The following is a 57,671-nucleotide window of genomic DNA, read 5'->3' as shown; positions in this document are numbered from 1 at the left end:
GGCAGGCGGGACAGGGAGCACGGGCGGTACGCAGTCCATCGCGGACCAGGAGATCGTCCGCGACGGCGAACAGACCGACGGGGAGCCGGTGTTCGGCTCCGACGCCGTCGCGCCCCCTGCTCCGGTGGGTACGTCGGCGGGTCCGCAGGGTGCGTCGAGCGGTTCGGGTGCGCATGGCTCGTCGGGGGCGTCGCAGCAGGCGGGTCAGTCCGGCGGTGCCGATGTCGCGGACGGCAGCACGGACGGGGTTGACGGCGAGGAGGACGCGGAAAGCACGCTCGTCACCGAGGACCAAGTCGTCGGCAACGGCCCGGTGGGTGCCCAGGGCCCAGCGGGTGCCCAGGGCCCAGCGGGTACCGAGGGTGCCGAGGGTGCCGGCGGCACGGTGGGCTCCGACGGCCGGCCCGGCACGTCCTCCCCCACAGCGTCCCCGGGCAGCCCTGGGGCGGTGCCGCCGGTGATCCGTACGTCCTCCGACGCCCCCGGGCAGCTCGACCCGGAACTCGCCGAGCCGCTCGGCGACGGACCGATCGCCCTGCACGACGCACCGCCCACCACCCAACCCGGCAACACAGCCCGACCGACCGCCCCACGCGGCACCCCGACCGAGACCCCGGCCACCCCGGCCACCGGCGTGGACACCAATGGCACGCACACCCCCGGACAGTCAGATCCGGAACTCGCCGAGCCGCTCGGCGACGGTCCCATCGCCCTGCACGACGCACCGCCCGCCGCGCAACCCAGCAACACAGGCCGACCGACCGCCCCACGCGGCACCCCGACCGAGACCCCGGCCACCCCGGCCACCGGCGTGGACGCCGATCCCCACGGCACTCCCGACACACACACGCCCGGACAGCTCGACCCCGAAATCGTCGAGCCGGTCAGCACGGCGCCGGCCAGCCCCGTCCGCATCCCCACCGGCGGCAATCGGCCGGACCTCAAGCTCGACTCCGGTCTTGGCCTCGATCTCGACCTCGACCTTGACCTCGACGACGACCGTGACAGCGGCTACGGATCAGGCGACGACCTCGACCTCGACGACAGCGACAGCGACAGCGACAGCGACAGCGACACACTCGCCGGTGTTCCGACCGGTGCCGGTCGGGCCCTGACGACCGACCCCGCGCCGCCCGCTCCCCCCGTCGCCCTCGCCACCGCGTCGGCGACGCCCCCGGGCCCCACCACCACCGACGCCGAAGTGGCTGCGGCCACGGCCACCGCGCCCATCCGCCCGGAGCAGTGGCGCGGGCGGCAGGCAGGGGCGCCCTCCGCCTCCTTGCGGACCGAGCGCTACGACCCGGCCGCCGATCCCCTGGCTCCCGGGCCGGGCCGGGGCAAGGGGACCCTGGGCGGGCGCGACACCGTCATCCGGGTGTCGATCGAGCGTGTCCAGGCCGACGACGGGCGCTGGGTGCGCAACCTGACGCTGAATCTGCCGGTCAAGTTCGGTGAGGGGTTCTCGGCCGACCAACTGGACGACTACCAGGGCTCGTTGCGGGAGCTGCTCGACACGTTCGTGAACGGAGGGCCGGATCCGCTGCCGAGGTCCGGTGACCAGCTCAACCTCGATCTGAACTTCGTACACGCTCCCGACCACCCCGAGGCCATCAAGCTCAGCCGGGTGGACCGGCCCACCGATTTCGACCAGTTCGAGTTCCAGCTGTACGCCGAGGACCCGGCTCTCGGGCCCGAGGAGAACGAGCGGCGGCAACAGGTCAACGCCACGCGGGCGCTGCACGAGTTGCTGCACTACGCGGGTCTCGCGGACCGGGCGCTGGATCCCGGGTTCCTGTTCCGCCGTACGAAGAACGCCGCCGTGGACACCTCGGGGGTCATGGCCGACCCGGACACGCTGCCGGAGCCGGGCCTGCCCGCGCACTACCTTCGCGGCATCGAGGACGTCATCGACTCCGGGCCGGTGATCACCGACCATCCGCTCACCGCTCCGGCGGTGGTCACGGTCTCGAAGGACCCCGGCGACCTGTTGGCGCCCGCTCATCTGCGCCCAGCCCATCCGCCCTCGCAGGCCAACATCGGTCTCACCACCTCGTCCGAGACCGTCAAGGAGATCGAGGGGCTCTGGCAGGCCGCTGTCGAGAGCCAGGAGGACGGCGACGGGATCCTCACGCTCACGATCGACGGCGCCGGCGTGACCGCGAGCGAGCTGACGCCCCTCGTCCTGGAGCGGCTCGGCGCCACCGGCCTGGCCGGTGAGATCACCGTGCCCAAGCCCAGCACCAAGCTCAAGGCCGGGGCCAAGCACAAGGTGCTGCTGACCCACACCGCCGATGGCCGGCCCAGCACCGTGAGCCATGAGATACGCATCGTGTCGGCGCAGTCGCCGGCCACGGCGTCCTCCTCGGCGGCCGCGCCCGGACCGGCCACGATCAGTGGGCCCGTGTTCGAGCCCGGGGTCACTCCGGCGGCCAACCGGCGCACGCTGGAGGTGGGTCAGAGGATCGGCGCGGCCCTCGACGCCCTCATCGGGGGCGGCGGGAAAATGGGCGACGTCACGGGTCCCGCCGTACTCACCGGGGGCGCCCAGGCGACGGTGCGCTTCGGCAGTCCGCGTCCCGTCGACCGGCTGGAGTTCCGGCTCGCCACCGGGGACGTCCGGCCGTACGCGGACGTCGTCAACCAGGCCCTGGCCAATCACTTCCCCGGCTCGTCCGGCTCCTCGTCGAACGTACTGCGGGCGCACCCCGGCAACCCCGGCACGCTCAGCGGCACGATCGACGGGGTCGAGGTCACCATCGGTCCCGCCGACGGCCTTCTCGGCGATGCCCCGGAAGTCCAGGACGGCCACACGCTCCCGTCGGAGCTGGACTCCGCGATCGACACCGCGTTCGCGCTGGCCGTGGGCGTGGACCAGCGGCAGCGGGCCTCGGCCCTGTTCGACCTGTTGTGGGCGCTGGGCGCGAATCCGGGCCTGGACGCCGCTCTCGCCGAGGCGTTGGTGAAGCGGCGCGCCGGGCAGTACGCCGCCCGGCTCCCGGCGGGCGGGAAGGCCGAGCTGACCGCGCAGTTCGGCCAGGTGCTGGGCAGGCTGTCGGGGACCAAGGCCGCCCGCGCCGCCCTGTCGGCACAGTGGGCCGCCTTCGGTGCGACACCCCAGGACGTCGAGCGGCTGCAGGGTGTCCTCGCGGACCTCGCCGATGTCTTCCGGGCCGGGTCGGGTCCGTACCGTGCCCTGATCCTCACGGCCGGCAACTTCAGCGGTGACATGTTCGGCATCGCCACCGCCCTCACACTCAACCCGAAGCTCCATCTGGGCGTGCTGACAGGGCCGCGCACCTCCGACCAGCTGGGCCCCTTCGTCCGCAGAACCCTCGCGGCCCAGGTGCGCGCCGAGTACGCCCGGGCAGTGGCGGACCTCGACGCGAAGACCGGTCTGTCGTCCGCTGAGCACGCGGAGAGGTTGGCGGGGCTCGATGCCCGGCGCGACGCCGATCTGCGGGCGCAGGAGGAGCGCGTCCACGTCCTGCACACCGACGATCCGCACAGCCTGTACACCCAGACCGCCAACGGCAACAGGCCGATCTCCTACGCCGACATGAGCCCGCCGGTGCCGCCAGGGCTGCGCAGCACGCGGCTCCAGAAGACGACCGCGTACGCCACGAGCGAGGTCGCGAACCTGTGGGGCAACCGGAACCGTGAACGCGCCCGTATGCGGACCGCCTGGGGGCTGGACTCCCCCCGCACCGACCGGGTGCGGGGCTTCCTCGCGGCCCGTGGGGTTCCGGAGCGCGGCCCGTACGTCGTCCTGTGGTCGCGGCTGGGCAGTCGCCAGGAGGGCGAGGCCCATCCGCAGCACGACACCGGCACCCAGGGGCTGCGGCAGATCATCGCCGACCTGCCGCCCGGCACGACCGTGATCATCGCGGGGGACACCGCGCGCAACGGTGCCCTCGGGCGGCTCGCCGACAGCCACGAAAACGTGCACGACCTCACGGAGTTCTGGACGGGCGAGGACTGGCGGGAGGCCTTCCCCGACGCGACGCGCGAGGACCAGCTCCAGGTCTTCGACCACCTCAGGAACATCGCGGACGGCGACCTCAGGCACCTGGGGTTCCGCAGCGGCAACCTGGAGTCCTTCGCGCTCGTCGGGCACGACGTCCGCTATCTGGAGGAGACCGGCAACCTGCAGGCCAAGCGCATGCAGACCTGGCACGCGCCGGCCATCGGTTACCAGCGGATCACCCTGAACAAGGTGCCGACCCTCGCCGGGCAGTGGGTGGTCGCCAACGCCGCGCAGAACGCCGGGCGGGAGTCGGAGGTCCCCTGGTGGGGCAGCGCCGACGCGAAGATCCGCGCGGAGACGAAGACGGCCGAGCTGGCCGTGTACGGCATCCAGAACAGCCGCGAGTGGCGCGGCTTCACCCCGCAGGACCGCCGGGCCATCAGGTCGTACCTCGACTTCTCCGGCAAGGGCGCGCCGACCCTGCTTTCGGCGCCGCCCGCCGCGGCGGAGACGTCCGCCGGGGAAGGAACGTCGGCGCCCGCGAAGAAGCTGACGCCCGCGGTGACGGCCTCGTTCTACGGCGGATACGCGGACTTCCTCTTCTCCGACCAGGGCGCCCGGGACTTCGACAGCGTGTACTACGCGTTCCTCGACGAACAGACCGTCCTGGACCCGGAGTTGGCCCGTCATCCGAAGCTGTTGCCGCAGATGGCGAAGTTCCACGACGAGTTGCTGGCCGTCGAGAGGGAACAGTCGGCGCGCCCGACGGTGATTCCGCACTCCGATCGTGAACCCATGCGGCTGTACCGGAAGATGGCGGACACCGAGTCGGCGGACTTCCTGAACGCGAGGGACGCGAAGGCGGGTCTCGCGAAGGCGATGGCCTTCAATCGCGGTGACGAGTACCGGAAGTTCTTCACCACGTCCCTGTCCCACACCAGCGTGTTCGAGAACGCCAACGCGGCCTCTTCCTCCGAGGCCGTCATCGAGTTCACGCTGCCCTGGGACGGTTACTGGAACTTCGTCAGGCAGCACGGCACCCCCAACCAGCAGGACGGCGCCTACCGCATCCGCGATTCGGCACTCGTCCACCAGGAACAACTGCGCACCGGCGCGGCGGCCAACTTCAAGTCCAAGGAGGACGTCGACGCCGTCGTGTCCGACCTGACGCACCACAACGTCGGTATCGGCCACGGCAACAGCAAGCAGTTCGGCGCGCTGATCACCGGAATGCGCGCGCTGTCGGCGGACGAGGTCGCGCGGGCGGCACAGGACGCCCGGGACGCCGCGAACCTGGAACGCGTACGGCTGGCACAGGAGTTGGTCCAGCGGAAACTGGACGCGGCGCGGCAGCGGGCCGCGGTGCACGGCGAGCCGTTCGTCGACTATCTGGCGACGCTGGACGAGGTGGCCCCGGTGCTGCCCGACGACTGGTCGGATCTGCTGGACCTGGATCTGGACCCGGACGTGGAACCGGACGCGGTGTCGGTGGTGCAGGCGGTCCGGCCGCCGGAGGCGGACGCGCTGGTGACGGGTCTGCTCGCGCTGCCTGCAGGGGAGTTGAGCCAGAACCTGGAGTTCCTGGACCCGGCCCACCGGCGGTGGCTGGCCACGCATCGGCCGTTCGTGGACGGGGCCCGTGAGTCGTTGTCGGCGCCGGAGTTCGCGCAGGTGGCGGCGCGGTTGCTGGTGGTGGTGCCGGGTGAGGTGCTGCGTCCGGTGTCGTCGCGGCACGAGACGTACGCGCAGACGGCACGGATGCTGCAGGACAAGGAGACCACCGCACAACTGCTGATGTCGGGTGGGGCGGTGGTGGTGCTGCCGCAGGACGTGCCGCTGTCGCGGGTGAGTTCCTTCACCCCTCTCCACCGGCGGATGGGCGCGGAGGCCCGACGCCGCTTCGACGAGCGGCGCGGGACGACGGGCGTGCTGACCGCCGCGGTCCCGGAGGAGAACCTGCTGGGCGAGACCACCCCGGTGGGACCAGCCCCGCACCAGGCCGAGGGCTACTCGACGGCCACCCACGAGATCGCGCACCTGCTGCATCTGGCCGCCCTGACCGAGGGCGACCGCGACCTGATCAAGGATGTGTACACGGCCAAGAAGGATCAGGAGGCCGCCTGGCGGGAGGCGGTGGCGGAGGGCCGGGATCCGGGCCCGCAGGTGCAGTGGCCGGACGGTGTCGGCCAGGACCTGACCGGCCGGTCGGCCGACACCTACTCCGCCCTCAACGAGTACGAGTTCTTCGCCCAGCTCAGCAACGCTTACCTGGGCACCAACCACGGCACGGATCCGACGACGGGCCGCACCCGCAACAACGGCGACAAGTGGGTGGAGGACCACGAGCCGCGACTGCTGTCGCTGCTGCGGCGGTTGTACGGGATCGATCCGCAGGCCGTGCACGACCGGCCGGCGAACCCGGTGGCCGCGACCGGTGCGGACAACGCCCTCCTCAAGAACTTCCGGGACTTCATGGCCGGCGTCAACGGGGACCCCGACCCCGTGACGGACCCGGCGACGAACTCCCGGACGACGACGGCGACTTCCTCATCCCCGGCGGGTACGCACGCCGACACGGACGTGGACACGGACAGTGTCGCCGATGACACGGACACGGATGCGGTTGCCGGGATGCACGCGGCTCCCTCGGGTCCGGCCAGGCGGATCACCGCCGACGTGATGGAGGAGTACTTCCGCGCCTACACCGACTTCTTCGAGTCCGACGCCTCCGCCGCCGACTTCAACAGCGGCTACTACGTGTTCGCGGACAACCAGGACATCCTGACGAGCCGACTGGCGACGCACGACTCGCTCGCCGCCCGGATGCGCGCCTTCCACGACGACCTGGTCCGCATCAAGGACGAGCAGGCGGCGCTGCCGACGGTCATCCCGCACACGGGCGACGAACCGGCCAGGCTCTACCGGAAGATGTCGGCCGAGGAGGCCGCCCAGATCCTCGGCGCGAGGAGCCCGGCGGCCGGTATCGGCGCCGCGATGGAGTACAACCGCAGCAACGAGTACCGGAAGTTCTTCACCACTTCCCTGTCCCACACCAGCGTGTTCAGCAACGCGAACGCCGCGTCGGAGACCGAGGTGGTCGTGGAGTTCACCCTGCCCTGGACCGGCTACTGGGCCTTCGCGGGCCGCTTCGGCACACCGAACCAGGAGTCCGGCGCCTACCAGATCCGTGACTCGGCGCTCATCCACCAGGAACGGCTGCGGACGGGTGCGGGGGCGAACTTCAGATCCCCGCAGGATGTCGCCGCTGTGATGGCCGACCGTACGCATCACAACATCGGCATCGGCCACGGCAACGCCCGCGACTTCGCCTCCCTGGTCACCGCCCGACGCCAGGTACCCCCCGCCGAGGTGGCGCGGGCGGCGGCGGACGCGGCGGAGGCCGCCCGGCAGGCACGCGGGCCGGGCATCGACGCCCTGATCCAGCAGAAGTTGGCCCCCCTGCGGCAGCGTGAGGCCGAAGCCGCCGAGGCCATCTTGCACAGCGCGCCGCCAGTCGCCACAGAGCAGTCCGGGCAGTCCGAGCAGTCCGAGCAGGTGACCGGCATCTGGAGCACGCCCCCCTCCGCCTTCGTCCGGTCCTACGGCTCCGAGCACGACGGCAACGTGGGCCTCGTCCATGTCGAGCCGCTGCCCGCCGCCGTGGTCGACGGGCTGCACGACCAGGTCATGGCCGCGCTGGGCATCGCCCGGCCCGTGGCCGACGACCACCCGGTGCTGGTCCAGTTGCGGGACCGGCTCAGCGCGGAGGAGCTGGCGCGGGAGCTGCCGTATCTGCGCAGCAGTGGTGGGTTGAGCATCACGGTGGTCCACGAGGGCCGGGAGCGCACGGTCGATGTGCGCCTCGCGCTGCGCGACCCGGTCCGCTCGGAGCGCTACGGAGCGAACAGCGTCACCGATCCCGAGGGCCGGGTGGAGCGGCGTGCGCAGGGTACGCAGGAGTCGTCGGGCACGGTCGCGTCGGGGACGATCCGTGCGATACCCGTGCCGTGGTCCGGTTCCTTCCCGATCGCGGCGGCCGGACCGGTGCGCGCGATCGACGCCGCACTGTCCCTGACGCTGACGCACAACCAGTTCTCCTCGGCCACCACGGTCACCAACCTCGTGCAGACGATGACCGCGCAGCGCAGCAACGAGCTGTCGCAGCCCTTCGAGTTCAGCGGGGAGTGGGAGGTGCGGCTGGACTCGACGCCGCTCGCACCGCCGGTGTACTGGGGTCCGCCCAGGTCGCACGGACCGGTGACCGTCTGGTTCCCGGAGCATCTCGCGGTCGACCACGAGGGTGAGCTGCCGGAGCCCGCCGATCTCGACGACCTGCCGGTGTGGGGGGTGGACTCGGTCCGCGAGCCGGGGCGGCTGCTGGCGGAGGTGCGGCAGAGCTTCGGCACCGAGCTGGCGGAGCTGTCCAAGTCCTCGGTCGGGGAGCTCGAGGCGTTTCTGTCCGAGCCGGTCCTGCGCGGCACGCTGCCGTTGCAGCGCGGCCGGGGCGTGTTCTCGCCGGTGCTGCTGGACGGTGACGGCAACACGATCGGGATGCTGAGGCTCACCACCGTCGTGGAGCCTGTGGAGCCGACGCACCGTTCGCTCGACGGAAAGATCAACCTGGAGGCGCATGTCACCCAGACGGTGAAGGTCGATGGCTCGGCGAAGCTGACCAGCGGCGTCGCCCTCGACGGCAGCCTCGGCCCCTCGTTCACCGGGGACCATGCCCAGGGACACGCCGGGGCCTCGTCGGTGGTCTCCGGCAGTTTCGTCGGCAAGGCGGGCGCGAAATGGCAGACCAACAGCGCCCTCGCCTCGGGCGGCTCCGCCAGCATGACCCACGCCATGCGCAGCAACCGCAGCCATCTGCTCGGCCCGGTCCGGGTGACCCACCGGGTCACCCTGATCCGGGCGCGCGGCGGCAGTACATCCCACGACTTCGGGCCCTGGGACGGGGGCATGCGGCTGCGGATCCTCAGCAAGGCCGACGCGACGGGACAGGAGCACGCGCCCGGCGAGGGCCTGCGTGAGCTGCCCGACGATCTCGAGAACCTGCGGAACCTGGGCATGTCCGCCGCCCCGCTGGCCGTGACGGGCACCGAACAGCTCTTCGGGCGGGCCGAGTCGTGGCTGCGCGAGCAGGGCTTCCTGCCGCCGGCCGAGCCGACGCCCGGCACCCTGTTCGACGAGGAGAGGGCCAAGGCCCAGCTGGTCAACCTGCGGCGGTTCGAGCAGGCCCGCTCCGAGGTGGGGCTGCGCGCGTCGGTCGACGCCATGCTGGACGGCGGCCAGGCCCTGTGGTTCGACCGGCCGACGCGGACCGGCGGCACCCGCCGCGTCCAACTGCGGCTGTCCGCCTTCCGGGACACCGGCCCGGGCACCGAGACACGGCACCGCCGGACGCTGCCCGATGTGCAGAACATGGGCATCTCGTCGTTCGGTATCGGCGGCACCGAGTCGAAGGGCTACGCCTACGGCTGGCAGGCCGGTTTCGGCGGCGGCGCGTCGGGACCCGTCGGGGACGACCGGCCGTGGTCGCTCGGCGGCAGCGGGGACTACACCTACGCGGCCGGCACCGCCCACACGGCCACGGTCGGCGCCGGGATCAACCAGGACCAGTTCTTCATCGGCAGCGGCCAGGCCGCCGAGGTGTTCGAGGTTCCGGCGCAGTTCGCGCTCGACCTGTACGAAGGTCCGGGCGCGGAACCGGCCGTGCGCTTCGCCGACCCCGGACACCACCCGGACGACGACGTGTCCGCCGCCGCGCCCCCCGACATCGAGCGCCCGGCGGAGCCCGAGCGTCCCGTCGTCCGTACCGTCGGCGGGCGCCTCACCCTCCTCGTCCCGCACCACCGCACGGTCGAGCCCGGGCAGCCGCGCAGGACGCCGCTCGACCACAGCGTCCGCCTCGCGAACGCCGACGACCACGCGAAGCTGGCCATGACCGGCCCGGACGGCAATCCGCTGCCCGGTGTCGTCCGGCTGCCCGACGACGCGATCATGGACGGCGTACGCGGCACCGCCGCCCTGCTCGACGCGTTCGAACAGGCCGTCACCAACACCTACCCCGGTCACCCCGAACGCGGCGTGCTCGACCAGGCGTGGGACACCGTCGCCGCCTATGTGCCCGGCAAGGTGGCGTCGGTCACCGCGCCCGCCAGGGACTGGGCGTCCGAGGCCCTGACCGGCTCGGACATCACCGACCAGAGCTCACCGGCGACCGAGGCGCTGCGGACCGCGCTCAGCCCCGCCAACCTCGTCGCACGCGCCCACCAGATCTTCAAGGGCGGTTACGTCATCGAGGGCCTGACCCTGCCCGGCCTCGGCGCCGACCACGAGTTCTCGGTGGAGCTCCAGGGCTTCCTGCACGACCCGGAACACCTCCACAGCGCCAAGCAGTACCTGGAGACGGACGTCGGCGCCACGGACACCGCCACCCAGCAGACCACCACCAGCAGGAGCCACGGGGCCGCCGTCGCCGCCACGTCGCAGCAGCGGCCCGCGAAGGTCCCCGAGGGCACGCCCAAGCCCGGCCCCTCCGCCAGGTTCAACCCCTCCGGCCGCTACGGGTTCACCCGCCGTACGGACGACACGCACACCCTCGGATCGAGCACCGGCGTGACCCGGACCCCGACCGAGAGCGGCACCCAGCACCGGATCCGCAGCGGCGCGACCATCCTCATGACCATCCGGCACGGTCGGCGCAACCTGCTCGGCAACACCCTCGGTCTCGGCAGCGCCGAGCCGATCACGGTGGCCGTGGAGCTTCCGGAGGCGGCGCAGTTCCTGCTCACCGACCCCCAACTCGCCCGCGACGCGGCCTGGTTGGAGGGCATCGACGGCCTGACCGCGCCCGAGCGGCCCGAGGCGACGCTGCCCCTGCCGGACAGGTTCGCCCGCACCGGGGAACCGGGCCTGGCCGGTGTCCTGTCCGTCAAGCAGCTCGGCGGCGGCCCCGACGGCCGGGCCGAGCAGCGGGACCGGCTGCGCACCGAACTCACCGCCCTCGTCGAACGCGAGGCGCCCGGCTCGACCACGCCGGGCCGGGCCTCGTACCTGCCGGGCGTCAGAGCCAGGATCGCCGACCTCACCATGCCGACCTCGTTGCGCGCACTGCCCGGCCGGGGGCCGCACGGCGTCCAGCGGTTCCACTTCCGGCATGTCGCCAAGGGCGGCGCCCGGCTCGTCGAGGTCACCCTCCGGGCCAGGCCCGTACAGGACACCGCGGGGCTGCGCACGGTGCGCGGCAGGCCTGCGGGCGCGGGCACCGGGCAGGAGCAGGTGCACATCCACGCCCCGGCGAACACCTCCAGTGCCGTGTCCGAGACCCGCCAGCACACGGGCACCTTCAACCCGACGACCCGTTACCCGCGCCCCGCCGACGACGCCCGCACCGACCGCACCGGCCCGGCACTGACGGTCGCCGGCGTCCGCACGGACAGCAGCAAGGTCTCCGCCTCGGCGGAGGACCGCTTCTGGCTGCGGACCGACAACGCCGCCGACTTCGACATCGAGTACGAGTACGTGGCCTCGGTCCGCTCCGAACTCGTCACCGACTGGCCGCTGGACGTCCCGGGCGGGCTTGTCGAGGGCGGGGTCCTGGCCTGGTACGACTCCGACGGGGACACCGGCCTCGGCGACTGGCTGGACCAGACCCTGCACGGCCGTCCCGCCCGCACGGTGACCGTGCCCGCGGAGGTCACCCTGCGCTTCACCGGGAGCGAGGCGGCGGACCCTCCGGCGCCCGCCACCCCGCTCCCGGCCGCCGTCTCGGCCGTCCACCCGTCCCAGGCGCCGCCCGGTGCGGACGGGCGCCGGGTCACCGACGGGCAGCGGATCGTGCCCACCGGGCCGACCCCGGTGTTCCACTTCAACGGCTATCCCCAACTCGCCCAGGCGCTGCGGACGGTCGCGCCCCGGCTGGCGTCCGAGTGGCGGTCGTCGGATGCCTCCAGCTCCGCCGAGGCCACCGCCGTACGCATCGGCGAACTCATCCAGGCGGGCGAGATCAGCCTCGATCTGCCCCGCGCCACCGCCGGCCTGACCGACACCCTGCCCGGCGCCTACCCCCTGGAACCCGACCCCGACACGGCCCCGACCCTGCGGATCTCCCTGCACAACCCCCGGCGTGTCACCGACGCCGGAGACGTGACCCTCGACCGGCTGCGCCTGCCCACCACGGCCGCCTCGACCTCGCTGGCGACCGGCGTCACCCCCGGCGCCGGTCTGCAGGCCGCCTACGACGCGGGCGGCGACGGCCGCAACATCGTCGGCGTGGGCGTTCCGCTGCTGGCCCAGCAGCCCATCACCCAGGGGCAGGGCTCGGCGGGCGCCGCGACCCGCCGGGAGTGGTTCAAGACCGGCGGCAGCGCGGTACCCGCGGACGGGCGCGGTGTCCGCAGCCACGAGACCATGACCGACGTCGTGATCACGGTGGAGGGCCCCGAAGGCACCCGGCACGTGACCGGCAGCGCCGAACTGCGGCTGTCCGAACGGGACGTGCTCGGCTACGGCATCACCGACGCCCGTACCGATCCGCAGATCTACGACCTGCGCTCGATGCTCGCCGACCAGCTCGCCGCCGATCTGCGGGACTGGACCACCCACCCGCTGACCGACCTGCCCCGGGCCCTGGCCGACCGGCTCGACCCGCAGGACCCGGCCGCGCAGATCTGGCTCGCGACGGGCCCCGACCCCGACGGCTCCCTCCTGGGCCGCGCCCTCTACGCGGCCTCCCGGACCGCCGTCCTCGGGGACCGGCCCGTCGAGCTGGTGCTGCGTACGGACGACGGGCTGCGGCACTGGCGGTTCGACGCCACCGGCAGCCTGGCCAGCACCGACGCGGACACCACCGACGCCTGGACGGACCTCGCCGCCCGGATCACCGCACACGCCGACGCCGCCCGGGCCCAGGCCGACGCACGACAGCGGGAGAGCGACCTGCGCGGCCCGCAGGCCGAAAGCCGCGACGCCCTCACCACCGCCCGCTCCGACCTGGACACGGCCACCACCGAACACACCGGGGCCCGGACCGCCCTCGGCAGCGCCGAGACCGAACTCATCGACGCGCAGACCGCGTTGGCCTCCGGCCGGGCGCAGCAGGACCACTGGGAGAGCGAGAGCCGCAAACTGTCCGCCGCGCTCCTCGCCCTGCCAGAGAGAATCGCGGAGGCCCGGCAGCGGGAGTCCGCCGCGTCCGGCGAGGCACGGGCTGCCGACGCCTTCCTCGATCACATCGCCCGCCAGAAAGCCGGCACCGTACCCGAGACACGGGCGGCCGAAGCGCGAAAGCGCGTCCAGCAGGCCGGCGACCGGCTCGCCCTCGTCCAGGGGGAGCTGACGGACCTGCGCGCGGACCAGATCCGGGTCCAGAACGAACTCAAGGCCGCGCGGGCCAACGCCCTTACGGCCGCCGCCCAACTGCCGGACCTCGAACAGACCTTGGCGGAAGCGACGGCGAAGGCGTCCAGTGCACAGACCCGCCTGGACACGGCCGTCGACGGCCTCGCCACGATCACCGCTCACCACGATGCCGTACGGGACGGGCTGCGCTCCCTCAACCGGAACATCGTCCTCGCCCTCCAGGACCAGTCCGACCGGGCCGCCGACCAGACCACCGCCGAGCAGCAACTGCCGGACCTGGCGGGCACGCTCGGCGGAGCCCGCGAGACCAGCGGCGAGGGCTTGGTGAACGTCGCCCTCTCGTCCCTGGCCTCCACCCCGGCCCGCGAACCGGGCCCGCTGCGGGCCCCCCGACCGGGGGCACCTGAGCGGACGCGTTCGAGGACGACCACTGCGGCACCGGCCCTGACGGTGACACCGCCGACTCCTCCGCCGGTGCCGGGGACGCCGCCGGCTCCTGCTGCGCCGACCGTGCCGGTGACACCGCCTGCGTCGCAGGACCCGCTGGTGGCGCCGCCCGCTGCTCCGCCTGTGACCGTGACGCCGCCCGCTCCTTCGACGGTTACGGGGACGCCGCCCGCGTCTCCGACGGTGACGGTGATACCGCCCGCGCCTCCAACGCAGGTCAAGACGAAGCCTGTGCCGCCGACTCCGCCCAAGGCACCGCCCGCCCCTACGAAGAAGACGGGTACGCCGCCCGCTGCCCCGACGTTGCCCATGACTCAGCCCACGCCCTCGAACGTGACGGTGACCCCACCCGCGCCCCCGCCCGCGCAGTCACCCGCGTCGTCCTCCTCGGCGGGCGGGCCACCGTCGAAGGCGGCAGGTGGCGGCTCCGGGAAGGCCGGGGCCGACGCCGGCCTGTTGCCTCCGGCCGGAGGCCGGTCCATCCGTACCGTCGCCAACGGCGAGTGCCTGCTCCACTCGTTCCTCGCCAGTGCGCCGCAGCACGTCCGCCACAGCCTCCCCGGCCTGGCCTCCGACCGCCCCGGGGCCTTCCAGTGGCTGTCGGACACCGGCGCCGTGCGCAGTTCCCTCCGGCGACGAGCGGAGGCGTACTCCAACACCGGCGTCCTGCCTCGGCACCCCCAGGCCGATCAAGTGACCGCAGCCATGCGGGAGTTCGTCACGGACTATCTGGTCCGCGCCACGGGCAGCGGGCAACTGCCTCACGAGATCATCGGTCAGCTCCGGCTCTCGACCACGCAGGAGTTCAGCGCCGAACTGCGCAAGACCCGCACGGCCCAGTTGCTCACGCTCGCCCGCTGGCACGGCATCCCCGTGCCGCCCGGCGGACTGAACAGCCTGTCGGACAACGAACTGCGCCGGCGGCTGGGGCTCGCCTACGCGACCAGCCCCGCACCGCTCACCACCGAGGAACTGGCCGGTCTCCTGAACGCGGTGCAGAGCTGGGCGCAGAACTGGGAGTCGGCGTACGGAGAGGTCTTCCCGGCGCTCACGGCGCACGCCTTCGGGGTCCGACTCGACGTGGCGCGAACCCTCCCGACAGGAGGGCGCCACGTGGTCAGCGGCCTCGGACCGCAGGGCGGCGGAGCCGCTGGCAGGAACGTGGAGATCTACTACAACGGCGTCAACCACTACGACGGCAGCGACGCGTCGACGGACGGCACAGCACTCCAGACGACGCCCTCCGGCACCGTATCCGGGCAACCACAGCCGCCGAACGCCGACGCCCCCACCACCACGACCGCCACGACCGCCACCACCGCCACCACCGCCACCACCGCCACCACCGCCACCGCCACCACCGCCACGACCAGCCTGGACACCTCGGCCAACCCGACCAGCATGGACACCTCGGCCGACCCGACCAGCATGGACACCTCGGCCAACCCGACCAGCATGGACACCTCGGCCGACCCGACCGCCCCGGCTGCCCTGACCACGTCGACCACTCCTGCTGCCCCGGCTGCCCCGGGCAGCGCCGAGGGCAGCCCGGACACCCCCGGCTTCCAGCGCACCGGCGCCCTCGCCGCCGTGCTCGACGGCACGGCCTTCACTCTGCGCGCGGCGCCCGAGGACGACACCGGCACCCTGTTGTCCGTACTGCGCCACGCGGCGCCCGCCGCGCTCGCGGACGCCGGGATCGACACGGTGAACGCCCTTCGCGAGCGGCTGGTCCGTGGCGTCGGTGACGGTGAGGTGCCCACCGGGACGGTGCCGCAGCCGGCCGGTGGCCTCAGCCTTTCCGTGGCGCGGCTGGAGGAACTGGGGGTGCTGCTCGACAACTCCCAGCGCACCCAGGCGATCCTGCTCGGCGGCGACCTGCCCCTCACCGATCTGACGCCGGTTCAGCGCCTCCACGTATTGCTCGGCGAGCCCGCGTACGCGGACGCGGAGACACGGCTGTCCGCGCTACTGACGATTGCCGTCCATCTGTTCGAGGGGGTGAAGGTGGTGGCCGTGGTGGATGCGGACGGAGAGGTGACGCTCCTCGGCGAGTCCAGCGGGTCCGGTGGGTCCGGTGGGAGCGCCGTGACCGTTCTCCTCGTCCTTGACGGTGACGGCCGTCTCGTCGGGCTTCCGGAGGAGGCGCCCGGCGTCCAAGTCGATTAGCGGTAGGTAGTGTTGACCCTCCCCCCGAACGTTTGTGCAACACGCGTTCAGGCCAACCGGGAGGGATTCCGGTCGGGTGGGTGAAGAAAGGTTCGAAGGGTGGTACGCGTCTTGTCTTCCGGTGGACTTGCCATGGCGACCGGCGCGCGGAAGCGTGCCGTGCCCGCCTCGGTCGACGGGAGCCGGGCGTGAGCCGCTGGGGCGGCGCCCTCGGCCGGCGCAGAGGTGGCCGCCCGACGGCGGACCCGGGACGGGTGTCACCGCCCGGCGCGGGCGCAGTCACGGGGGCGGGCGAGCCTGCCGAGCGAGTCCTTGTCGAGGACCACGACGGCCTGTTCCTCCTGCGCCCCGCCTCGGACGAGACCCTGGACCCCGCCGACATCGCCGACCTGGCCCACACGCTGCACCCGGAGAGCGGCACCGTCACGATCGTCGCCACCGTGCCGGAAGGCGCGGCGGGGGCGCTGTGGCCGCGCCTGAGCGAGTTGCTCGACACCCTGCACGCGGAGGGCACCCGCTCCGTACGGCTGGTGATGGCCGGTGCCGGGGACGACCGCCCGGAGCGGCCCGCCCTGGCCCGTCGTATCGCGGACGCCTGGGAACTGGTAGTCGAGGCTCCCGACGGGCAGGTACTTGTGGTGCCGGGCGGCTCGGTGTTCGTACCTCCCGGTGACGGCGGCTGGTGGCGGTTCGCGCCCGGGGAGCAGCCTGAGCTGCTCGGCCCGCGCACGCCTGCCCCCGAGTGGCAGACGGGCGTGCAGCGGGCGCCCGCCCGGATGGCGGACGGCTGCGTGGTGGACCGGATCCCCGCGGGCCTGCTGATCCGTCCGGCGGAGGCGACCGCGTCCAGGCCCGGAGACGTGTTCCACGCGATTCCGGTCGACAACAAGCGTCCCGCAGTGGTCGTCGGCGTGCCGTGGGGCGAGGACGTCGCGGCGTCCGAGGTCGCCGAACTCCTCATCACCCTCCCGGCCGAGGTACGGTCCCGGGTCCGGCTCGCCCCGGGCGGGCGGCGCGATGTGCTGCGGCTCGGCCAGTCGGTGGCCTGGATGCTGAAGGCGGAGGTCGAGGTCACCACCGGGCTGCCGTTGTTCGCCGCCGAACGCCCGCTGGGTTCGTACGGTGTCCGTTCCGTGCTGGTCGGTGCGGACGGGGGGCCGGTGTGGGTGCCGTTCGTGGACGCCGTGGTGTGCCCGCCCTCCGGGGACGCCGACAACCCTCCGCCGCCGGGGCTGCTGCACTGGGCTCCGTCCCTGGAGGAGATCGGCGGTGCGGAGGACGGGGTGGTCCGGCTCTCCGAGGAGTGGCAGGCGACGGCGACGAGGGCGGGGCTGTGGGTGGGGGCGCGTGACGGCGCTCCGCCGCCGAACAGTGTGCATCCGGTGAGCGGCGACGGTCCGGTGATCGAGATCGGCCGCCCCGGCGAGCGGCTCGACTCCTCGCTGTGGCCGGTCCTGTCCCGTCTCCTCGAGACCCTCGCCCCCGCCCTGCGCGAGCGCTCCGCGCTCCATGTGCACGCCACCCCGCTCGACGGCGGCCGAGCGTTGCGTGGACTGGCCGCCGACCAGGGCCTCCGCATGATCCGTTTCGTCAAGCCCCAGACACCCCGCCGAGCACCACAACCCGAAGCCCCGACCCACCCGGAGCCGACGCCACCGGCCCCCCGCCCGGCAACAACGGGCGGGCCCTTGCCTGCGACACCCCGGCAACCCGAGCGGACGGAACCCGAGGGCCGTCCCCTGACAGCCCCCGCAGCGGCGCCGAGCCCGGGGACGGCAACTTCAGGGACGGCAACCGCAGGGGCGGCAAGCACCCCTGCCGCCCCACCGACCCCGCGTCAGACCCCGCCGACCGCGCCGCGCGGCGCCCGCGTCGCGTCCACCACCGGCGACAACGCCCAGGCCCGTACGACGAGTACACCCGCGGCCCCGGACCACCCTGCCGCCCCGCAACCCGCGACCCAGGCCTCGACAACTCCCGCGCCAGCGGCCCCAGTTGCACCGACCCCGCCACCCACGCCCCCCACGCTCCCCACCGCGAGCAACGCCCCCGCCCCTCAGCCGAACCGCGCACCCACGACGTCCCCCACCGCACACCTGGATCCGAAGCAGCCGGAACCAGAGCAGAGCCAATCCGGCGGCCAGCCCCCCATACCCACCTCAGCGGCGGACCCGGGCGCGCGCCCTGCCGCTCCGACACCGAGCCCCACGTCCGGCAGCGGCACCGCCGGCGGCATCCCCGACCCCCGCCCCGACCCCCAACCCGACAACCCGACGCCACCCCCTGCCCGCCGCCCCGTCTCCTCCCCCTCCCCCGAGCCCAGCCCTTCCCCTCCCTCACCGTCCCCGGCGGCCGGGCGCCCGCTGCCCGCCGGGGCGGTGTCGCCCCGGCACCAGAGCACCGAGGAGGAACGGCGTTCGTTCCGGGTGCTGGCGGACGCCGCCTGGGAGCGGCACAGCGCGGCGGTGAACCGGGCCCTCGCCGGGATGCCGACGTTGCGCGGGGCCGCCCAGGAGGCCGCCCGCGCCGATCTGATCGCCGTGCGGATGTACCTCCAGGGCGGCGAAGCACCCTTGAACCACCGGGAGTTGACGCGGTCGCTACGGGACGGGGAGCCCCGGCTGCTGCCGTACGCCGCCTGTCTGGCCTCCGGACTCGGACGGCTGCCCTCGTACCGTGGCGCGGTGTTGCGCGGTCCCGGCGGCACCCCGAGCCACGGTGAGCTGCGGCCGGGGGCGGTACTGCGGGACCCCGCGCCGTTGAGCGGGCTGCCGCTGGACCCGGCCGGGAAGGACCGGGTGGCGGGCGTGGCCTACGCGATCTGGTCGATCACCGGCCGCCGGGTACGGCAACTGCTGGACTCCGGTGAGGAGATCGTCTTCACCCCCGGCACCCCCTTCAGGGTCCTCGACGTCCTCGACGTAGGAACCGAGGGCGCCACCCCGCTGGTGCTGCTCCGCCAGCTCCCCGACCTGACCACGACGTCCGGAGTGCTGGAGGACGCCGACCACACGGCCCTCGAACGGCTCCGGCACGCCCTGAAGGACCGCACGTCACCGGACCCGGAGGAGTGGCCCGAACGCTGCTCGGGGCCGGTCGGCGAGTACTGACCATGGACGACTTGTCCTGATGAGAGGAAACGACTGGATGGGCGCACGAAACGAGGGCGACGGGACGGCACCCGGAACCGCGAACGGTTCACCACGGGTACGGGTCGCGGTCGCCCTGTCGGCCTCGGCGGAGCCCCCTGAGGGCGCGCTGACCCCGGGCGGCCGACCCGCCGTCGCCCCGGAGCAGCGGGCCGCATCCGCCGACCCGGAACGCACCACGGCCAACGCCCCCTCGACGGCCCCGGAACGCCCCACCTCCACCGTCTCCGAGCGGTCCGCGTCCGCCACCTCCGGCACCTCCGCGACCCAGCCGGAGGCGACGACCACCGTGAGCGGTGCCGCCTCCGCAGAAGAGGGCGCCGCCGCCGCGACGGGCGCGCGCGGTCAGGATCCCGAGGGTGCGATGCCCGTCGCCGTCGCGGCGGCAGCGGGTGGGGCGCCGCCCGAGAGCGACACCCACGCGGCGCATGTGGGGCGGCCGAAGAAGCCGATGCTGGCCGCGGCGGCCATCGTCGGGGCCGTACTGATCGCCGTACCCTTCCTGCTGATGTCGGGCGGGAAGGACGACGGCAAGAAGTCGGACACCGTACAGAGCGCGTCCCAGCGGGACGACTCCGACACGATTCTGGGCATGGACGCCGCGAGCGAGTCGCCGGACGACTACGCCACCGAGCGGCCCACCGCACCCCCGAGCCCCAAGGTGTCCAAGACCTCGGCCCCGCCGCGCTCTCCGGCCGCCGCACCGCCGAAACCGCAGAAACCACAGGAGCCGCGGGCCAAGCCCCCGCAGACCGCCGAGAAGCCGTCGACGGCCAAGGCTCCCAAGCCCCAGCCGGCGAGCAAGCCGACCCCGAAGCCGGACCCGCCCAAGGCTCCCGTGTGGACGCAGACGTCCGTCTCCGCTCCCAGCACGATCTCCGTCGGTGAGTCCTGGACCACCAACCGGATCAGGCTGGTCCAGCAGGAGGACGGCAACCTGGTCGTCTACGACGAGAACAACAAGGCGCGGTGGGCGTCCATGATGTTCGGAAAGAACCACCGGACGATCTTCCAGGAGGACGGCAACCTCGTCGTCTACAACGGCGACAACCGGCCCGTCTGGGCCTCCCAGACCCAGGGGCACCCGGGCGCCAAACTGATCCTGCGGTCCGACACCAAGGTGGTCATCGTGGACAAGGGCACCGTGATCTGGTCCACCTGACCGTCCCCGCGTCATACGCGACCTGCCCGCAGGCCCTGCCCGACACCGTCCGGGCAGGGCCTGCGGCATCCGTGGGGCCGACTACGGCTGCGGCAGTCCCCAGGCCGCCCCCCGCTCCCCCGGCGCCACCGGCTCGATCACGAGGTCGGGCCGCTCCCCCGCGTACAGCAGGACCTCACGGCCCTTGGCCAGCTCGATCGTGAGGGTGCCGTCCGTCGAGGTGCGTGTGCGGGCCGGGGTGCCGTCGTCCAGTACCGCGCGCACCTGACCACCTGTCAGGTCGTGCCGCAGACGCAGCGGTTCGCCGGCCAGACTGCGTATCCGGATGAACCGGGTGGTGCCGCCCTTGCGAGCCGCGCTGACCAGGAACGCGCCCTGCGTGCGGAAGTCGTGCAGGGTGACGTCCTGCCAGGCGGACGGGACGGCCGGGAACACCCGTACGACGCCGCCCCAGCTCTGGCAGAGCATGTCGTGCAGGGACTGTGAGGCCGACAGCGGGGTCTCGATGACCGGGCCGGCCTCCGTGTAGTGGGTGTTGGCGCGGCACGGGTAGCGCGTGGTGGGGTCGAAGAACTTCTTCAGGTACGTCAGTGAGGTGTCGCCGCGGCCCATCATCGCGTACAGCGACGCGGCGCCCGTGTAGCTGTAGCCGCGGTGGGCGCCGGTCAGCGCGTGCCAGTGGACGACCGACTTCTCGATCAGCTCACGCTGCTCGGGCTGGTCCCAGTTGACCAGGTACAGCGGATACACCATCAGCAGGTGGGAGTAGTGGCGGTGGGACTGGGCGTACGGGGTGTCCGCGCCGATCATGAACCCGTTGGCGTCCACCGGGTACGGCGTCAGCTTGGCCAGGGTCTCCTGCCAGCGGGGGACGAGCGGGTCGTCGACGCCCAGCCGCCGCGCCGACTCCAGGAGGGTGGTGCAGCCCCAACGGATCAGCGCCAGATCGTAGTTGGTGTCCTGCGGCGGGACCACCGGGTACTCCGGGGAGAGGGTCGACGGGAGGTGCAGCTTGCCGTCGTCACCGGGCTGGAGGAAGTGCAGGTAGTAGTTGACCGCCCGGCGGAGCAGGGGGAAGACGGTGTCCCGCAGCAACCTGTCGTCCATCGTGTGGCGGTAGCTCAGCCACACGTTGTGCAGGGCCCAGGTCAGATCGCCCACCTCGGCGCCGGTACCGGGCCTGCCGACGGTCCGGTTGGCGAACATGTCGGAGCTGCGGCCCACCCCGGCGCTGTCCGAGCGGTAGGCGGCGGGCACGTTCGCGGTCAGTTGTTCCTGGTTCTGGCGGACTGTGGTGGCAAGCGAGTCGAGTTCCAGGTGGTTGGAGCCGTGGATGAGCCAGTACTCCAGCTGGATGTTGAGGTTCCACCACACCGCCGGCCAGGGCGTGGGCTCGAGCCAGGGGCCGCAGGTGGCCATCGGCGGGCCGCCCGCGACGCTCGCCGACGCGACCTTGTAGAGCTGGATCCAGTGGAAGCTCTGCAGCCGCTCGTCGGGGATCGACACGAAGCTCTTGCGGTAGAAGGCGTGCCAGGCGCGGGTGTGGGGGCCGCGCAGAGCCGCGTACGAGCCGGTCTTCTGGACCTTCTGGATCTTCTTCAGCGACGCCTCGGCCGCCCGCGTGTTCGACGGGTGGCTGTGGGCGACGGTGAGGACGAGGGTGTCGCCCGAGTGCCGGTACGCGGTCGCGGTCTGTCCGCCGCCGGTCAGGGGCTGGAGTACCTGTTCGATGTCGCCGGTGGTCAGGGTCGTCCACGGCGGGTTGGTGACGTAGTCCGTCGGCGGGGCCTCGCTGATCTTGCGGGGGCTGATCGCCTCCTCCGGGTGGAACGTCCAGTGGACCTCCTCGTCGCCGTCCGCCGTGACGCGTGCGGCGAGGACGCCGTCGCGGCTGAGGGCGGCGAGGGTCAGGGTGCCCTTGTCCGTGGTGATCGTGCCGGTCAGTTCGGCGTTCCACAGGCTCAGGCGCCAGTTCACCCCGGTGATGGTGCCGACCGGGTCCAGGGTCAGATGCCCCACGGGGAGCCGGCAGGTGCCCCAGCCGCTGCCCAACTCCGGTCGGTGGTCCTGGACTTCGCCGTGCTGGACGGTGAAGCGGACGGCGTTCACGCCCGGTTCCCGGTAGACCATGCTGCCCAGTCGGCCGTCCCCGAGGAACGGGCCCTCGTGCCACAGCGTGGGCATCCTGCGCCACAACAGGTCCTGTTCGCGCAGGAACTTGCTCCAGGCGTCGCCCGAGTCCATACGGTTGCGGAGCTTCCAGGGACGGGGTGCGGTGGCGGTGGCGTCGACTGCCGGACCGGCGGCGGCGGCCTGGGCGACCGCGGGCAGGGCGGCAAGCGTCGTACCGCCCAGCGCCGTGCCGAGCACTGCTCTGCGAGAGGTCATACGGGTGCCTCCAGAAGGCGGGGATACGGGAGGGACTACCAGCCCGTCCGGCGTTTGAGGACGAGCGCGTTCAGCGCGAAAGCGGGGGTCTGGGGGCGCAGCCCCCAGGGATGGGACGGGTAAGGGCGGCGGGGGCGAGGAAAAATCCGGCCGAAGGGATCGGCGGAGTCAGGACCAGTTGGCCGGTTCGGCCAGGGCGTAGGTCGAGGCGATCCGGTGGCTGTCGTGCAGGATCGTCAGCGTCCGGGGGCCGCTGGGCTTCCCCTCGCGCCAGGCGGTGCAGTAGATCCCGTTGGACCAGCGGATCGTCCGGGAGGTGGAGGGCAGTACGGTGATGCCGGTCCGGCTCACCGTCCTCGTGCCGTTCAGCCACACCTCGAAGACGCCCCGGCCGACGCTCTGCGCGCCGCGCCGGATCACCTCCGAGTGTTGACGCCCTCTCTTGCCCGAGGGCAGGAGATTCCGGTCCGTACCGCGTCGCGGTACCACCTTGGGTTCCTGCTTCACTGGCCCTTGCCGGTCTCCGGGGAGCTCGGTCTTACAGGGGCCTCCACAGGCGTCACTTCCCGCCCGTCCGGCGGTAGATCCGACAACTTCGTCGTCGGATGAGGCGATCTTAGCCATGCCACTGTGGCCCTCCGGGCCGCAATGGACAGGGTGCCCTTCACCTCCACCCTGAAGGATTGAGCACTGGGCAAGTGTTCGATAGCCGCCGGTCTCGTCGATGTACGTCTGGGTCGCCGCGAGCGCGTGCGCGCCCTTGTACGTGGGCGAGTCGACGGTCTCGATGACACCGTCCTTCTGCGTGTAGGCGTGGTCCCAGCCCTCGACGCTGCCCCGGTTCTGGAACTGGACCTCGTCGGCCGCCCGGGCCTGTCCCGGCAGGATCGCGGCGGTGGCACCGGCGAGGCCGAGTCCGCCGAGACCGCCGAGCGCGGTGAGTGCCGTTCGTCTGCGCACGGCCGGCTCACCGGGTCCAGTAGGTGATGTTGCGGAAGCGGGCCTCGGCCCGGCCGGTGCCGTGGTGGTAGACGCCGTTCTTGAAGTGCCGGGTGGCGGGGCCCCGGTCCTGGGCGGTCAGCACCAGCGTGTCGTCGAGGTAGACCTTGACGCTGCCGGCCGAGGCGTCGTGCGCGAGTTTGACGTTGAACCACGTGTCGTACGCGCCGGTCTTCAGGACCGTGCGGTCGAACGCCCGTACCGTTCCGCCGTTCGCGTTGTAGACGTTGAGCATGAAGTCGGTGGCCGGGGTGCCCTCGGGGTGGATCACGCGGAGGATCTGCGCGAAGGTCGCGCCGTTGGTGCCCGACGGGAGGTACACGTCGGCGTCCCACATGTGCCGGCCGGAGGTGTACTCCTGCTTCCAGCGCATCTCCGTACGCGGATCGGTGGAACTGCCCTGCGACAGGGGCTCGTCGGTGTCGTACACCCACAGGCGACGGACACCGCCGCTGTCGCTGTACCGGTCGCTCAGGTCAAGGTTCCAGGGCTTGTGCATGCTGTACGTGAACGTCGTTCGGGTCCAGCCGTCCGTTGGGGACGCGGTGGGAGCCGCGGCGGCGGGAGACGCGGAGGCCGTCGAGCAGACGGCGCCCGCGGCGAGTAAGCCTCCGGCTGTCAGAACCGTACGTCGCGATGGAGTCATGGGCATGCCAAATCGACCTTTCACAGGGATCGGCGATTCATCGGACCTATCTCCCGATGGAGCGTAGGACTAGACCAGAAGCGCGTCAATATTCACGTCCGGCCGAAGATAGATCCGATGTACCCCGTCCCCAGGGCCCGACTACTCCCCTCGCGGCCCCGGGTTGAACACCGGGTGGAAGCTCTCCGGCGGAGCCAGATAGCTGACCGGCAGGCCGCCCGTGTCGATGACGATCTGGTCCACGGCGATCGCCGCGTCGACCATGAACAGCCGCAGCTCGTGCTCGCCGGGTGAGGTGACCGTCAATGTCGTGGTCAGCCGCTCGACACCGTCCTCCACATTGCGGGCCCAGGCGTCACCCCGGTTGCCGGTGGCGACGGACTGGCCCGACAGGACCGTCACCGGCTGGTCGTCGAGCGACACCCCCACCCGTCGCCGTCCCCGCTCGTCGAGCGACGGCAGCCGGAAGACGGTGACCGGGAAGGTACCGCTGCTGCTGAAACGCACCCGGTACCTCAACTCCGGTGCCCGGTCTGCGAAGTCGGCCGTGAACGATTCCGCCGTCGACGGCACCGCCTCCACCGCGCCGCTACGACGACCCAGCCCGCGCACGGTCCGCCAGCGGGCCCCGCCACGCGCCACCCGGCGGTCGGTGTGCGCGGCGTCGATCGAGACGTACCCGTGCGCCTCGACGAACCCCCGTCCGCGCAACGCCCGTTCACCGTCGTTGCGCACCTTCAGCGATACGTCGACCCGCTGCCCGGCGTCGCCCCCGCTCACGGTGACCGTCGCGTCGTACGTCCCCTCGGGCACCCGGTCCCAGTCGATCTCCACCCACACCCGGACCTGGTCGGTGAGCGAGCCACCCGACTCGCTGAGCCGCACCCAGGGATGAGAGACCTCGGCGGTCCAACCCACCGCCAGGAAACCGGTGTTGAAGACATCCATGAAGCGGCGGTCCCGAGTGCCGGAGAAGAAGGACAGCGGACGGGCCGTCCCCGCCTCGTTGCCCTCGGACGCCACGCCCAGGCCCGACGTCTCCTGGCGGGCGACCCTGGTGACGGCCGGGCGGCCCGGTGCCTTCGGGATCTGCGAGGGGTACGGGTTGACGATCCCGTCCCATTTTCCGCCCGCCACCTCGGTGTTGTACCGCTTGGTGAGCGCCGCCTCGGTGGCGTGGGCCGCCTCGGCGAGGTCGGCGAAGCGGTTGGTCCCGGCGCCGCGTCCCTGGCGGCGGGCGAGCGCGTTGCGGTCCGCCCAGTAGTACTTCAGGTTCATCAAGTAGGCGCCGTGCACCGGGTATTCGACCAGCTCGAAGTAGGCGTCCCGGTAGGCCTCGGGCAGCTTGGCGCCCAAGGTGCGGGCCCGTTCGAGCAGTTGCTCGTAGGCGGCCATCCGGCGGCCCCCTTCGTCGCCGTGGTGAACCACCGAGACGAGACCCGGTGCGATGAACTCCGGGCGCAGTTCCGCCGCGAGGCGGTGGTACTCGGTGCGGATCGCGGCGATCTCGCGGCCGTGCCGGCGCCCGAACTGCCGGCCGGCCCACTCGACCAGGAATCCCCCGGTGTCGTCGGCGTCCCACCGGTTCACGTCCCAGGCGATGTCCATGGCGAAGGACAGCCCGTTCTCGATCGACTTGAGGTCCCCCACATTGAAGATCCACATACGGTCGGCGCCGTGCTCGTACACCCGGCGCAACTCCTGCCAGACCTTGGCCGGTTGGGTGGTGTCCAGCCACAGATAGCTCTTCGGACGGCCCCAGTAGGAGAGGTGGTAGTAGATGCCGTTGCCGCCCGCGCGCCGCCGCTCCGCGTCGTTCGGCAGTTGGCGCATGTTGCCGTGGTTGTCGTCCGGCCAGATGAGGGTGACGTCGTCGGGCACCTGGACGCCCGCGTTGTAGAGGTCCAGCACCTCCTTGTACGGGATGAAGATCTGCGGCTCGGCGGCCCCGCCGACCTCCTCGGTCAGGATGCGGCGCTGGTCGGTGATGATGTCGTTCATCACCACGACCTTCTCGGGGATCGTGGTGGCGTTCTTCGTCTCCAGCGCGCTGTCGTGCAGGCCGCGCATGCCGAGCGTCCAGCTGCTCTCGTAGGTGGCGTTCTGACGGGCGCGGGCTCTCCAGTACTCCGAGATGACACCGGGGTTCACCGTGTAGTCGTACACCGGCAGGCTGCCGTCGGGGTTGCGGTGCTCGGCCGCCCACGGGTCCCATTCGTGGACGCCGTTGCGGAGCAGGGCCTCGGGGTGACTGGAGCCGACGACTATGCCGTAGTGCTCGGCGAGTTCGGGGTTCTCGCGGTGCTTGTTGAAGAAGTCGGAGTACGGATGCATGGCCGGCCAGAGGTAGTTGGCCTTGAGACGCAGGAGCAGCTCGAAGACGCGCTTGTAGGTCTCGGGGCCGATGTTCTTGTCCCGCTCCTGGGTGCGGTGGGACCAAGTGGTCAGGTTCTGCTCGTCATTGATGAAGATGCCCCGGTAGCGGACGGAGGGCTCGTGCCGCGTGAAGGGGCATGCGGGGACGGTCACCTCGTCGCGGCGCTCGACGGGTACGTCGGCCCACCAGTACCAGGGGGAGACGCCGATGCGTTCCGAGGTGTCGTAGATCCCGTAGATCGTGCCGCGCCGGTCGCTGCCCGCGATGACCAGGGCCCGCTCGACGCCGGGCAGCGGACGGTCGACCACCTGGGTGACCGAGGCTTCCGTACTCCCCTTGATCCGGGAGACGTTCAGGCGCCCTTCGTCGATGAGCCGGTCGATGACAGGGCTCGCCCCGATGGTGCCGACGAGGACGAGGTGCGCAGCCTTTTCAGGGGCGGTGTGCAGGAGCCCCGGCCGTACACCGCCGACCCGCTCGATGTCGGCCAGGAGGTCCCCGGCCGCGCGGATCACGGCGGGGTCGTCGCCGGCGTCCACATGGACGTCGGTGGCAAATCCGCCCCGGACCAGGGGGAATTCGGCGCCGCCAGTCCGGTCCGCCCGGGTGGAGGACGCGGCGTGGGCGGTCTCGGAGAGCGGCCCGAGGAGCAGCGGGGTCACTCCGGCGGCGGCCATGCCCCGCAGGAAGGACTTGCGGGTCCAGGGCTGCGAGGGGGTCGGCGCCTGGGGCTGTGGCGCCGAGCGGTCCTGGGGTTCGCGGTGGGGCACGAGACGCTCCTTCTCCGCCCAGGTCCCGCGTCGGCTCTTCGCACAGCCGGTCAAGGAGCTGAGCGTATGAGTGCGGACGGTGACATGAGGCAGGCCAGAAAGCGCTTGCTACACCTCATGCACCCTAGGGCAGGGCCAACCCGGACGTCCATATCCCGGCGCACCCCGCTCGCCCGCACCAAGCGCACCCGCCCGTATCCGACCTCCCACCAGGGGGCACCCGACTCCGGAGCCGCCCACGCCCTCAGGTTCTCGGGGCCTCAGATCGGCTCAGGCCATGTACTCCGTAGCCGCGTCCAGCAGCCAGCCCGTCAGATAGCCCGCGAAGGAGGAGCGGACCAGCACCCAGAAGCCGGCCCGGGGTTCGTCCCGGGCGACCACGACCACCTGGGTGCGGCCCAGGGTCGTCTGGGCGCAGCGGCCGGCGCCGAAGGCGCGGGGGTGCAGGTCCAGTGGGCAGCCGTGGGCCAGCAGGTCGCGGGCTCGGGGGCCCGAGACGAGCAGCGTGGTCCGCTGGGCGGAGACGTCGGTCACGGAGACCGGTTCCCCTCCCGCCGCGTCCCTGATACGGCTCTCCAGTTCCCGTTCGCTGCCGGGCGGGCCCACGAGCAGCCACTCGTCGGGGCCGAGCCACAGAACGACCAACTCCCCCGCGCGTACGACGGTGTTGGGCGCGAGGGGCAGCTGAAGGTCGAGGGCGAGGCCGACCGCGTCCGCCGCCGCGCCCTTGGCGTCGAGGCGCACATTGAGCTGGGCCAGGAAGGGGAGTTCGGCCAGTCGGACCGCACCCCGGGAGGTGCGGGTGGCGGCGGCCAGGCGGCCGGCCGCGTCCGAGAGGGGGGAGACGGGGGACGGGGAGGACAAGGAGGAGGGCCGGGTGGCGCTCAGGGTGGTGGTGTCAGCCATCTCGGCGGGCTCCCTCGGGGTCGTAGAGGACGGGACTCGCGACGGTCACCGGGACCAGCCGGTCACCCACGGGCGCGTACAGCCGCTCGCCGACGCGTTCCCGGCCGCCCTTGATGAGGGCGAGCGCGAAGGTCCGGCCCAGGGCGGCGCTGCGGTAGCTGGAGGTGACATGGCCGAGCATCGGGACGGGCGGCGCGGGCAGCACGCTGTCGGCGACCAGCTGGGTGCCCTCGGGGAGGAACGCGCCCGGGTCGTCCGGGAGCAGGCCGACCAGGTGCTTGCGGTCGGGACGGACGGCGTCGGCACGGGCGTACGACCGCTTCCCGATGAAGTCGGGCTTCTTCTTCGACACCACCCAGCTCATACCGAGGTCCTGCGGGGTGACGGTGCCGTCCGTGTCCTGGCCGATGATCGGGTAACCCTTCTCGGCGCGCAGAACGTGCATGGTCTCCGTGCCGTAGGGGGTGATCCCGTACGGGGCGCCGGCCTCGTACAGCGCCTCCCACAGGGCGCGGGCCTCCCACGGCGACACGTTGATCTCGTAGGCCAGTTCGCCGGAGAAGCTGATCCGGCAGACGCGCGCGTCGATGCCCGCGACCGACGTCTCGCGCCACGCCATGAACGGGAAGTCGGCGTTGTCCACGGCCAGTTGGGGCGCCAGGGAGCCGAGTACCTCGCGGGAGCGGGGGCCCACCAGAGCCACCGTGGCCCACTGTTCGGTGACGGAGGTGCAGTGGACGCGCAGGTCCGGCCACTCGGTCTGGGACCACTCCTCCATCCAGTCCAGTACGGCGGCGGCGTTGCCCGTGGTCGTGGTGACCAGGAAGCGGTCGGGGGCGAGGCGGATGACAGTGCCGTCGTCGAAGATCATGCCGTCCGGGCGGCACATCGCGCCGTAGCGGATCATGCCGACCTTCAGGGTGCTCATCATGTTGGTGTAGAGCAGGTCGAGGAAGACGCCCGCGTCCGGGCCCTGTACGTCGATCTTGCCGAGGGTGGAGGCGTCCATGAAGGCCACGCTGTCGCGGGCGGCGGCGCACTCGCGCAGGACGGCCGTCTCCATGTCCTCGCCGGCCTGCGGGTAGTACCAGGGGCGCTTCCACTGGCCGACGTTCTCGAACAGGGCGCCGTGCTCGACGTGCCAGGTGTGCAGGGCGGTCGTCCGGATCGGGTCGTGCAGCGCACCCCGGTCGCGGCCCGCGAGGGTGGCGAAGGAGACGGGCGTGTACGGCGGCCGGAACGTGGTCGTGCCGAGGGCCGAGATGTCGACGCCGAGGAGTGCGGCGACGATGCCGCTGGCCAGCAGACCGGACGTCCTGCCCTGGTCGTTGGCTGTACCCGCCGTGGTGTAGCGCTTCGTGTGCTCCACCGAACGCATACCGGCGCCGGTGGCGCGGGCCAGGTCGTCCACGCTGACATCGCGCTGGAGGTCGACGAAGGAGCGGGTGTCGGAGGCGTCCGGGATGGCGTACACGTGCATGGGCGGTGTGTGGGGCTGTGCGGCGGGGTCGGGGGCGGGGAGGCGGGGTGTCTCGGGTGCGTAGCCCTCCGCCTCGAGTGCGCGGGAGGCCGCGCCGACGCCCTGCGCGAGCACCGAGGGCAGGTCGAGTACGCCGGACGCGCTGCCCGCGACCTCCACCGCCTGCCGGCAGGTGTCGGGGACGAAGGCGCCGAGCGCGCCGTCGTAGCGGAGCTTGCCGCCCGCCTGGCTGAACAACTGGGCCACCGGGTTCCAGCCGCCGGAGACGAGGAGGAGGTCGGCGGTGAACTCGCGCCGACTGCCTGTGGTTGCTCCGGCTTCGGTGGGCTTTCCTGTGGGCTCTCCTTCGTAGACGGCGACCGTTACGGCGGTCAAGCGCGGGTCACCTTCCGCACTGGCTTCCGTGCCGACGACCGCGTGTCCCGCCAGCACCTCGATGCCGGCCGCCCTCGCGCGTTCGGCCCACTCCCCCGGGTAGGGGCGCGTGTCGACGATCGCCGCGATGTCCACGCCCGCGCCGGCCAGGTCCAGGGCGGCGGCGTACGCGCTGTCGTTCGTGGTGAACACGACCGCCCTCCGCCCGGGCAGGACACCGTGCCGGTTGACGTACGTACGCGCCGAGGCGGCCAGCATCACGCCGGGGCGGTCGTTGTCCGCGAAGGCCAGGGAGCGTTCGTGGGCGCCGGTGGCGAGGACCACCCGGCGGGCGCGGATACGCCAGACGCGTTCCCGGGAGACGTTCTCGGGGGCCGCCGCGCCGAGGTGGTTGGTGCGGCGTTCGACGGCGAGGAGGTGGTTGTCGTCGTAGTAGCCGAAGACGGTGGTCCGGGGCAGGACGCGTACGTCCGGTGCCGCCGCCAGGAGGTTTCTGGTCGACTCCACCCAGTCGAGGTGTTCGGCCGTGCCCAGGAGGCTGCCGCCCGGCTCCGGGCGGTCGTCGGCGAGGACGACCCGGGCGCCGGTGCGGGCGGCCGTCGCGGCGGCGGCGAGGCCTGCGGGGCCCGCGCCGACGATCAGTACGTCGCAGTGGGCGTGTACGGCGTCGTAGCGGGCGGGGTCGGGGGTGGTGGCCAGGCGGCCCTGGCCGGGGAGGCTGCTCGCGGCGAGGCCGTCGTACAGCTCCACCGTGGGGGCGGGGAGCATCGGCTCGGGGAAGGGGGCCTCGATCTGGATGACGGCGTTGGGTTCCTCCACGCCGGCGGAGAAGATGCCTCGGGGGCGGCCGAGTTTGATGCTGGTGCCGGTGTGGATGATGCCGTTGGCGAGGAGGGCGGAGGCGAGGGTGTCGCCTTCGTAGCCCTGGTACTCGATGCCGTCGAAAGTGAAGGCCAGGCGGTGGTCGCGGTTGATTCGACCGCGGGTGGGGAGTCTGAACGGCTGGGTCTCTTCCCCCACCCCACCCCTTCCCGAAAGTTCTGGGGGCTCCGCCCCCAGGCCCCCGGTCGGCCCTGAAGGGGCCTCGTCCTCAAAAGCCGGACGGGCTGAGGGTGCCGGCCGGGGCTGAAGGGTGACCCCAGGGGAAGCAACAGCCACAGCCGTCCCCGGAGTTGCGACCGGACGCTCCTCCCCAGCCCTGTACACCGCCAGGATCTCGTTGGTTCCCGTGTCCCGTACGGCGTTGAACCAGCGGCGGCAGCCCGCCGCGTGGGACCAGCGTTCCGCGAACGGACCCTTCGCGTTGTCGCGGAAGAACAGGTACCGGGCCCACTCCTCGTCGGTCAGGGCCGACGGGTCCTCCGGGTACGGCACATGGGCCGCGCCGCCGTAGTGGAACTCGGCCTCGTCGCGGGGCCCGCACCACGGGCAGGGGATGAGCAGCATGTCGTTCGGCTCCCTTGAGGATCCCTAGTGGGCCACCGCGGCCGCGCCGTGCTCGTCGACGAGCGCGCCGGTGGTGAAACGGTCGAGCGAGAAGGGGGCGTTGAGGGCGTGGGGTGTGTCGTGGGCGATCGTGTGGGCGAAGACCCAGCCGACACCCGGGGTGGCCTTGAAACCACCGGTCCCCCAGCCGCAGTTGAGGTAGAGGTTGTCCACCGGCGTCAGCCCGACGATCGGCGACGCGTCCGGACTCACGTCGACGATGCCGCCCCACGTACGCAGCACATGCGCCCGGGCGAACACCGGGAAGAGCTCCAGGGCCGCCGCCATCTGCTCCTCGATGATGTGGAACGCCCCGCGCTGCGTGTACGAGTTGTACGAGTCGATGCCCGCGCCCATCACCAACTCGCCCTTGTGCGCCTGGCTGACGTACACGTGCACCGCGTTGGACATGACGACCGTCGGGTGCACGGGCTCCAGCAGCTCGCTGACGAGGGCCTGCAACGGGTGGCTCTGGAGCGGGAGTTCGATGCCCGCCATGGCCGCCAGGACCGAGCTGTGGCCCGCCGAGCACAGCGCGACCTTGCCCGCCGCGATCGGACCCAGGGTGGTCTGGACGCCGACCACCCTGCCGCCGACCACGTCCAGGCCGGTCACCTCGCAGTTCTGGATGATGTCGATGCCGGCCGCGTCCGCCGAGCGCGCGAGACCCCACGCCACGTGGTCGTGCTTCGCGATGCCCGCGCGCGGCTGGTAGGTGCCGCCCAGCACCGGATAGCGCACGTCCGGCGAGATGTTGACGATCGGGCAGACCTCTTGGACCTGCTCGGCGTCGAGCCACTCCGCGTCCACGCCGTTCAGCCGGTTGGCCTCCACACGGCGCACACTGTCGCGGACGTCCTGGAGACTGTGCGCGAGGTTCAGCACCCCGCGCTGGGAGAAGAGGATCGGATAGTCGAGCTCCTCCTCCAGACCCTCCCACAGCTTCAGGGAGTGCTCGTAGATCCCGGCGCTCTCGTCCCACAGGTAGTTGGAACGGATGATCGTGGTGTTACGGGCCATGTTGCCGCCCGCGAGCCACCCCTTCTCCAGCACGGCCACATTGGTGATGCCGTGGTTCTTCGCCAGGTAGTGCGCGGTGGCGAGCCCGTGCCCGCCACCGCCCACGACGATCACGTCGTACGACCGCTTGGGCTCAGGCGTACGCCACAACCAGTCGGGATGCTCCGGCAGTTCGGCACCGGGTGTACGGGGGCTCATCACGCGTCTCCGTCTTCTGCAGTGAGGGGGCTCGTCATCCTGAGGAGGGCTCGCGAAGCGACCCTCCAGGGGCGCGGGGCTGTATCGATCTGCGGCTCCGCCGCGGGGCGCGACAAGCCCCCACCGGCCCGCACGTCAATAACCGCCCCCCAAGCGGAGCGCCTACCCACGGAGACGAGACATCGTCGAGTCGAACAACGGCTCCTCGGCAACGACCGCCGCCACCCGCTGATCGAAGTAGCCGATCTCCAACACCGTCCCCGGGGCGGCCAGTTCGGCCGGCAGCCAGGCGTACGCGATGCCCTTGCCGATCGTGTAGCCGTAGGCCGCGCTGGTGACGTAGCCGACCGCCCGGTCACCCTCGTACACCGGCTCCTTGCCCATCACCACGGACCCCGGGTCCTCGATGGTCAGGCAGGTCAGCCTGCGCCGGACCTCGCCCTTACGGCGTTCCAGCGCCGCCTTGCCCACGAAGTCGCCCTTGTCGAGCTTCACCGCGAAGCCGACGCCGGCCTCGTAGGGGTCGTGCTCGTAGGTCATGTCGGTGCCGAAGGAGCGGTAACCCTTCTCCAGGCGGAGGCTGTTGAAGGCGCCGCGTCCCGCGGCGATGCCGCCGAGCGGCTGTGCGGCCTGCCAGAGGGTGTCCCAGAGTTTCTGGCCCTGGTCGGCGGTGGTGTAGAGCTCCCAGCCGAGTTCGCCGACGTAGGACAGGCGCATCGCCGTCACCGGGACGCTGCCGATGTAGGCGCGCTTGGCGCGGAAGTACTTCAGACCGTCGTTGGAGAAGTCCTCGTCGGTCAGGGGCTGGAGGACCTTGCGGGCCAGCGGGCCCCACAGGCCGATGCAGCAGGTGCCGGGGGTGATGTCGCGGACCTGGACCGTGCCGTCGGCCGGGAGGTGGCGGGTGAACCAGTCGAGGTCGAGGTTGCCGTTGGCGCCGACCTGGAAGAGGTCGCGGCCGAGGCGGGCCACGGTGACGTCGCTGCGGATGCCGCCGTCGTGGCCGAGGAGCAGGGTGTACGTCACCGAGCCGACCGACTTGGCGACCTTGCTGGTGGTGAGGCCTTCGAGGAAGGTCGCGGCTCCCGGGCCGGTCACCTCCAGGCGCTTCAGGGCCGTCATGTCGTACATCGCGACCGTCTCGCGGGTCGCCTGGGCCTCGGCGCCGACGATCGGCGACCAGTACTGGGCCGCCCAGTCGTTCGGGGTGGGGATGGAACGGCCTTCCACCAGGGGCGCGTTGGCCTCGTACCAGTGCGGGCGTTCCCAGCCGTTCGCCTCCAGGAAGAAGGCGCCCAGTTCGCGCTGGCGGGTGTGGAAGGGGCTGGTGCGGATCGGGCGCGGGTCACCCGACGGCTGGAGGGGGTGCAGGATGTCGTAGACCTCGACGAAGTTCTGGCAGTCGCGGGCCAGGACGTACTCCGGGGAGAGCTGGTGCGGCTCGAAGCGGTTGAGGTCGCACTCGTGCAGGTCGAAGGAGGAGCAGAAGCCGTCGACCAGCAGCTCGGCCATGGCGCGGCCGACGCCCGCCGAGTGGGTGACCCACACCGCTTCGGCGACCCAGAAGCCCTTGACGTCCGGGGACTCGCCGAGCAGCGGGAAGTTGTCGGTGGTGAAGGAGAACAGGCCGTTGATGCCCTCCTCGACCTTCGCGTCCTTCGTGGCCGGGAGGAGGGACTGCGTCTCCGTCCAGGCGTCCGCGAAGTCGTCCTCGGTGAACTTCAGGACGGAGGGCATCGACCCGGCCGCGTCCGCCTGGTCGAAGGAGAGGATGTCGTCGGCCGAGACGGGCATCGGGCGGTGGCCGTAGTAGCCGATGCCGATGGCGTCGAAGCGGTCGCGGTAGTAGAGGTCGGCGTCCTGGTGACGCAGGATCGGACGGACCGCTTCCTCCGTCTGGCCGGCGAGCGCGGGGACCGGGCCGGTCCAGGCCAGCTGGTGGGCCAGGGGGGTGAGGGGGAGGTTCAGACCGGCCATGCGGGCGATCTTCGGCCCCCAGATGCCGGCGCAGCACACGACGATGTCGGCGGCGATCTCGCCCTGGTCCGTGAGGACCCCGGTGACCTGGCCGTCGGTCTGCTGGACGTCCAGCACCTCGTGGCGGGGCAGGAAGGTCACGCCGCGTTCGGTCGCCCGGCGGATCTGGGCTTCCACCGCGAGGACCGCCTTCGCGAGGCCGTCCGTGGGGACCAGGAGGCCGCCCAGGACCCGGTCGGGGTTGACCAGCGGGTGCTGCTCCACGCACTCCTCGGGGGTCAGCAGGCGGGACTCGATCCCCCAGGCGGTGATCCAGCCGTGGCGGCGGTGCAGTTCGGTGAGGCGCTCGGGGGTGGTGGCGACTTCGAGGCCGCCGACCTGGAGGAAGCAGGGCTTGCCGTCGACGTCCAGGGAGCAGAACTTCTCGACGGTGTAGCGGGCCAGTTCGGTCATCGTCTTGGACGAGTTCGTCTGGAAGACCAGGCCCGGGGCGTGCGACGACGATCCCCCGGTGGCGGGCAGCGGGCCCTGGTCGACCACGGTCACTTCGGTCCAGCCTCGTGCGGAGATCTCGTCCGCGAGTGCCGCGCCAACGACGCCCGCTCCGATGATGACCACTCGGGGTCCCGCCATCGCCGCACCTCCGGTTAGTTGCTTTCTACGCAACATGACTCAGGTTGCGCAACTCAATGTGCCTGCAGCACAGGTGGGTGTCAAGGGGTTCTCGCCCCCGCCGCCCCTACCCGTCCCATCCTTCTGGGGCTCCGCCCCAGACCCCGCTCCTCAAACGCCGGAGGGGCTGAAATACCAGCCCGTCCGGCGTTTGAGGACGAGCGCGTTCAGCGCGACAACGGGGGTTCGGGGGCAGCGCCCCCGATGGGGGTCCCCCCTCTGGGGGAGGGACGGGTAGGGGCGGCGGGGGCGAAAAACGCCAATGCCCGGCAGGCGGCGCACCCGTACGTGCGCCACCCACCGGGCAGCCATGCTCAACCCACCTCAGAACACTCGAGGCATCACTTGATCCAGGCGTCCACCTTCGCCCGGTTCGCCTCAACCCACTTCTTCGCCGCCGCCTCCGGCGTCATCTTGTCCTCGGCGATGTACTTCGCGACCGTGTTCTGGTCATCGTTCGTCCAGCTGAAGTTCTTCACCAGGTTGTACGCGGGACTCCCCGACTTGGCGAACTTCGTGCTGACGATCTTGTCGAGCTTGTACACGGGGTAGTCGCACGCCACCTTCTCCAGGTCGGCGTCACACCCCTCCTTGTACTCCGGCAGTTTGACCTTGACGAGCGGCACCTCGGCCATGAACCACTGGGGCTCGTAGAAGTAGCCGATCACCCATTCCTTGTCCTTCTCCGCCTTGCGGAAGGCCTGGATGAGCGCGGTCTCGCTGCCCGCGTACACCACCTTGAAGTCCAGCTTCAGGTTCTTCACCAGCGCCTCGTCGTTGGTGACGAACGACGGGTCGCCGTCGAGGAGCTGGCCCTTGCCGCCCGACTCGGAGGTCTTGAACTTCGCCGCGTACTTGTCGAGGTTGTTCCAGTCGGTGATGTCCGGGTGGGCCTTGGCGAGCCACGGCGGCACGTACCAGCCGATCAGCCCTTCGTTGCCGGTCGCGCCGGCCTCGACGGCGGTCTTCTGGTCGGTGATGTACTTCTTCTTCAGGTCGGGGTGGCCCCAGTTCTCGATGACGGCGTCCACCTCGCCCGTCCCGAAGCCCTGCCAGGCGATCTCCTCCTTCAGGTCCTTCTTGGTGACCTTGCACCCGAGGTCCTGCTCCGCGACGTACGCGACGACCGCCGCGTTCGCCTCGTAGCCGACCCACGGGTTGACCGCGAGGTTGAAGGTGCCGCACTTCGCGGAGGAGCCGGAGGACCCGCCGGACGACCCCCCGGAGGTGCCGGAGCCCGAGGAGTCGTCGCCGACCTTCGCGCCGCCGCAGGCGGTGAGGGTGAGGGCGAGGACGGCCATGCCGGCCGCGCCGACTCTCCACTGTGTTGCTTGCCTAGCCATGGTGGTAGCTCCTTACGCTTTACGCGCCTGCACGCCGCGCCGCTGCCTGAGTGATCCGGTCGAACATGACTCCGAGAAGGACGATGGCCAGCCCCGCCGCCAGCCCCTTCCCGTACAGCTGCCCCTGCGAGAAGCCGGCCACGACGTCGTAGCCGAGGGCGCCCGCGCCTACCAGGCCGCCCACAACAACCATCGACAGCACGTAGATCAGGCCCTGGTTGGTGGCCAGGGTCAGAGCGCCGCGTGCCATCGGCAGCTGGACCTTGGTGATGATCTGCCAGGTGTTGCACCCGGCGGAGGTGGCCGCCTCCACGGTGGCCGCCGGCACGTTCCGTATCCCGTCCGCGATGATCTTCATGGCGACGGGGGCCGCGTACACGATGGCGGCGACGATCGCCGTGAAGCGGGTCGCGCCGAACAGCGCGAGGAACGGTACGAGGTAGACGAACGGCGGCATGACCTGTGCCGCGTCCAGGCTGGGCCGGATCACGCGGTCCGCGAGCGCGCTGCGTCCCATCCACACGCCGAAGACGACGGCCAGCAGCATCGTCATGACCGTGGCGAAGAGCGTGGACGCCAGGGTCGTCATGCTGTCCGACCAGACACCGGTGGCGACCAGCAGACCCACGCACACCGCCGTCGTCACCCCGGCCCGCCAGCCGCCGAGCACCACGCCGATGCCGATCAGGACCGCGCCGACGAGCCACCAGGGCGAGTCGGTGAGCAGGGTCTGGAAGGGGTTGAGCAGACCGTTGGTGAGGGAGTCCCGGAAGGCGTTCGTGAGGCCCGACAGGTTGTCCTGCACCCAGGTGCTCGCGGTGTCGGCCGCCTTCGCGACGGAACTGCCGACATCACCCTCGCCGGGGAACTCCGCCGCCCACACGTAGGTGTGCGAGAGGTAGACGAGGACGGCCGCGACGGCCGCTCCCGCCACCACCAACTGCCGCCGACGGGCGAGCAGTCGGCCGCCCGAACGCCGGGCCGCCTCCTCACGTCCGCTCGCCGCGGTGGTGACCCGGTCGAGGACGATGGCCATGATGACGATGGCGAGGCCCGCGTTGAAGGCCGTACCGACGTCGAGCGACTCGAGGGCCTGCATGACGGTCTTGCCGAGGCCGGGCGCGTCGATCAGGGCGGCGATGGTCACCATGGCGAGGGCGGCCATGATCGTCTGGTTGACGCCCATGACGACCGTCCGCTTCGACATCGGCAGCAGCACCTTCAGCAGCGACTGCCAGCGGGTCGCGCCCAGCGAGTCGGCCGCCTCGACGGTCGTCTCCGGCACGGTCCGGATGGCGTGCGCGGTGATACGGATCGTCGGCGGGGCCGCGTAGACGACGGTGGCGATGGTCGCGGAGGCGCCGCCGATGAGGAAGAACAGGGTCAGCGGGGCGAGATAGACCATGGTGGGCATCGTCTGCATGAAGTCCAGCAGCGGTGTCATGACCCGGTTGAACCGGTCGGACAGCCCCGCCCACACGCCCAGCGGGATCGCGAACAGCAGCGCCACGAACACCGCCGACAGTGTCAGCGAGAGCGTGTCCATGCTCTCCTGCCACAGCCCCTGCAGCCCGAAGAAGACGAACCCGGCCACGGTCAGCAGCGCCACCCGCCAGTTGCCCACGGCCCACGACACGAACCCGGCGATGCCGACGACCCCGAGCCAGCCGATCTGCGGCAGGGGCCGGGAGTCGGACGGCTGGGAGATCAGATGCTGGACGAGGGTCACCAGGTTGTCGATGACCAGGCGGATCTCGTTGAAGAAGTAGAGGAAGAGCGGGTTGCTGTTGCGGTTGGCACCGATCGAGTCGTTGACGTCGTTCAGCCACCGGTGCAGCCAGGTGAGGTCCGCCGCCGCGAGCGGCAGCGTGTTCGTGCCGCGCAGTACGGCGAACAGCACCAGCCAGACGACGAGGATCGCCCCGACCACCACGCGCCGGCTGACCCGTCGTACGGCGGCGACGGGCGCGGTCCCGGCCACGGTGTCCGTCTGCTGTGTCGGCTCCGGGGCCGGGGGTTTCTCCATGGCGACGGTCATCGCGCGTCGCCTTCCTGTCCCTGTCCCTGCCCGGCGACCACCGCGAGGATCTCCTCGTCGCCGACCAGGCCGATCAGCTTGCCGTTCTCGACGACCTTGACCGGCCTCTCGGCGGCGAGGACAGCCCGGGTGGCCTCCCGTACGACGACGTCCGGACCCAGTTCGGGACCGTCGAGGTCGTCGCCGTCGGCCGGCGGGCGCATGATCCAGCGCAGGGTGAGGACGTCGGCGCGCGGCACGTCCTTGACGAACTCGCGTACGTAGTCGTCGGCGGGCGCGCCCACCAGCTCGTCGCCCGTCCCGCACTGGACCATCTTGCCGTCGCGCATGATGAGGATGCGGTCGCCGAGTTTGAGGGCCTCGGAGAGGTCGTGGGTGATGAACACCATCGTCTTGCCGACCTCGTGGTGCAGCCGGATGACCTCGTTCTGCATGTCGCGGCGGATCAGCGGGTCGAGCGCCGAGAAGGGCTCGTCGAAGAGGAGGACCTCCGGATCTCCGGCCAACGCCCTTGCCAGGCCCACGCGTTGCTGCATACCGCCGGAGAGCTGGTCGGGGTAGGAGTTCTCGTACCCGGACAGGCCGACGAGCTCGACGACCTCCAGGGCGCGCTTGACGCGCTCCGCCCGGCTCATCCCGCGTATCTCGAGCCCGAAGGCCACGTTGTCGACGACCCGCCGGTGCGGCAGCAGCCCGAAGTGCTGGAACACCATGGAGAACTTGCTGCGGCGCAGCTCGCGCAACCGCTTGTCGTCGGCGTCGCGGATGTTCTCGCCCTCGAAGACGATCTCACCGGCGGTCGGTTCGATCAGCCGGGTGAGACATCGCACCAGGGTCGACTTGCCGGAACCCGACAGACCCATGACCACGAACACCTCGCCGGGCGCCACGTCGAAGTCGATGTCGCGCACGGCGGCGGTGCATCCCGTACGGTCCATCAGCTCGCGCCGGGTGAGCCCGCACAGCTCCTCCGACTCCGGGACCCGTTCCGCCTTCGGTCCGAACACCTTCCACAGGCCGCGCACGGAGATGACCGGCGTGCCGTCCGAGCCCTGGGACGTGCCGCGCCGCTGCGGCACCTCGGTCTGTACTGGGGTCACGATCGACCTCTTTTCGGCGTTCAGCCGCGGAACCAGTGCTGCGGCCGGGGTTGGATGTTCTGCCATATGTGCTTGGGCTCTCGGTACTCGTCCAGGCCGCTCGGTCCCAGCTCCCGGCCCACACCCGAATGCCCGAAACCACCCCACTCCGCCTGCGGTACGTAGGGGTGGTAGTCGTTGATCCACACGGTGCCGTGGCGCAGCCGGCGCGCGACCCGCTGGGCCTTGCCGGCGTCCTGCGTCCACACCGCCCCGGCGAGCCCGTACTCGGTGTCGTTGGCGATGCGTACGGCGTCGTCCTCGTCCCCGTCCCTGAACCGCTCGACGGTCAGCACGGGCCCGAAGGACTCCTCGTGCACCACACGCATGTCCTGGGTGCACTCGTCGAGCACGGTGGGCGGGTAGTAGTGCCCGTCGGCGAGCGCGGGATCGTCCGGCCGCTCACCACCGCACCGCAGTACGGCACCCTCGGCGATACCGGCCGCGACATACGCCTCGACCTTCTCCAGATGCCCGGCGGAGATCAGCGCACCGGTCTCGGCCTCGGGGTCGAAGGGCCCACCGAGCCGGATCTGCCGCGCCCGCCGCACGACCTCGTCAACGAACCGATCATGAATCGAATCCTCGACAATGAGCCGCGCACCGGCGGAACAGACCTGCCCGGAGTGCAGGAAGACGGCGGTGAGGGCGAAGTCGACGGCCGCCTCGAAGTCGGCGTCGGCGAAGACGACGTTGGGGTTCTTGCCGCCGAGTTCCAGGGCCACCTTCTTCACGCCGGCGGCGGCGGTGGCCATGATGCGCTTGCCTGTCTCGAGCCCCCCGGTGAAGGAGACCATGTCGACGGCGGGGTCCTCGGAGAGCGGAGCCCCCACCTCGGGCCCGGCACCGAGCACGAGGTTGCCGACCCCGGCAGGCAGCCCGGCCTCGGCCAGCGCGCGCATCAGCAGGATGGAGGTGGAGGGGGTGAGCTCACTGGGCTTGAGGACAAAGGTGTTACCGGCGAGAAGAGCCGGAGCGACCTTCCAACTGGCTTGCAGGAGCGGATAGTTCCAGGGAGTGATCAGCCCGCAAACCCCCACCGGCTCGTACACGACCCGGCTGACGGCGTCATCACGTCCGGTGTCGATCACGCGGCCGGCGTCCGTGCCTCCGATGCCGCCGTAGTGGCGGAAACAGGAGACGACGTCGGCGATGTCGTACTCGCTCTCCACCAGCCGCTTGCCGGTGTCCAGCGACTCGGCGCGGGCGAACTCCTTGGCGTCGCGTTCCATGATGTCGGCGGTGCGCAGCAGCAACTGGCCGCGCTCCCGTTCGGGAGTACGCGGCCAGGGTCCGGTGTCGAAGGCGCGGCGGGCGGCGGCGATCGCGGCCTCGGCGTCGGGACGCGTCCCTTCCGAGACGGTCGCGGCGAGCCTGCCGTCAGCGGGACATCGGATTTCCCGGCGGCCACCGGAAACCGGCTCCCGCCATTCACCGTCCACGTACAGGTCTGCCACGCGCCAAGCCTTTCAACTGAAATTCGTTGCGCATCGTGCACCCAATTGCTTGTGGTGGAACACCCTGGCGAATGTGCAGACATACGTCAAGTAGTTGGCGGATGACGATTTCGACAGGCTGCCCCGGTGTGCACAGTTGCGCGCGCGCAGTCGCCCGGTCGCCCTTGACCGGAGCGGCCACCGCGCCGACCATGTTGCGTATCGCTCACCATGTTGTGCAATACGCACCAACGGAGGCTGACGTGTCCCCCAAGTTCCCTCGCCCGGTAGCCGGCAGTGAGTACGTCCTCACCCTCTCGTGTCCCGACAGCTCGGGGCTGGTCCACGCCGTGAGCGGCTTTCTCGTCCGGAACTCGGGAAACATCCTCGAGAGCCAGCAGTTCGACGACCGGCTCCAGGGCCGTTTCTTCATGAGGGTCCACTTCGATGTTTCCGATCCGGACGCGACCCTGGAAAACCTGCGTTACCGATTCGGCCCGGTCGCCGAGGCGTACGGCATCTCCTGGACCCTGCGGGACGCGTCGACCCCGACCCGCACCCTGATCATGGTGTCCAGGTTCGGCCACTGCCTGAACGATCTCCTGTTCCGCCGCCGCACGGGCGGCCTGAACATCGAGATCCCGGCGATCGTCTCCAACCACCGCGACTTCGAGGGCCTGGCGGAGAGCTACGGCATCCCCTTCCACCACATCCCGGTGACCCGCGAGACCAAGCCGGAGGCGGAGGCACGCCTGCTGGAACTGGTCCGGGACCTGAACATCGACCTGGTGGTACTGGCCCGCTACATGCAGGTCCTCACGGACGACCTGTGCAAGGAGCTGGAGGGCAGGGCGATCAACATCCACCACTCCTTCCTCCCCAGCTTCAAGGGAGCACGCCCGTACGAGCAGGCGTACGACCGCGGAGTGAAGCTGGTGGGCGCGACGGCCCACTATGTGACGTCCGACCTGGACGAGGGCCAGATCATCGAACAGGACGTGGTGAGGGTGGACCACTCCCTGGACCCGGGCGAACTGGTGACGGTGGGCCGGGACGTGGAGGCACAGGTGCTGGCGCACGCGGTGAAGTGGCACAGCGAGAGCAGGGTGATGGTGGAGGGGAACAGGACGGTGGTGTTCCGCTGAGTCGCTCGTATACGGAATTTCCCCACCCACCCACCCGTCTCGGCACGCTTCCCAGGCGCCCTCGACCGTCCCCGCTGACGGCGTCGCCACGTGCCTGGCCGGCCGGCAGCCCGGCCTCCGCCGGTGCGCGCAGATGCCACCGACCGGTGGGGTCGGGTGCGGTGGCCTGCGCTTGTCGGCTAGGGCGTATCAGGATTCGGGATGAGCCAGGCGGCCGAGCAGGGCTACCGCGTCGTCGAGGGGTACCGGCTGGAAGAACCGCTCGTCGGCGCGCTCAACGGCGGCAATCGCGCGTGGGGCCAGGTCGGCGCCGGCGTCGGTGACGCGCAGCCGTTTGGCACGGGTGTCGGCCGGGTCGACTTCACGCTCGATAAGACCTTTCTGTTCCAGGGTGCGTAGGACCTGGGAGGTCATCTTGACGTCGGTGCCGGCCTGGCGAGCGAGAGCCAGCTGGTTGGGATGCTCGCCCTGGGTGTTGAGCCACCAGGCGCAGGCGAGCAGAACGAATTGCACATGGGTGAGACCGAGCGGGGCCAGAGTCGTGGCGATGTCACGCTGCCAGCGCAGGGTGGCATGCCACAGCAGAAACCCGGGGCTCTCGCCGGGACTGAGGGGCATCAGCGCAGAGCCAGCTTGACCAGCGAGGCCAACGTGTCGGGCCAGTCGGCGGTGATGACCGGGCCGATCTGCGGGCCTGCCTCGAGGGCGCCGTTACCGGTGATTTCCATCCGGTACACCACCCGGATCCGGTCGTGGTCGATCCGGTCGATCCGGTGGGTGGTGCGCAGCAGCAGACCGTCGAAACCGGCCTCGTCCACGAACAGTTCGTCTTCGACCGCCTCGGCGATGCGCAGCAGTACCGGGTCGTCCCCGGGCGGTGTCATCGTGATCTGCGTGCCCGCCGCGAACGGGCCACTCATCTCGATCTTCTCGATCTCGGCGTTCCAGGTGCCCCAGTTCTCGACGTCGGCCCAGAGACGCCAGATCGCCTCAGGGGTGGCGCTGGTCTCGATGCTGTGCTCGTACTCCCACATGCGGGGCCTCCTTGACCGGATAATGTGTCCATAGATTATCTCCGCAGAGAATATCTGTCCAGTGGTGCACGGACCCTCATCCCGCTGTGCCTCGATCGCCCACCCGAACCACCGCCCGCGCCCGCACCACCGAGGAGGCCCTGGCCCACACATGCGGCAGTCGGCGGCAACGAGTCACGGCATTGCCGCGAATGCCTCCCGATGGTCGCGTGCCCACCGCCCGAACGTGCCCGCCGGCCGGCCGAGCACCTGCTTCACGTGGTCCGTGGCGTAGGCCGCACCGCCGGCGCGCGCCCAGCCGATGCCAGTACTCATCCCGGGCGGCAAGTGGTCGAGCACATTCGTATCGGTGATCTTGACTGGCCGTTCCAGCACGTCCTCCAGGATCGCCGCCTGGTCTGCGAACGTCAGCAGCTCGGGCCCGGTCAGGTCGTACCGCTGCCCGTCGTGCACATCGCCGGTCATGGCGGCGACGGCGACCGCGGCCACGTCCCTCGGGTCGACGACGGCCTGCCGGGAGTCGCCAACCAGGTTCGGGATCGGCTCTCCGGCCTGGATCAGCGCCCGGTACCACAGGAAATTCGAGGCGAAGCTCGGCGGGCGAAGCATCGTCCACCCGAGCCCGCTGGCCTCGATCGCCTCCTCCGCGGCGAGGTGCCACGCGCCGACGGTCGCCCCGTCGAATCGCTCGCCGCTGCCGATGGCGGACAGCTTGACGATCTTACGGACGCCCGCTGACCGCGCGGCCGTGACGAGGGCGATGTCGTGGTCCGCGGTCGGTACGGGGGGCACGGTCACAAGGAAGACCGTGTCGACGTCGGCCACCGCGCGCGCCAGCGACGCCGGGTCGTCGAAGTCGGCCCGCACCCCGTCGGCCCGCACCCCGTCGGGCCGCTCGCGGCGGGACATCGCCCGGAACGGCAGGCCCCGCTCGGCGAGCAGACGGACGACATGACTACCGATGGTGCCGGTGGCACCGGTAACAAGGATCATGTCCCGACGATGACAGCGCTCTCACACCGCGTGATAGGAAGTTTCGGCACTATCGTGGGCCGCGTGAGTTCTCTGATCGTGCCGCCTGCCCTTGCACGTTGGGTGGCCGGGATCGACGTCGCCACGGCGACCGGTTCGGCGGCGGTCGACGTGCCCGATCACGCCACCACACTCATCCTGCGCACCGACAAGCGCGAGTTGATCGTCATGGGCCCCCGCACCCGGGCCGCATATCACGTCGCCACACCCGGCAACTCGTGTGTGCGGGTTCGTATGGTGCCGGGTCGTGCCCGAGCCCTGCTCGGACGTTCGCTGAATGGTCTCGCCGACGGCGCCCTGCCGCTCCACGAACTACCGGGCCTGGACATCGACCAGCTCGCCGCCGACCCGGTCACCGCTCTCGAAAAGGCATTGGCCGACCGCCCAGAACCGTCGGACCGGCTCGAAGAGGCGGCACGTCTACTGGTCGGCGCCACTGTCACCGCGACCGCGGCCCGGTTGTACATCAGTGAGCGCCGCCTGCACACCCTGTTCACCGACGCCACCGGCTTGTCCCCCAAGCACTTCGCACGCATCAACCGCGTTCGCACCGTGCTCGCGGCCGATGCCAACCGATGGGCGGACATCGCCTCGGCGGCCGGCTACTACGACCAATCCCACATGACGGCTGAGTTCCGCCACTTCATGGGTGTCCCACCGGCCGCGTTCACCGCGGGTCGGCGCCCCGCCGCGACTTTGTGCACTGCCTGAGTTCCAAGACACGGCAGAAGGCACAGGTGCGCGACCTCCAAGCCGCAGACCTTCCGCGTGGCCGTCCTCAGTACGAAGAGGCCGTCGCACATCGGTTGACGGTCACACAACGGCCAACCACATCCAGGACGTTGCTGGCAGAATGCCGAGATGGAGTCGATCTTGCGCGCCGCCGGGAAACTGCTGGACGTCGAGTTGTCCGGCCCGGTCGACCTGGGTGGCAGCTCGCGCAGCACCGTGGTGCGCTGCGAAACGGCCGGTGGCGGCACCGTGATCGTCAAGGCGTTCGGCAACGAGCCGGACTCCCTGCGCTGCTTCACCGCTGAGGCCGCCGCACTCTCCCTCGGCATCGCCGGTCCGAAGCTCCTGGGGGTGGACCCCGAGGCCCCCCTGCTGGTGATGGAAGACCTCGGAAACGCCCCGACCCTGGCGGACGTCCTGCTCGGGAGCGATCCGAAGGCCGCGGAAAGCGGGTTGCTGGCCTGGGCCCGAGGGCTCGGGCGCCTGGCTGCCGAATCAGTGCACCGGCGTGCCGATCTCACACGGCTGCGGTCCCAGTACGACAAGGGCATGGCGCCGTGGGGGGACGAGCCATGGATCGCGCAGAGGGCGACTGAACTGCTGGCGCAGCTCGAAGGCGCCGGAATCGATGCTCCACCCGGCCTTGCCGAGGAGTTGGCCGGGATCGGGACGGCGGGCGGAGAGGAGTATCCGGCGTTCACCCCGGGCGACACCTGCCCCGACAACAACCTGCTCACCTCGGAGGGCCTGCGCCTGATCGACTTCGAGGCGGCCTCCTACCAGTCGGTGTTCCTGACAGCCGCGTACTGCCGGATGCCGTTCTCCAGCTGCTGGTGCGTCTTCACGTTGCCGGCCGGGTTGGCCGCGGAGATCGAGCAGGCGTACCGCGCGGAGGTCGTCGGCGTCTACCCGGCTCTGGCGGAGGACGAGGTGTGGCAGGCGGGCATGCGACAGGCAGTGGCGGTCTGGACGGTGGACGCGACAGCGAGGATGCTGCCCCGCACCGCAGAGGACGGCCCGCTGCACCGGACTCGACGCCCGGTCCCGACGAGGCGCCAACTGCTGAGGCACCGCTGGGAAATGGCAAGCACGCTGGAGGAGTTCCCGGCGTTCGCGGAGACGATGCGGTTGCTGTTGCGTGAGATCGCCGGGAGCTGGGACGTGGCCCGGCTGCCGGGGTATCCGGCCTTCGAAAACCGAGGGCCGAGCCGACCGCTCCGGACACCGACCGATGTGCCGACGTCCGGCTGACGGTCCGGCGGGACAGGATCCACCGAATGTCTGCCGGTCCTGTTCCTGATGGCCTGTGCCCCATCACTGCCGCCCAGGGTCATTCCGTCGGCGTGCCGATCCGAAGCCGGTTGCCGTCAGGATCACGCAGCTCGATCTCACGCGCCCATGGAGCGTCCTTCACCTCCACACCGAACTCGGAGGCGACGGCCTCGACATCACGAACGCGGAGGTAGACCAACGTGTCGGGGCGGGCGTCGCCCTTGTGCTCCGACAAGAACAACCGCACCCCGGCCCGGACGACCTCCACGAACGCGGGAAGTTCGGGTTCGAAGCGGTGTTCCCACTGCTTGGCGAAGCCCAGTCGCTCGTACCAGGCGACGGCCACCGCAACGTCCTCGACGCGAAGAATGGGAATGACTTCCTCGTCCATGACACCATCGTCGCAGACTGCCCAGACCCAACGTCGCCTGATGTCGCCTGATGCGGCACCAGCCCGCCGGGGCCTACCGGGCGCCCACAGCGGCGTGCCACTTCCCACGAGACAGATGGCACACCCCGTCAGGCGTGATGCGAACCTGAGCTCCGAGCAGCGGCAACGCCCCTTCCGTGTTGAGGCGGTTGCGGATGCGTTCCAGCGCGGTCCATAGCCGTTGCGGTCCGCTCTGGTGGACCTCCGGCGGGTCGGTCCACTCGGCGGACGCCCGGGCCCATGAACCGTCCGCGTGGACGAGGAACGCGGTACGGGTCCGGTCGCGCTGTTCGTAGGCAAGTTCTACGCCTGGCGTCGTGACCTCCAGCATGGATCGCAGTTCCCATGCGTTCAGCACGTCCACCACGGGATAGCGGCCGGTGGTGGTCTCGTCCCCGTCTGACTTTCGCGCGGTGGCGAACAACTCGGTGAGAGCTGGCGGGTAGTCGTCCCCGGAGCGCGTGAGCATGAACCCGGCGGTGTCGCGTTCCACCCGCCCCACCACATCTCCGCTGGCCTGCTTCCAGCCGGTGATGATGAGAGAAGTCCGCTCGAGCGTTGTCGCGATCCGTCCGCCCGTGGCAAGGGCCGCGAGTACGGGACGCAGGCCCGGTCCAGCAGGCAGCCCGACCGTGGAGACGATCCGTTCGTACGTGCCCGGTACGCGCTCCGTCACGTCCGCGGTGACGAAGTTGGGGTGCAGTCCGATGTTGGCGAGCCGGGAAGCCGCCGCGTTGGTCAGGTACGCGTCCACGTCCAGACTCGTCACATACCGGTCCCCGATCCGACAGGACGCATACGCCGTGAGGCCGCCAGCTCCGGTGCCGAGGTCCAGCAGCGACAGCCCCGCGCCGAGTCGCCCATGCCGAAGCATCCGGACCACCAGGCTCGGCAGCGTCGCGGACGAGGTGGGCAATCCCTCCGGACGGTCACCCGGCATCGCGTGATCGGCATGCAGACCACCGACCCTGGTGACCAACGACCGGTCCGCGTAAGCGGCTTCGGCCCATGCGTCCAGGTCGTCTCCCCCCTCTCGGAGAGCCCACGCACCCGAGTCGTCGACCTCCCACCAACGCGGGACCAACTCATGCCGGGGTACGGCCGCCACCACCGGAAGCCACCGGGAATCGGGGTCTGCCACCTGGTCGGCGAGCCTTGCCGCTCTCTTCTCCCAATCCATGCCGCCGAGCCTCTCAGCCATCAGTACGCCGGGTCACACGCTTCGGTGCTCGCGGGGTCACAGTCGCCCGAGTCGTTCGGGGTGCACGCGACGCGCGGGGCGGGGACGCTCGCCGAAAGTTGCGCCCACCCCGGGCCTCCGAGCAAGTCGGCGAGCCGGGTTTTCCGCACGTTGCCCGCTGGGAAGTCCCGCGACAGCACGCATCCGGCAAGATCTCCGTTGGGAAGAACCGCCGCACGTCCTCGTGTACATCGCCCGCACATCTCATCCAGTGTCGGCGACTGCCCCGGCAAAGCGGCACGTCCCACCGCACGTGCCCGGTCCGTGTTGATGAGCGTCACCCCCATGGATTCCAACTCTGCCCGTGCTTCGACGACGCGTTGCCCCGGCAGGATGTCCACGATTCCGGCACGCACGATCACGCCACGGTTGATGGCCTCCCGGATATTGCACCGTGTACGGACATAGCTACCCGGCCTCCCCGTGACTCGGTCGTGCTCCCCGGGGTCATCGCTGTAGTAGCTCGTCCCAAGGGTGACCCCGTCCCGCATGAACAGGTCCCACCACATGGGGTTGACGTTGAACAGGTTGGAGTACACCTCCACATGCAGCCCGAGCGAGAGCCCGAGTTCGGCGAACTCCCGCCACTGCGGGTGCGCTGTCGGCTCACCCCCGATGAGCTGAACGGTCCGGATACCGAGGGCGGCAGCATCGATGATGACCGTACGCCAGTCCTCCGGGGTCATATCCCCATGGGATGCCTGCGGGCTGGACTCGGACAGGCAGTGCACACAGGCCAGTTGACACTTGCCGGTGATCTCCAGCTCAAGCGACCGGACATCGGCAAGCGGTTCGCGGGTGGGCGGCTCAATGAGCGTCGACATTCTGGTTTCCTTCGGTGTGGGTGTGCCGAGAGCCGACCCGGTGTCGAGCGCGCAGCACGCGGCAGTCGGTCGCCTTGCTCGCGTCCCCTTCCGCTCTGGCAGCGGCTTCGGCCCGGTCGAGTTCCTGGCAGTCAGGACAGTCAACGAGTTCGGCGTGCGGCGCTGCTGAACCGGCGGGCTCGACGAGGTTGTTGTGGGTCACGCGACCTCTCCCCGGCTTCTGGCGTTCTCGCGCGCCGTCCTGGCGCTGAGACGCTCGGCGGGTGTGGCGAGGCGGACGTGCTCGGGCTTCGCCTCCCATTCGGTTCCGCCGCACACCGGCCGCAGGAACCAGTGCGGGCCGGCGACTCCACGGAACTCGCCCACGCAGTCACGGCCGATGTCCACCATGAGCGTGCCGGGTTCCGGAACGTGGGCGGGCCGAAGCCGCTGTCCGCTTGCGGGAAGGTTCTGCACAGCCATCACGACTCCCCTCCGTAGTCATTCCACTACCAAGCGAGTTCATCGTGGTCTACAGTCAGTACCTCTTCAACTTGTGGGCCACGAACGGAGAGTTAGCCGGAGAATGGTGAATCGCAAGGAACTGAATCCCGAGACCAGCCCGCAAGCCGCCTTCGGCGCTCGCCTGCGCAGGTCCCGGGAGGCACACGGATGGACGCAGGAAGAGCTCGCCCCGAAGCTGGGGTACTCCAGCACGCATGTCTCGGCCGTGGAAACTGGTCGCAAGATGCCAACTCTCCGCTTCTCGCGGAGCGCTGACCTTGCCTTCGGGACCGGCGACACGATCGACACGTTCGAACGCCTGTGGCGCGAGATCCGCCACGGCAGCCTGCTGGAGGGCTTCCCGGAGTACGTCGGGTACGAGGCCCGGGCGGTAGAGATCCGGCTGTACGAAATCGGCATCATCCCCGGCCTGTTGCAGACCCCGGAGTACGCGCGGGTATTGGCGGACAGCGCCGTGCGGCGCGGTGCCATCACTCCTGAACAGGCCGATGAACGTGTCTCGTTCCTGGCGGAGCGGCAGTCGGCGCTGGCAAGGCCCCGCCCCCCCCATGATGTTTGTGACCATGGACGAAAGCTGCATCCGCCGTCCCATCGGCGGGAACTCCGTCATGGAGGCCCAGCTGGCACGCCTGGTCGAGTTCGCCGAACTGCCGAACACGCTGCTACAGGTGGCACGGTACGAGATCGGTGAGCGTCGCACGTTCGATCTGCCCGTGAATCTCCTGACCCTGCCGGATCGGGCCGTGGTCTGCTACGCCGAGTCCCAAGCTCAGGGGCATCTGGACCGAGAGAGCACCTCCGTGATGCCCATGCTGACGGCCTACCATCAACTACAGGCCGAGGCGTTGTCCCACACGGCATCCGTGGCGATGATCAACCAGTTACGAAAGGGCACTCCGTGACCACCGACTCCCCCCGCTGGTTCAAGTCCTCCTACAGCAACAACGGCGGCAACTGCGTCGAGGCCGCCACCAACCTCGTCGCCTCACACGGGGTAGCTCCCGTCCGCGACTCCAAGAACCCGACCGGTCCGGTTCTCGACATCGCCGCCGCCTCGTTCGTCACGTTCGTGGCGGGCGTCAAGGCCGGCGGGTTCGACACCGTCTGACAAGACCGGCCCGAGGGGGCGTCCGGGGGCGGCGGTCCTCGATCTGCTCAGCGGTCGGCGCTGCCGGGCGGTACGACCCATTCGGCGGGCTGGCCGGTGAGGGAGGCGATCATGTCGAAGTCGCCGTCGTAGTGGAGGACTGTCCGCCGGTGCAGTTCCGCCGTGGCGGCGATCAGCAGGTCCGGGAGGGACAGCGCGCGATGGAAGCCCGCGTTGAGAGCGTGGCGCTGGACTTCCAGAGCGCGGGCGAAGGTCTGGTCGTCGGTGTGGAGGTAGTCGAAGGCGTGGAGCCAGGTGCTGATCCGGGTCGCCTCTGAGCTGTCCCGTGCGGAGTGGATCATCTCGTACTCGGTGGGTCGGCACACCGCGAGGAGGTACCGCTCATGCAGGGGCTTGAGTACATCCTTGACGTTTGGTTTCACCCAGCGGGCCAGGGCGGACTTGTCGACCAGGTAGCCGTCCTGCATCAGGCGACCCGGGCTCCGTCGCCGTCGCCGGTGTGTTTGAGAGAGCCGTCGGCGTTGCGGGGGCCGGTGTTCTCCACGATCTCACTGAAGTCGAACTCACCGGCCTCGATGGCGTCGAAGCCCTCCTGTCGAAGGTGCCTCTTGACGGCGTCCTCCATGGCGAGGCGGACAGCTTTGGCCTTGGTCTTGGTGCCGAAGATGCGCATGGCCTCGATGACCATGTCTTCGTCGAGGTCGATGACGGTTCTGGCCATGCGGATGGTCCCTTCGCGAAGACTTGCGCCACGAAAACGATACCATTGACCGGCGGAAGTAGATATCATTTTGGTCGAGACTCGAAGCGGTGTCGGTCGCTGTCCTGCGAGCACGACATCGAGGACCTGGCCGACGCCGAACCGGAGACATCCGCTTCCGCCCCTACCGCCTTCCCGCCGCCTCGCCGACCATGCCGCCGCCGATGGCTACGCGTCGACGCGACCTGGCCCTGGGCAGCCCAGGGCCCAAGCGTTCACCACCTGCCGGCAGCGGCTCACCGCCCTCCCGGCCATCACCTGACGGCCGGGCACCACTCCGGCAAGGACCAGGAAGGAGGAAACCGGCAGCACTCCGGGCCCGTGGAGCCCGCCGCACCCGCGGCGTCACGCGACGGCCCACCTCGAACGGCCCGAGGACACTACGGGCGAACTGTCGATCAGGTCAACCACCCAGTCCCGCTGACGAATCGAGGTTGAGCGTCCCGTGGCCCAGACGTCATGTGTGCTTCGCCTGTCTGGTGGGCTTCCGACAGTTGTGGGCCAGCTGTGGGCGCCCTAGCATCCAGAGATGCCGCTTCTCACCAGCAGAACTGCCCGGCGCACTCTGCGCCCTTTAGCCGACCTCATAGATCAGCGCATAGAGCGCCATGTCCGCCGCGCCCTCCGGGACTACTCGACGGTCAGGAACACCTCGGATGCGGCGCTGCAGGAGGAACTGCAGAAGCTGCAGCAGGAACTGCAGAAATCGCGCAGCCGCCTGCGCCCCCTGGAACTGTTCTTCGACGGCACCGGGCGCGGCATGGCCCGGCTGCCGTCCGCGCACCACATCGACCAGGCGATCGACGAGCTGGCGCAGGTCACCGGGGACAAGGACGGCTCCGAGCGCAATGTCGCCCAGGCGTTCCGGCTGCTCATCGCGATGGAGGCGCTCGGGGTCGGCCGTATCGCCGGCGGCACGATGAACATCGTCGGCAAACTGTCGGCCGTACCGCTGCTGGACCCGCCGAACGACGAGGTCCTGGAGATCGGCACCCTGTACGGGATGTTCGGCGCGGCCCTGATCCGGATGCTGGAGCGCGCCGGTCGGGAACCGAAGCTGACGATCGTCGATCCGCTCGCGGGCACCCAGTTGCAGCCCGGCGCCAGCATGCGCGACGACGCCTCGGGCGCTCCCGTGCAGGGCTCCGCGGTGCGCGTCAACTTGGCGCTCGCGGGCGCGGCCGGTGCGGCGACCCGGGTCCAGCAGGGCTTCTCCGAGGATCCGGAGGTGCGCGCCCTGATCTCCGACCGTTCCTACGGCGTGATCATCGTCGACGGCGACCACTCCGCCGCCGGTGTCGCGGCGGACCTGGAGTGGGCCGAGCAGATCATCGCGCCCGGCGGCATCGTCGTCCTGGACGACTTCGGGCACCCCAAGTGGCCGGGTATCAAAGAGGCCTTCGAGAAGCACATGGCCGGCGAGACCCGGTTCACCTTCCTCGGCCATGTGGCGCACTCAGGGTATCTGAAGGCCTCGGCCTGACAGGCTTCGCCCCGAAGAAGACCGGCGCCGGGCCTGCCCCGTCCCCGTGCCGACAGGACGGCAGAGTAGGCGGGGCACGGAGAGTGGTAGAGGAGGTCATAGCGGCCGTCGGGCCGCCATGACCTCCTCTACGGTGTGATCACTTGGTCGACGGGGTGGGCAGCTTGCTGCCCTTGAAGTCCGGCGCGTCGGCGCCGGGACGGGCTCGGCGGCGGCGCGGTGCCGGTCGGCCGGGTAGGCGCCCACCGCCCGGTCCAGGGTGTCACCGTCAACAGCCTCCAGTAACGCACCGCACCCAGGGCGCCCACGAGGCGACCCTCAGCCGCCCAACCGTTCCAGCACAGCGCGCCGCCAACGCTCCGTCTCCGCCACCTGGTTGAACGTGAACAGGTGCAGCCCCGCCACCCCCGCACCGGGCGCCGTCAACGCCCCCTCCGCACGCGAAAGCAGCCGTTCCGGCGAGTACCCCCCGGGCGCCGCGAACCGCAGGAACCACAACGGGTGCCGGGTCAGGAAGCGCGTCGACTCGCCCACGCCGATCTTCGTGGCCATGGACAGCAGCTTCGCCCGCTGCACGGGCCCCGCGACACCCACGTACACCGGCAGCGAGACATCCCGGCGCCGCACCCGCGCCACCCACTCCCCCAGCACGCGCGCGTCGAAGCACAGGTTGCTGACGATGTACGTGGCGTGCTCGCGCTTGTCCCACATGGCCTGGATGGTGACGTCGTCGTGGATGAGCGGATGGCTCTCCGGGTATCCGGTGACGCCGACGTGCGTGAACGGGCTGCCCAACTCGCCCAGCCTGCGCAGCACCGGCAGGGCACTCTCGTAGGACCCCGCGGCCGGATTCGCGTCACCTGCGGGCACGAAGACATCCCTCACGCCTGTCTCCCTCAGCCGGTCGACGACGTCCTTGAGATGCGCGTCGTCCCGCAGCAGCCGGGCCGGCACATGCGGGACGACGCGGTAACCGTGCGCCGCCAGTCGACCGGCGAGGTCGAGGGTCGGCTCCAGCCCCTTGACCGGCGACGCCGTCACCGTGACGACGACATCGCGCGGGACGTGGGCGAGGACCTTCTCCTCGGTCGCCTTGGCGGGCAGCACCTCATAACGGACGCGCTCCAGCAGTTCCCGGAGCCCCCGCAGTTCCGACTCGGCCAAGGTCTACCCGGCCTGTTCGGCGTCACGCAGACGGTAGTACGCCGCTTTGGAGGCCGGCAGCGGCTGCTTGCCGAGGATCAGGTCGGCGGCCTTCTCGGCGATCATCATCACCGGCGCGTAGATGTTGCCGTTGGTGACATAGGGCATGACGGAAGCGTCCACGACGCGCAACCCGTCCACACCATGCACCCGCATACTCCCGGGGTCGACCACCGCCATGTCATCCTCCGCGGGCCCCATCTTGCAGGTGCAGGACGGGTGCAGAGCCGTCTCGCCCTCCTTGGCGACCCAGTCGAGGATCTGCTCGTCCGACGCCACCTCGGCCCCCGGCGAGACCTCGCCGTCGTTGTAGGGGGCGAGGGCGGGCTGGTTGAGGAGCTTGCGCGCGACCCGGATCGCCTCGACCCACTCCCGCCGGTCCTGCTCGGTGGAGAGGTAGTTGAAGCGCAGCGCCGGATGTTCGCGCGGATCCTTGCTCTTGATCTTCACCGAGCCGATGGCGTCGGAGTACATGGGGCCCACGTGCACCTGGTAACCGTGGCCGCCGGCGGGCACCGAGCCGTCGTAACGGACCGCGATGGGCAGGAAGTGGAACATCAGGTTGGGGTAGTCGACGTCCTCGTTGCTGCGCGCGAAGCCGCCTGCCTCGAAGTGGTTGGTGGCGGCGGGCCCCTTGCGGAACAGCCACTGCAGGCCGATGAAGGGGGCACGCCACTTCGCGAGATACGGCTGCATGGACACGGGCTGCTTGCAGGCGTACTGGACGTACACCTCCAGGTGGTCCTGCATGTTCTCGCCGACCCCGGGGAGGTCGTGGACGACGTCGACGCCCAGGGCGCTCAGTTCCTCCGCGTTGCCGATGCCCGACAGCTGGAGGAGCTGCGGGGAGTTGATCGCGCCGCCGCAGAGGATGACCTCCTTGGCGCGGACCTGCTGGGGTGCCCCCTTGCCCCGCTGGTACTCGACGCCGACGGCCTTCTTGCCCTCGAACAGGACGCGGTTCACGAACGCACGCGTCCTGACCGTGAGGTTGGGCCGCTTCCGGGCGGGCTTGAGGTACGCCTTGGACGCGGAGAGCCGGCGTCCCCGGTGGACGTTGCGGTCGAACTTGGCGAAGCCCTCCTGCCGGTAGCCGTTGACGTCGTCGGTGGGCGCGTACCCGGCTTCCTCGGTGGCCTTGAGGAAGGCGCCGAAGAGGGGGTTGGTGGCGGGGCCGCGTTCGAGGACGAGGGGGCCGTCGTGGCCGCGGAACTCGTCGTCGGGGTCGGCGGCGAGACAGTTCTCCATGCGCCGGAAGTACGGCAGGCAGTGCGCGTAGTCCCAGCTCTCCATGCCGGCGTCGGCCGCCCAGCGCTCGTAGTCCATGGGGTTGCCGCGCTGGAAGATCATGCCGTTGATGCTGCTGGAGCCGCCGAGTACCTTGCCGCGCGCGTGGTAGATGCGCCGGCCGCCCATGTGGGGTTCGGGTTCGGACTCGTACTTCCAGTCGTAGAAGCGGCTGCCGATGGGGTAGGTGAGGGCCGCGGGCATGTGGATGAAGACGTCCCACGGGTAGTCGGGACGGCCGGCCTCCAGGACCAGCACCTGGTTCGCCGGGTCCGCGGAGAGCCTGTTCGCAAGTGCGCTGCCGGCCGATCCGCCGCCGACGATCACGAAGTCGTATTGCAGGGGAGCCATGATCTCTCGTCTCGCTCGCGCCGTAGATACGCGAGGCATGCTAATCCAGTCGCGTTATGCGCACCAGGTTGCGGGACGCGCAACGTGCAAGGTCTTGGTTTCAGAGCTGTTACTTGCAGCAGTGTTTTTTACTGCGCGTATAGTTTCGCTGTGAGCAACCACAGCACAGAACCCGAGACGTCCACTTCACAGGCCGGCGGAGTGCAGTCGGTCGACCGCGCGATCAGCGTTCTGGAAATTCTCGCCCAGCGCGGCGAGGCAGGCGTCAGCGAGGTCGCCGCCGAGATCGATGTTCACAAATCCACCGCATTCCGGCTGCTCGGCGCACTGGAGGCACGCGGTCTCGTGGAGCAGGCGGGCGAGCGCGGCAAGTACCGTCTCGGCTTCGGCATCGTGCGGCTGGCCGGCGCGGTCACGGGCAGTATCGACATCACACAGCAGGGCCGTCCGGTCTGCGAACAGCTCGCGGAGGACATCGGCGAGACGGTCAACATCGCCGTGCTGCAGGAGCACTACGCGGTCAACCTGTTCGAGGCACGCGGCCCGGGGGCTGTCAGCGCGTACAACTGGGTCGGCCAGCTGACTCCCTTGCACGCCACCTCCAGCGGCAAGATCCTGCTGGCCCACCTCCCCGCGAAGGAGCGCGCCGCGCTGCTGAACGGGGCCGGCCTGCAGAAGGTGACCCCGCACACCATCACCGCGAAGACAAAACTGGAGAAGGACCTCGCGGAGGCGCGCGAGCGGGGGTACGCGTGGACGCAGGAGGAACTGGAGATCGGCCTGCACGCGATGGCGGCACCGATCCGCGACCACACGGGTGCGGTCGTGGCGGCGGTGAGCGCGTCGGGGCCGTCGTACCGGTTCACCACTGAGCGGTTGCACGAGATGGCGCCGCTGCTGGTGAAGGGTGCGGGGGAGATCAGTCACCGGATGGGGTATCTGGGCTGAGTTCGTCGGGCGCGAGCTTGCTGGGGGCATGTCGCGCCCCGCGGCAAAACCGCAGATCAGAGACCTTGCCTCTACCTGGACAGCATTAAGTGTTTTACCAACGGGGAAGGGAAGGCGAGCATGGCGAACAGCGCACTTCTGGTGATGGACGTCCAACGGGATGTCGTGGCCATTGCCGACGACGGTTCCGGATATCTGACGCGCCTGCGCAGGGCGATCGACGGTGCCCGGGCTGCCGGCATCCCCGTGATCTACGTGCGGCTCGGCTTACGGCCGGGCGATCCGGAAGTCAGCCCTCGCAACAAGGTGATGACGAACGCCGTGCGGGCAGGCCTGTTCACCGAGGGCGCCCCCGGCACCGAGATCCATGACGACGTCGCACCCCAGCAGGGCGACGTGGTGGTGACCAAGAGGCGCGGGAGCGCGTTCTCGGGCAGCGACCTCGACCTGGTGCTCAGGGCCCGCGATGTCGACAGTCTCGTTCTCACCGGCATCGCCACCAGCGCTGTGGTGCTGTCCACCCTGTGGCACGCCGTCGACCTTGACTTCGGCCTCACCGTCCTGGCGGACGCCTGCCTCGACACCGACGCCGAGGTCCATCGGATGCTCACCGAGAAGCTGTTCCCGCAGTGGGCGGATGTCCTCGCCGTCGACGACTGGCTCAAGGCGATCGCACCGCGATAGCGGGAGCCGTCCGAACCCCCTCCCCCACCCCCAGGACCTGTCCGGCCGATCATGTCGCAGACGCGGGGTGTGGCACGCACTCCCCCAGAGGGGGGACCCCCAGCCGCGTTGTCGTCGGTTGCCGACGCTCC

Annotated in this window: 34 protein-coding genes and 1 pseudogene (1 of these 35 running past the window's edge); 11 read left to right on the top strand and 24 right to left on the bottom strand. The window is 70.6% G+C overall.

The window, feature by feature from the left end; all coding sequences use genetic code 11:
- From PV396_RS13615 to PV396_RS13605, 3 genes are all read left to right on the top strand, one after another.
- Positions 1 to 15,943, top strand: partial view of a hypothetical protein gene (locus PV396_RS13615; protein WP_319204195.1) — the 3' portion only. It extends 1,541 nt beyond the left edge of the window; the window shows 15,943 of its 17,484 coding nt (coding positions 1,542–17,484); its start codon lies beyond the left edge, outside the window; it ends in the stop codon at positions 15,941 to 15,943.
- A gap of 188 nt (positions 15,944 to 16,131) precedes the next feature.
- Complete coding sequence (locus PV396_RS13610; protein WP_319204193.1) at positions 16,132 to 19,053, top strand: hypothetical protein; 2,922 nt, start codon at positions 16,132 to 16,134, stop codon at positions 19,051 to 19,053.
- Between the two features lie 37 nt (positions 19,054 to 19,090).
- The gene (locus PV396_RS13605) at positions 19,091 to 20,254 is read left to right on the top strand and encodes a mannose-binding protein (RefSeq protein WP_319204191.1); all 1,164 of its coding nucleotides are present in this window, start codon (positions 19,091 to 19,093) and stop codon (positions 20,252 to 20,254) included.
- Between the two features lie 81 nt (positions 20,255 to 20,335).
- Here PV396_RS13605 and PV396_RS13600 read toward each other — a convergent pair whose 3' ends face one another.
- The 12 genes from PV396_RS13600 to PV396_RS13545 form a co-directional block, all read right to left on the bottom strand.
- On the bottom strand, positions 20,336 to 22,642 hold the full coding sequence (locus PV396_RS13600; protein WP_319204189.1) for a glycosyl hydrolase family 95 catalytic domain-containing protein: 2,307 nt from the start codon (positions 22,640 to 22,642) through the stop codon (positions 20,336 to 20,338).
- Between the two features lie 168 nt (positions 22,643 to 22,810).
- Positions 22,811 to 23,602, bottom strand: coding sequence for a translation initiation factor IF-2 (locus tag PV396_RS13595; RefSeq protein ID WP_319204187.1), 792 nt, complete (start codon positions 23,600 to 23,602; stop codon positions 22,811 to 22,813).
- 7 nt (positions 23,603 to 23,609) lie between these two features.
- Complete coding sequence (locus tag PV396_RS13590; protein ID WP_319204185.1) at positions 23,610 to 24,293, bottom strand: polysaccharide lyase family 7 protein; 684 nt, start codon at positions 24,291 to 24,293, stop codon at positions 23,610 to 23,612.
- 135 nt (positions 24,294 to 24,428) lie between these two features.
- Positions 24,429 to 27,341 (bottom strand): glycosyl hydrolase 115 family protein, encoded by a 2,913-nt coding sequence (locus PV396_RS13585; protein ID WP_319205496.1) that lies wholly within the window; start codon positions 27,339 to 27,341, stop codon positions 24,429 to 24,431.
- Positions 27,342 to 27,704: 363 nt separating this feature from the next.
- Positions 27,705 to 28,340, bottom strand: coding sequence for a sarcosine oxidase subunit gamma (locus tag PV396_RS13580; protein ID WP_319204183.1), 636 nt, complete (start codon positions 28,338 to 28,340; stop codon positions 27,705 to 27,707).
- Entirely contained in the window at positions 28,333 to 31,641 is a 3,309-nt protein-coding gene (locus tag PV396_RS13575; protein ID WP_319204180.1) for a sarcosine oxidase subunit delta family protein, read from the bottom strand. Before PV396_RS13575 ends, PV396_RS13580 begins: the two co-directional genes overlap by 8 nt.
- Before the next feature lie 24 nt (positions 31,642 to 31,665).
- The gene (locus PV396_RS13570) at positions 31,666 to 32,898 is read right to left on the bottom strand and encodes a sarcosine oxidase subunit beta family protein (protein ID WP_319204178.1); all 1,233 of its coding nucleotides are present in this window, start codon (positions 32,896 to 32,898) and stop codon (positions 31,666 to 31,668) included.
- A 162-nt stretch (positions 32,899 to 33,060) separates the two neighbouring features.
- Complete coding sequence (locus PV396_RS13565) at positions 33,061 to 35,508, bottom strand: FAD-dependent oxidoreductase (protein WP_319204175.1); 2,448 nt, start codon at positions 35,506 to 35,508, stop codon at positions 33,061 to 33,063.
- A 380-nt stretch (positions 35,509 to 35,888) separates the two neighbouring features.
- On the bottom strand, positions 35,889 to 36,890 hold the full coding sequence (locus PV396_RS13560; RefSeq protein WP_319204173.1) for an ABC transporter substrate-binding protein: 1,002 nt from the start codon (positions 36,888 to 36,890) through the stop codon (positions 35,889 to 35,891).
- Between the two features lie 19 nt (positions 36,891 to 36,909).
- Positions 36,910 to 38,928, bottom strand: a complete 2,019-nt coding sequence (locus PV396_RS13555; RefSeq protein ID WP_319204171.1) for an ABC transporter permease — start codon at positions 38,926 to 38,928, stop codon at positions 36,910 to 36,912.
- Positions 38,925 to 40,028, bottom strand: coding sequence for a glycine betaine/L-proline ABC transporter ATP-binding protein (locus PV396_RS13550; protein WP_319204169.1), 1,104 nt, complete (start codon positions 40,026 to 40,028; stop codon positions 38,925 to 38,927). Before PV396_RS13550 ends, PV396_RS13555 begins: the two co-directional genes overlap by 4 nt.
- Before the next feature lie 20 nt (positions 40,029 to 40,048).
- A complete protein-coding gene (locus tag PV396_RS13545; RefSeq protein ID WP_319204167.1) occupies positions 40,049 to 41,524 on the bottom strand; it encodes an aldehyde dehydrogenase family protein in 1,476 nt (491 codons plus the stop codon).
- Positions 41,525 to 41,766: 242 nt separating this feature from the next.
- Between PV396_RS13545 and purU the strand changes: the two genes are divergently transcribed.
- On the top strand, positions 41,767 to 42,648 hold the full coding sequence (gene purU / locus PV396_RS13540; RefSeq protein ID WP_319204165.1) for a formyltetrahydrofolate deformylase: 882 nt from the start codon (positions 41,767 to 41,769) through the stop codon (positions 42,646 to 42,648).
- A gap of 189 nt (positions 42,649 to 42,837) precedes the next feature.
- Here purU and PV396_RS13535 read toward each other — a convergent pair whose 3' ends face one another.
- From PV396_RS13535 to PV396_RS13525, 3 genes are all read right to left on the bottom strand, one after another.
- Entirely contained in the window at positions 42,838 to 43,266 is a 429-nt protein-coding gene (locus PV396_RS13535; protein ID WP_319204163.1) for a MarR family winged helix-turn-helix transcriptional regulator, read from the bottom strand.
- Positions 43,266 to 43,682, bottom strand: coding sequence for a polyketide cyclase (locus tag PV396_RS13530; RefSeq protein WP_319204161.1), 417 nt, complete (start codon positions 43,680 to 43,682; stop codon positions 43,266 to 43,268). The genes PV396_RS13535 and PV396_RS13530 overlap by 1 nt, the downstream gene beginning before the upstream one ends.
- Positions 43,683 to 43,856: 174 nt before the next feature.
- A complete protein-coding gene (locus PV396_RS13525; protein ID WP_319204159.1) occupies positions 43,857 to 44,675 on the bottom strand; it encodes an NAD(P)H-binding protein in 819 nt (272 codons plus the stop codon).
- A 63-nt stretch (positions 44,676 to 44,738) separates the two neighbouring features.
- Between PV396_RS13525 and PV396_RS13520 the strand changes: the two genes are divergently transcribed.
- Positions 44,739 to 45,425 (top strand): AraC family transcriptional regulator, encoded by a 687-nt coding sequence (locus PV396_RS13520; RefSeq protein ID WP_319204157.1) that lies wholly within the window; start codon positions 44,739 to 44,741, stop codon positions 45,423 to 45,425.
- Positions 45,426 to 45,575: 150 nt separating this feature from the next.
- The gene (locus PV396_RS13515) at positions 45,576 to 46,697 is read left to right on the top strand and encodes a hypothetical protein (protein WP_319204154.1); all 1,122 of its coding nucleotides are present in this window, start codon (positions 45,576 to 45,578) and stop codon (positions 46,695 to 46,697) included.
- A 79-nt stretch (positions 46,698 to 46,776) separates the two neighbouring features.
- Here PV396_RS13515 and PV396_RS13510 read toward each other — a convergent pair whose 3' ends face one another.
- The 5 genes from PV396_RS13510 to PV396_RS13490 form a co-directional block, all read right to left on the bottom strand.
- Positions 46,777 to 47,109: a glyoxalase superfamily protein gene (locus PV396_RS13510; protein ID WP_319204152.1), complete on the bottom strand. Its 333-nt coding sequence runs from the start codon at positions 47,107 to 47,109 to the stop codon at positions 46,777 to 46,779.
- Positions 47,110 to 47,182: 73 nt separating this feature from the next.
- Positions 47,183 to 48,328, bottom strand: a complete 1,146-nt coding sequence (locus tag PV396_RS13505) for a methyltransferase type 11 (RefSeq protein ID WP_319205494.1) — start codon at positions 48,326 to 48,328, stop codon at positions 47,183 to 47,185.
- A 20-nt stretch (positions 48,329 to 48,348) separates the two neighbouring features.
- Positions 48,349 to 49,212 (bottom strand): radical SAM/SPASM domain-containing protein, encoded by an 864-nt coding sequence (locus PV396_RS13500; protein ID WP_319204149.1) that lies wholly within the window; start codon positions 49,210 to 49,212, stop codon positions 48,349 to 48,351.
- Positions 49,196 to 49,414 carry a hypothetical protein gene (locus tag PV396_RS13495; protein ID WP_319204147.1) on the bottom strand — a complete coding sequence of 73 codons (219 nt, stop codon included), beginning with the start codon at positions 49,412 to 49,414 and terminating at the stop codon, positions 49,196 to 49,198. The genes PV396_RS13500 and PV396_RS13495 overlap by 17 nt, the downstream gene beginning before the upstream one ends.
- The gene (locus tag PV396_RS13490) at positions 49,411 to 49,674 is read right to left on the bottom strand and encodes a hypothetical protein (RefSeq protein WP_319204145.1); all 264 of its coding nucleotides are present in this window, start codon (positions 49,672 to 49,674) and stop codon (positions 49,411 to 49,413) included. The genes PV396_RS13495 and PV396_RS13490 overlap by 4 nt, the downstream gene beginning before the upstream one ends.
- A gap of 103 nt (positions 49,675 to 49,777) precedes the next feature.
- Between PV396_RS13490 and PV396_RS13485 the strand changes: the two are divergent.
- A pseudogene (locus PV396_RS13485) lies at positions 49,778 to 50,618 on the top strand (helix-turn-helix domain-containing protein).
- Complete coding sequence (locus PV396_RS13480) at positions 50,615 to 50,824, top strand: DUF397 domain-containing protein (protein ID WP_319204143.1); 210 nt, start codon at positions 50,615 to 50,617, stop codon at positions 50,822 to 50,824. The pseudogene PV396_RS13485 and the gene PV396_RS13480 overlap by 4 nt, the downstream one beginning before the upstream one ends.
- A gap of 47 nt (positions 50,825 to 50,871) precedes the next feature.
- On the opposite strand, the gene PV396_RS13475 is transcribed toward PV396_RS13480, so the two are convergent.
- Together PV396_RS13475 and PV396_RS13470 are read right to left on the bottom strand one after the other, a co-directional pair.
- Entirely contained in the window at positions 50,872 to 51,291 is a 420-nt protein-coding gene (locus tag PV396_RS13475) for a PIN domain nuclease (RefSeq protein WP_319204141.1), read from the bottom strand.
- A complete protein-coding gene (locus tag PV396_RS13470) occupies positions 51,291 to 51,545 on the bottom strand; it encodes a type II toxin-antitoxin system VapB family antitoxin (protein ID WP_319204139.1) in 255 nt (84 codons plus the stop codon). Before PV396_RS13470 ends, PV396_RS13475 begins: the two co-directional genes overlap by 1 nt.
- Before the next feature lie 568 nt (positions 51,546 to 52,113).
- Between PV396_RS13470 and PV396_RS13465 the strand changes: the two genes are divergently transcribed.
- Positions 52,114 to 53,067 carry a class I SAM-dependent methyltransferase gene (locus tag PV396_RS13465; RefSeq protein ID WP_319204137.1) on the top strand — a complete coding sequence of 318 codons (954 nt, stop codon included), beginning with the start codon at positions 52,114 to 52,116 and terminating at the stop codon, positions 53,065 to 53,067.
- 318 nt (positions 53,068 to 53,385) lie between these two features.
- On the opposite strand, the gene PV396_RS13460 is transcribed toward PV396_RS13465, so the two are convergent.
- Together PV396_RS13460 and betA are read right to left on the bottom strand one after the other, a co-directional pair.
- On the bottom strand, positions 53,386 to 54,231 hold the full coding sequence (locus PV396_RS13460; protein WP_319204135.1) for a methylenetetrahydrofolate reductase: 846 nt from the start codon (positions 54,229 to 54,231) through the stop codon (positions 53,386 to 53,388).
- A gap of 3 nt (positions 54,232 to 54,234) precedes the next feature.
- Positions 54,235 to 55,908 (bottom strand): choline dehydrogenase, encoded by a 1,674-nt coding sequence (gene betA / locus PV396_RS13455; protein WP_319204133.1) that lies wholly within the window; start codon positions 55,906 to 55,908, stop codon positions 54,235 to 54,237.
- Between the two features lie 201 nt (positions 55,909 to 56,109).
- Between betA and PV396_RS13450 the strand changes: the two genes are divergently transcribed.
- Complete coding sequence (locus PV396_RS13450; RefSeq protein WP_319205492.1) at positions 56,110 to 56,856, top strand: IclR family transcriptional regulator; 747 nt, start codon at positions 56,110 to 56,112, stop codon at positions 56,854 to 56,856.
- Between the two features lie 120 nt (positions 56,857 to 56,976).
- Positions 56,977 to 57,540 carry a cysteine hydrolase gene (locus PV396_RS13445; RefSeq protein ID WP_319204131.1) on the top strand — a complete coding sequence of 188 codons (564 nt, stop codon included), beginning with the start codon at positions 56,977 to 56,979 and terminating at the stop codon, positions 57,538 to 57,540.
- The last annotated feature ends 131 nt before the right edge of the window (positions 57,541 to 57,671 follow it).

It is taken from the genome of Streptomyces sp. ME02-8801-2C (assembly GCF_033793965.1).
Lineage (GTDB): Bacteria > Actinomycetota > Actinomycetes > Streptomycetales > Streptomycetaceae > Streptomyces.
Note: the sequence above shows the minus strand (reverse complement) of the source record. Positions and strands in the feature narration are given on the sequence as shown.

Excerpts from the sequence above, each read along its gene's own strand:
- PV396_RS13570 (WP_319204178.1), bottom strand. The coding sequence starts at position 32,898 with ATGAGCCCCCGTACACCCGGTGCCGAACTGCCGGAGCATCCCGACTGG.
- PV396_RS13575 (WP_319204180.1), bottom strand. The coding sequence starts at position 31,641 with ATGCTGCTCATCCCCTGCCCGTGGTGCGGGCCCCGCGACGAGGCCGAG.
- PV396_RS13515 (WP_319204154.1), top strand. The coding sequence starts at position 45,576 with ATGGAGTCGATCTTGCGCGCCGCCGGGAAACTGCTGGACGTCGAGTTG.
- PV396_RS13585 (WP_319205496.1), bottom strand. The coding sequence starts at position 27,341 with ATGGCCGCCGCCGGAGTGACCCCGCTGCTCCTCGGGCCGCTCTCCGAG.
- PV396_RS13470 (WP_319204139.1), bottom strand. The coding sequence starts at position 51,545 with ATGGCCAGAACCGTCATCGACCTCGACGAAGACATGGTCATCGAGGCC.
- PV396_RS13475 (WP_319204141.1), bottom strand. The coding sequence starts at position 51,291 with ATGCAGGACGGCTACCTGGTCGACAAGTCCGCCCTGGCCCGCTGGGTG.
- PV396_RS13605 (WP_319204191.1), top strand. The coding sequence starts at position 19,091 with ATGGGCGCACGAAACGAGGGCGACGGGACGGCACCCGGAACCGCGAAC.
- PV396_RS13525 (WP_319204159.1), bottom strand. The coding sequence starts at position 44,675 with ATGATCCTTGTTACCGGTGCCACCGGCACCATCGGTAGTCATGTCGTC.
- PV396_RS13565 (WP_319204175.1), bottom strand. The coding sequence starts at position 35,508 with ATGGCGGGACCCCGAGTGGTCATCATCGGAGCGGGCGTCGTTGGCGCG.
- PV396_RS13580 (WP_319204183.1), bottom strand. The coding sequence starts at position 28,340 with ATGGCTGACACCACCACCCTGAGCGCCACCCGGCCCTCCTCCTTGTCC.
- PV396_RS13445 (WP_319204131.1), top strand. The coding sequence starts at position 56,977 with ATGGCGAACAGCGCACTTCTGGTGATGGACGTCCAACGGGATGTCGTG.
- PV396_RS13590 (WP_319204185.1), bottom strand. The coding sequence starts at position 24,293 with ATGCCCATGACTCCATCGCGACGTACGGTTCTGACAGCCGGAGGCTTA.
- PV396_RS13510 (WP_319204152.1), bottom strand. The coding sequence starts at position 47,109 with ATGGACGAGGAAGTCATTCCCATTCTTCGCGTCGAGGACGTTGCGGTG.
- PV396_RS13560 (WP_319204173.1), bottom strand. The coding sequence starts at position 36,890 with ATGGCTAGGCAAGCAACACAGTGGAGAGTCGGCGCGGCCGGCATGGCC.
- PV396_RS13530 (WP_319204161.1), bottom strand. The coding sequence starts at position 43,682 with ATGTGGGAGTACGAGCACAGCATCGAGACCAGCGCCACCCCTGAGGCG.
- PV396_RS13465 (WP_319204137.1), top strand. The coding sequence starts at position 52,114 with ATGCCGCTTCTCACCAGCAGAACTGCCCGGCGCACTCTGCGCCCTTTA.
- PV396_RS13555 (WP_319204171.1), bottom strand. The coding sequence starts at position 38,928 with ATGACCGTCGCCATGGAGAAACCCCCGGCCCCGGAGCCGACACAGCAG.
- PV396_RS13490 (WP_319204145.1), bottom strand. The coding sequence starts at position 49,674 with ATGGCTGTGCAGAACCTTCCCGCAAGCGGACAGCGGCTTCGGCCCGCC.
- PV396_RS13535 (WP_319204163.1), bottom strand. The coding sequence starts at position 43,266 with ATGCCCCTCAGTCCCGGCGAGAGCCCCGGGTTTCTGCTGTGGCATGCC.
- PV396_RS13500 (WP_319204149.1), bottom strand. The coding sequence starts at position 49,212 with ATGTCGACGCTCATTGAGCCGCCCACCCGCGAACCGCTTGCCGATGTC.
- PV396_RS13600 (WP_319204189.1), bottom strand. The coding sequence starts at position 22,642 with ATGACCTCTCGCAGAGCAGTGCTCGGCACGGCGCTGGGCGGTACGACG.
- PV396_RS13505 (WP_319205494.1), bottom strand. The coding sequence starts at position 48,328 with ATGGATTGGGAGAAGAGAGCGGCAAGGCTCGCCGACCAGGTGGCAGAC.
- betA (WP_319204133.1), bottom strand. The coding sequence starts at position 55,908 with ATGGCTCCCCTGCAATACGACTTCGTGATCGTCGGCGGCGGATCGGCC.